Consider the following 56,054-nt stretch of genomic DNA (forward strand, 5'->3'; position numbering starts at 1 on the left):
CGAGGACACCTGGCGCCACATCGGCCACCTCGTCGAAACCATCGAGGCAGCCGAATGCAAGAACTACTTCCAAAACGCAGGCTATGCTTCCGTCAAAACGTGAAAGGCTCTAGAGCGGCGCGGTCAGTTCGTGGATGAAGGAGAAATCGATCACACGGTCGATCTTGCGCAACAGGTGATCGGCGGGAACCAGCTGATCGAGCGTTACCATCTCGAGCGCGGTCTGTTCAGGGGCGGGTCGCTTCAACATGACCCAGTGAATCAAAAACCCCCGGCAAATGCCAGGGGTTTGTCAGCAGTCTGAGGCCGGGCATCGCCCGGCCTTTTTCGTTTGAGTTCGCACTGCCCGCGATTGTCTCAGCCAAGCTGCGTTGTATACGAGGCGCGCCGCTTTCGCCTCGTGCGATTGTGACGTTTTGGCAACACTTTCTGAACAACCCCCGCGCTAGAAGTCAGGCTGAGGAAATTGCCCATTTCCCGCCATAAACCCGGCGCACCTCGATCTTGTCTCGGGACACGCGCCAAAAGGCTCGGCGATGGGGCAGGCCGCACCGCCCGCGGCAAGGAAGAGTATGGACGCCAGAATCATCTCCAAGGCCAAGCTGCCCAGTCGCCATGTGACCGTCGGTCCGGCGCGTGCGCCGCACCGTTCCTATCTCTATGCGATGGGCCTGTCGGCGGCCGAGATCGCGCAGCCGCTGGTCGGCGTCGCGTCCTGCTGGAATGAGGCGGCGCCCTGCAACATCTCACTGATGCGCCAGGCACAGGTGGTCAAGAAGGGCGTCGCGGCCGCCAGCGGCACGCCGCGCGAATTCTGCACCATCACGGTCACCGACGGCATCGCCATGGGCCATCAGGGCATGAAGTCGTCGCTGGTGTCGCGCGAGGTCATCGCCGATTCGGTCGAACTCACTATGCGCGGCCATTGCTACGATGCGCTGGTTGGCCTGGCCGGCTGCGACAAGTCGCTGCCCGGCATGATGATGGCCATGGTGCGTCTCAACGTGCCATCGATCTTCATCTATGGCGGTTCGATCCTGCCCGGCAGCTATCGCGGCCGCCAGATCACCGTGCAGGACGTGTTCGAGGCGGTCGGCCAGCACTCGGTCGGCACGATCGACGATGCCGAACTGCTTGAAATCGAGCAAGCCGCCTGTCCGTCGGCCGGCTCCTGCGGCGCCCAGTTCACCGCCAACACCATGGCCACCGTCGCCGAGGCGATCGGCCTGGCGCTGCCCTACTCCTGCGGCGCGCCGGCACCCTACGAGATGCGCGACCGTTTCAATTTCGCCTCGGGCGAAAAGATCATGGAACTGATCGCGAAGAATATCCGGCCGCGCGACATCGTCACGTTGAAGGCGCTGGAAAACGCGGCGACCGTGGTGTCGGCAACCGGCGGCTCGACCAACGCGGCACTGCATCTGCCGGCGATCGCGCATGAGGCCGGCATCAAGTTCGACCTGTTCGACGTGGCGAAGATCTTCGAGAAGACGCCCTACATCGCCGACCTCAAGCCGGGTGGCAAATATGTCGCCAAGGACATGTTCGAGGCCGGCGGCATTCCGCTGTTGATGAAGACGCTGTTCGACCACGGTTATCTGCATGGCGACTGCATGACCGTGACTGGCCGCACTTTGGCCGAAAACATGCAGCACGTTGCCTGGAATGAACACCAGGATGTGGTCCGCCCGGCCAACAGACCCATTACCCAAACCGGCGGTGTCGTGGGCTTGAAGGGAAACCTTGCCCCCGAAGGCGCGATCGTGAAAGTCGCGGGCATGGCGGAGTTGAAGTTCTCCGGCCCGGCGCGCTGCTTCGATTCGGAAGAGGAATGTTTCGAGGCGGTGACGCATCGCAACTACAGGGAAGGCGAGGTTCTCGTCATCCGCTACGAAGGGCCGCGCGGCGGTCCCGGCATGCGCGAGATGCTGTCGACGACGGCAGCGCTGTACGGCCAGGGCATGGGCGGCAAGGTGGCGCTGATTACCGACGGGCGCTTCTCGGGCGCGACGCGCGGTTTCTGCATCGGCCATGTCGGGCCCGAGGCAGCCGTGGGTGGTCCGATCGGGCTGCTCAGGGATGGCGACGTGATCTCGATCGACGCGGTGAACGGCACGATCGAGGTGGCGTTGTCCGATAGCGAACTGGCGGCGAGGGCAAAGACCTGGAAGGCGCGCACGACCGACTATCAGTCGGGCGCGATATGGAAATATGCACAGACGGTAGGGCCGGCGCGCGATGGCGCGGTGACCCATCCGGGCGGTGCGAAAGAAACACATTGCTATGCGGACATCTGAGTTGTTGAGGTCGTCTGTCTTTTCGGCACTGGTCGTGATCGCCACTTTTGGCGCGACCTTTGGCGCCGTGGGCCAGGCCATGGCCTTCGACGACAAGGTGTTCGACGACAAGACCGGCGTGAAGCCGCAATCCAGCCCCTGGGCAGTGTTCCAGTTCGGCTTCTCCGCCTATAAGAACGGCCACAAGGAACAGGCCGCCGAGGCCTATAAATACGCCGCCGAGAACGGCCAGATCGGTGCCACCTGGAAGCTTGCCCGCATGTATGCCGAGGGCGATGGCGTGGCGCGCGACGACTATGAGGCGTTCAAGTTCTTCTCGGAAATCGTCGACCAGGATGTCGAGCCCGGCTCGCCCGAGGAAAGCTATGTCTCCGACGCGCTGGTGGCACTTGGCGACTATCTGCGCAAGGGTATTCCCGGCAGCCCGGTTACCGAGAACGAGGTCGCGGCCCAGGAATATTACATGCGCGCCGCCGCCAACTATCGCAATCCCAACGCGCAGTTCGAAATGGGGCAGATGTTCCTGAAGGGCGAGGGCGGCGTGAAGGCCAGCGTCAGGCAGGCCGGGCGCTGGTTCCAGCTCGCTGCCGAAAAGGGCCATGCCGGCGCCCAGGCGACACTGGGCCACCTGTTGTTCCAGAGCGGCAAGATCGTTCGTGGCCTGGCGATGATGACGGCAGCGCTCGAACGCGCTTCGCCTGCCGATCAGCCCTGGATCCGCGGCATGCAGGAGGAGGCATTCGCCACTGCCGGCGAAGCCGACCGCCGCACCGCGATCTCGCTGGCTGATGACATCCTTACCAAGGGCAACAACGCGGACCAGTAGTTTTGCAGCCGCGCTGGCCTCACCCAACAGCACTCTATTTCGATCTTGATCAGTGCGCGCTCGGCTCCGTCGGCACCATGCTGGGAGCCGGCGTCGAGATCGGCGTGGCGTGCGGGTGCGGCGCAATCGTGTTTGCGGGGCAGCTGTCCGCGACCTTCGTCCACGAGGTGTTGTTGAGCACCAGGTCGTAGCGGGCCAGATGGCTCTGGTCGGCAACCGTCAGGCAGGCGACCTGGCCAAGCTGGTAGGATTTTCCATTGGCCAGGCATTCCTGGTCGGCAAATGCCGCCGCAGGAGCGGCCAGGACAAATGCCAGGCCGATCGGACAAATAGAAAATCGAATGGTCATGGGAACCCCAGCCGCCATGCTGGCCCGCAACCAACGGCGCAAAATGGGGCGATGTGAGGGTTTAACGCAGTCAGGCAGGCTGCAGCGCTAGATCAATCGCCACCGGCACGTGATCGGAAGGCTTTTCCCAGGCACGCACATGCTTTTCGATCGAAGCCGATGAGAAACGGTTGGCGGCTTCCGGCGACAAAAGCAGATGGTCGATGCGGATGCCGTTGTTCTTCTGCCAGGCGCCGGCCTGATAGTCCCAGAACGTATAGGTGTCGGGCCTGTCGGTGACCGCGCGCACCGCCTCGGTGAAACCAAGGTTGAGCAGCCGCCGGAAGGCTTGCCGCGTCTGTGGCTGGAACAGCGCGTCGCCCAGCCAGTTCTCCGGAAACCGCGCGTCGATCGGCTCGGGAATGACGTTGTAGTCACCGGCTAGCACCAGGGCCTCCTCCAGCTTGAGCCGCTCCTGCGCCCAGCGCTCCAGCCGTGCCATCCAGGACAGCTTGTAGGGGAACTTTTTCTCGTCATCGATCGGATTGCCGTTCGGCAGATAGAGCGAGGCGACGCGCAATGCACCCTTGTCGGTCGAGAAAACGCCTTCGATGAAACGCGCCTGCTCGTCGGAATCGTCGCCGGGCAGGCCTCGGATCACCTCGTCGAAGCGCAATTTCGAGAGGATGGCGACACCGTTGAAGCCCTTCTGGCCATGAGTTTCGACATTGTAGCCAAGCGCCTCGATCTCGGCGCGCGGGAATTGCTCGTCGACAGTCTTGATCTCCTGCAAGCAGGCGATGTCGGGCGCGCTCTCGGTCAGCCAATGGGTCAGGTTGCCAATTCGGGCGCGCACGCCGTTGATGTTCCAGGTGACGATTTTCATGACGGTCTCATTGTTCTTGCGGCGGATGGCGTTCGACCAGTCCGATCGTATTGCCCGCCGGGTCCTTTAGGAAGGCCATCCATTCGCTTTCCCCCGCTGGACCGAACTGGCCCTCGGTATCGCGATGGACAAGCGACGGCGGCGCGGTGAAAGGGACACCCGAAGCTTTCGCCTGCGCATGGAAGTCCTCAAGGTCCGATATGTCGAGATAGACGGTGCCGGCAGGTATGCCGTCGGTGAACAGCAGTCTGATATCGTCGGCCATGATGAAGGCGATGCCCGGCGGATCAAAGCGGGCATGCAGACTCATGCCGAGCACGTCGCGCCAGAAGGCCAGTGTCGCGTCGAGGTCACGTCCAGCCGACAGCGCGATCTGACGGACCGCGCCGATGGCAGGCATGGCTATACAGAGAAGCTCGTGCCGCAGCCGCAGGAGGCGACGGCATTCGGATTCCGGATCTGGAACGACTGGCCCATCAAATCGTCGACGAAATCGATCACAGAGCCGCCCATATAGACCAGCGAGAGGTCGTCGATCAGCACTGTGGCGCCGTCCTTCTCGATGGCGACGTCATCGTCATTCGCACCTTCGACCAGGTCGAACTTGTAGGAGAAGCCCGAGCAGCCACCGCCTTCGACCGAAACGCGCAGCGCCGTCTTGCCGGCCTCGCCCGAGACAATCTTGGCGATCCGCCTGGCGGCGGCCTCGGTCATATCGACTTTCATGGCAGTCTTGGCATCAGCGCCCATGGGCGTCACCTTGCTTTCGGTTTCACATGATAGGTATGAAGCGCGAGGGGCCAAGTCAACTGCGGCAGCATCAGCCATGACCAATGAGTTGGGCGACATCGGATTCGGTTATCGGCCACGCGCAGCCTATGCCTGCGATCCGGCAAAGTCGCGCGGGCGGCTGTTCGACGAGGTGGAAAGCCCGACCCGCACGCCGTTCCAGCGCGACCGCGACCGCATCATCCATTCGACGGCGTTCCGCCGGCTGAAACACAAGACGCAGGTCTTCATTGCGCATGAAGGCGACCATTACCGCACCCGGCTGACCCATTCGATCGAGGTGGCCCAGATCGCGCGCGCCCTGGCACGGGCGCTGCGTGGCGACGAGGATCTGGCCGAGGCGGTGGCACTGGTACATGATTTCGGCCACACGCCCTTCGGCCATACCGGCGAGGACGCGCTGAACGAGAAGATGGCCGCCTGGGGCGGCTTCGACCACAACGCGCAGTCGCTGCGCATCGTGACAAGGCTTGAGGCGCGCTATGCCGAATTCGACGGGCTCAATCTGACTTGGGAAACGCTGGAAGGCCTGGTCAAGCACAATGGACCGCTGACGGACGCCAACGGCAAAGGCCTGAAAGGGCCGGTGCCACAGGCGATCCGTGATTATTCCGAACTGCACGACCTTGAGATGGACCGGTTTGCCGGCATCGAGGCGCAATGCGCGGCGATCGCCGACGATATCGCCTACAACACGCATGATATCGATGACGGGTTGAGGGCAGGGCTCTTGACGCTGGGCATGCTGGATACGGTTTCGCTGCCGGGAACGATCCTGAAAGGCGTGCGCGCACGCTATCCCTCCCTCGATGACGTGCGCACCGGCCATGAACTGATGCGGCGACAGATCACCGCCATGGTCGAGGATGTCATTGTCTCCACCACAGCCAATCTGGAGCGCATCAGGCCGCAGAGCGCCGATGCGGTGAGGGCGGCGGGCGAGACGATGGTCACTTTCTCGGCCGAAATGGCCGCCTTGGAGAAAGAACTGAAGGCCTTTCTCTACAAGCATCTCTATCGGCATGCGGAGGTGATGCGGGTGCGCGCGGACGCCGAGCAGATCGTCAAGGATCTGTTCGACGCCTATTTCGCCAATCCGCGCGCCATGCCGGACGGCTGGCGCGAGGGGCTTGATCGGGCCGACGATCGCATCAAGGCGCGCAGCGTCGCCGACTTCCTGGCGGGTATGACCGACACCTACGCGCTCAAGGAACACCGGCGTTTGTTTGACCATACGCCTGAATTGAGCTAGGGCGGGCTCGATTTTGCCGGCCAACGAGCCGGATTCGCTGCAAAGCCGCCAGAGCCAGACCCCAGAGTCACACAAATGAACATCTTCGCCGATTTCACCGCGCGAATCATAAAAGCCGTCGAAGCGCTTGATTTGAAAGACAATGATGGCGTTTCGCCGGATCTGTCGCGCATTGCCGTCGAGCCGCCGCGCGACGCCAGCCATGGCGACCTGGCGACCAATGCGGCGATGGTGCTGGCCAAGCCGACCGGTCAGAATCCGCGCGCGCTGGCCGAAAGACTGGCGCTGGCGCTGCGCGACGACAAGGATGTCGCCGCGACAGAAGTGGCCGGTCCTGGTTTCGTCAATCTCAGGCTCAAGGACGGCTTCTGGCAGACGCATCTGACCGCACTGCTTGGCGAGGGCCGCAACTACGGCCGCTCGACGGTTGGCGGCGGCAGGAAGACCAATGTCGAATATGTCTCGGCCAATCCGACCGGGCCGATGCATGTCGGCCATTGCAGGGGTGCCGTCGTCGGCGACGCGCTCGCCAACCTGATGGCCTTTGCCGGTTACGACGTGACCAAGGAATATGTCATCAACGATGCCGGCTCGCAGATCGACGTGCTCGGCCGTTCCGCATTGCTGCGCTACCGCGAAGCACTGGGCGACGACATCGGCGAAATACCCGCCGGCCTCTATCCCGGCGATTACCTGGTGCCAGTCGGCCAGGCGCTGGTCGCGGAATTCGGCCGCTCGCTTCTGCAGATGCCGGATGACGAGGCGCTCGTTATCGTCAAGGACCGCACCATCGATGCGATGATGGCGATGATCCGCGAGGATCTGGCTATGCTCAACGTGCATCACGACGTGTTCTTCTCCGAGCGCACGCTGCACGCCGACAATGCCAGGAAGATCCGCTCGGCGATCAACGATTTGACGCTGAAGGGCCATATCTACAAGGGCAAGTTGCCGCCGCCCAAGGGCGAGAAGCCCGACGATTGGGAGGACCGCGAGCAGACGCTGTTCCGCTCGACCGCGGTCGGCGACGACATGGACCGGGCGCTGGTCAAGTCGGATGGCTCATTCACTTATTTCGCCGCCGACGTGGCCTATCTCAAGGATAAGGTCGATCGTGGTTTCGTCGACCTGATCTATGTGCTCGGCGCCGACCATGGCGGCTATGTCAAGCGGCTGGAAGCCTTGGCGCGGGCGATTGCCGGCGAAGAGGTGAAGCTCACCGTGCTGCTTTGCCAGTTGGTGAAACTGTTTCGCGATGGCGAACCGGTGCGCATGTCGAAGCGGTCCGGTGATTTCGTGACGCTGCGCGAAGTGGTGGAGGAGGTCGGCCGCGACGCGATCCGCTTCATGATGCTCTACCGCAAGAACGATGCACCGTTGGATTTCGACTTCGCCAAGGTGACCGAGCAGTCCAAGGACAATCCGGTGTTTTATGTGCAGTACGCCTCGGCGCGCTGCCATTCGGTGTTCCGGCAGGCGAGCGAGCAATTGGGCGAGGCCAATTTCGACCGCAACAGCCTGGCGTCCGCCGTGGCTTTGCTGACCGACGAGGGCGAGATCGGCCTGATCCGCAAGCTTGCCGAATACCCGCGTCTGATCGAGTCCGCGGCACTTGCGCTCGAGCCGCACAGGCTGGCATTCTACCTCTATGATCTGGCTTCCAGCTTCCACGGACACTGGAACCGTGGCACGGATAATCCGGACTTACGTTTTGTTAAGGTTAACGACCGACAATTGACGCATGCCAGACTAGGGCTGGTGCAGGCTGTTTCGGACGTTTTGACGTCCGGCCTGACGTTGATCGGAGCCGCCGCGCCCACCGAAATGCGTTAGGTTTGACTAAATAACCTGTCACCTTTTGCCCACATTGCGCTGGTAAGGGCCAACCCTACGCGACGTCCATGGCGTCCGAATGAGTGCGAGTTCGGGAACAATAATGGCAGACAGAACCCAGCTGAGAGTAGCCGACATCAACGACATCTCTGACGATGATCCGTTCGCGGAGCTGACCAGGATCATGGGGTTCGACCCGCGCCAGCCGGTCAAGCCGCAGTCGCCCGCCCAGCCGAAAGCCCCCGCCGCCGATCACGTGGCGGAAGAGGGCGATTTCGATATCGATCTCGAGAAGGAGATGATGGGCGAGTTCGGCGCTGACGACAGCGACGCCGCTCCGGTTGCCGAGGCTCATGAGCCGACTTTCGAGCAGGAGCCTTTGTTCGAGGCGGCCACCGTCAGCGCAGCCGACGACGATCTTGCCGTCTCGCTCGATGACGACTTCCATCTGGATCTGGCTGAAATCGACGGCGATGCAGCCGTCGCCAGCCATGTTGAACTTGGCGCGGCCGAAGCCGCGCCATCCGTCGAGCCGGCTTTCGACTCCGATTTCGACAATGCCGTCGCCAGTTCGCTTGAGGATGTCTCGCCCTTCGAGGACGATCAGCCGATGGCTGACGAGCTTGCCGCGTCGCTCGACCATGATTTTCGGATCGATGAGGAAGCCGAAGAGACCCAGCCCGCTGTGGCCGGCGCCGATGCGCCAGCTTCAGTCGAGACGGCTTCCGATCATGAAGTGGTGTTCGACGATGCGGTTGCGATCTCGCTCGAAGACGAACTGATGCTTGACGACCATTCGGCGGCGGAACAGTCCTACACGGCTGCCGATCCCGTCGAGTATCCCATGCCGGAGCAGGCGGCCGCGCGTGACGGCCAGGCAATCTCCGGTGAGTATCGTGCCGGCGACTTCGACGACGCCATGGCTGATGTCGACATGGATTTTGACGTTCGCGCTGATGCGCCGGTCGCATTCGACGAGCCGGAAGCGCATGATGTGCTTGCCGATACCACTGATGCGAAGGGCGAGATTTCCAGCCCTGAAGCTGCGTCGGATGATGCTTTCGACCTGAACTTCGACGATACGTTTGCCGAAACAGTGGAAGAGCCGGTCGCTGAAATTGCCGCCGCTTCGCTCCAGCCGGTGGTGCCAGCCGCTGATATGGCCGAGCCGGTGCAAGCCCCGATCGCGGATGAGCGAAGCCTGGAAGACGAGTTGAACGCGCTGCTGGGCGCCATGACCGCACGCACGGCGCCGGTGGCCAGCGAGCCCGTCACGGCTCAGCCAGCTGTCGCCCCTCCGCCGCCTGTCGCCGCCCAGCCGCCTGTCGTCGAAGCAGCAGAGACCGCCGAAGAACCGGCCGAACTTGTCGGTGACCTCGAGTGGGATCTTGATGAATCCGCGCCTGAGCAGAATCAGCACGTTGGTAGTGTGCAAGCGGCCGATGCGAATCTCGACGATCTTATGCTTGATGAAGTTGAGGGCCTGGATTCGGGCTCGGGTGTTGCCGGGCATGGCGATGTCGATTTCGACAATGATGCGTTCGACGCGGCTTTGGCCAAAAACCTCGACCCGCGTGACATGGCCCGGGACAATTCGGCGGATTCTCTCGATTGGCTGGCGGAACGTTCCGCGCCGCCAGAGGTAGCCCGTTCGTGGAGCCGCGTGACGCCGGTTCCGCAGCAGCCGTCATTCAGCGCTCAGCCTGCTTTTAGCGCTCAGCCGGCCGCTTCGATGGCATCCATGGCCGCAGCGCCGGCAGTCGCCGCGGTGACGTCCTACCGTTCGGCCGAGCCGGTCGAGACCGTCGCGCCCGCAGCCCCTGTATCGGCGCCTCAATCGCGCCAGTCCGCGCGTTACGAGGACATGCCCGATGTTGAGACCGTCGATGTGCCCGAGCGTGTCGTGGCGCTGGCGGACGATCTCGATATTCCGGAACTGCACTTCGAGGAAGATCAGCCGGCGACGTCTGGCTATGACGATCTCGACGCCGAGTTCTCCAGCCTTCTCTCCGAGATGAACGCGGTGGAGGTCGCTCCCGCAGGCAGCGTGGCCGGCGCGTCTTACGATGATGACTCCTACGCCGCAGGCTTCAAGCCGGGCTATGACAGTGTCAGCCCGGGCTATGACAGCGTCAAGCCGGGCTATGACGGGGTCAAGCCGGGTTATGAGCCGGAAGCGCGGACCTATGCGGCGCGGCCGATGGAAATATCTGCCCGCGCGGCGGCGCCTACGGGTTACGCCGATGCGTCCGACGGCTTCGATCTCGACAGTCTGCCCGGCAGCCAGCCGGTTTCACAGGCGGATGATTTCACCGTCGATGAATTGGACTACGATCCCGAACTTGACGAGACGATGGCTGTTCCCGGTCTCGGCGAGCGTGGAGCCGCGAGGCCATCGCGTGGACGTGGCCTGTTCATTGCCGCAATTGTCGGCGCGGTGGCGGTCGCAGGCGGCCTCGGTGCCTTTGCGCTGTCTTTCGGTGGCAAGGGCGGCAGCGATGCGCCGGTGATCGTCAAGGCCGACAACGCGCCGATCAAGGTCAAGCCGGAGAATCCGGGTGGAGCCGTGGTGCCGAACCAGGACAACAAGGTCTACGACGCGGTCAGGGGCGCGAAGCCCGCGGAGCCGGTCCAGGAAAAACTGGTCACCACCACCGAAGAGCCAGTGGACGTCCAGGCGAAGGACCCGGCCCGCGCCATCGATCTTTCACCGGACCAGAACGCAGGTGCCGCTGGAACCGATGTCGGCAACGCTGCGTCAACGGCCGGCGACGCTTCGGCCGACAACTCGGCGGCCACGCCCAAGTCCGAGGACCGCATCGCGCAGGTGCTGCAGGATGCCGACAAGGGCACCAATGCCGATGTCGTCGCCGTTGCGCCGCGCAAGGTGAGGACCATGGTGGTCAAGTCGGACGGTTCGCTGGTGCCGCGTGAAGATCCGGCGCCTGCCGCCCCGCAAGTGGCCGCAACGGAGCCGGTCGACCCGGCGCCGCAGCATGTTGCCCCGTCGGCGCAGGCCGATGCGGACCAGACCGGCACCGTGGCGCCTGCCGCCGCCCAGGTGGACGACGAGCCGGCCCTCAAGCCGGCAGCCAAGCCCAAGGCTGAGGCCAAGGCCCAGTCGGCCAACACGCCGGCCAAGGTTCCGCTCGCGCCGCAGCGCCCGTCCGACCAGCCGGTCGATGTCGTCGGCGAGGTCAAGCCCGATCAGGTTGCGTCCATCGACCCGGCATCGACCGCGACCGGCGGTGGTTCGTGGTCGATGCAGATCGCTTCGCAGCCGACGGTCGAAAGCGCCCAGTCGAGCTATCAGGACCTGCAGCGCCGCTACGGCAGCGTGCTCGCCGGGCGTACCGCCAACATCGTCAAGGCCGAGATCGCCGGCAAGGGCACGTTCTACCGCGTGCGCGTCCCGGCCCAGTCGCGCAATGACGCGATCAATTTGTGCACCAGCTACAAGGCCGCCGGCGGCAACTGTTTCGTCTCGCGCTAGAACTGGAGCCAACCGATCAAAAAGCCAGCGCGGTCACCGCGCCGGCTTTTTTCATGGGGAAAGCAGATCTGGCATTTGATCGCTTGTGATCCGGATGATTCCCTTTGATCGCTCGAAGCTTTAGACTCCTGACATGACCGAATCAAAATCCATGATCCTCGGCTGTGCCGGGAAATCGCTCACCCGCGAAGAAATCAATTTCTATCGCAATGAATGCCCGTGGGCCTTCATCCTGTTTGCGCGCAACATCGGCGAGACCGAACAGATCCGCGATCTGGTCGCCTCGATGCGCGACTGTATCGGGCGCCCGGACGCGCTGGTGTTCATCGACCAGGAAGGCGGCCGTGTGCAACGACTGCGGCCGCCGCTGGCGCCGAACTATCCGGCCGGCGGCGCGCTCGGGGCGCTGTGGCGCGACGACCATGATGCCGGCGCCCGCGCGGCGTGGCTGATGGCGCGGCTGCATGCCTTCGACCTGCTGCGTTACGGCATCACCGCGGATTGTCTGCCGGTGCTCGACGTGCCGATCGAGGGCGCCAGCGACGTCATTGGCGCACGCGCCTATGGCAAGGACCCACGACCGGTGATTGAACTCGGCCGTGCTGCCGCGGAAGGGCTAATGGCAGGTGGAGTGCTGCCTGTGATGAAGCATATTCCGGGCCATGGACGCGCCTTTGCCGACACGCATTTCGAATTGCCTGTTGTCAATGCCTCGCTCAGCGATCTGCAGCGGCATGATTTCGCCCCGTTCCGGGAGCTCAACCATCTGCCGATGGCAATGACGGCGCATGTCGTCTACAGCGCGATCGACCCCAACAACCCGGCGACCACCTCCGGCAAGGTTATCGACGAGATCATCCGGCGCGAAATCGGCTTCGACGGGTTGCTGATGAGCGACGACACGTCGATGAAGGCACTTTCTGGGGATTTCCCGACAAAGGCGGCCTCGATCCTTGCGGCGGGCTGCGATCTGGTCCTTCACTGCAACGGCGTTTTCGAGGAGATGGCCGGCATCGCATCGCGCACGACGGGGCTTGAGGGCACGTCGCTGGAGCGAGCAAAGCGGGCGCTGACCTATATAAAGAACCGTGACACGGTTGAAGAAACCGAAATACGTGCCGAATTCGCCACCTACTTCGATGCGGTGGCATAGCAAAAGGAAAGTGACAGGCCGTGGCGGAAACATTGGAAAGCAAGGCCGCGAAGGCCGCACCGATGGACCGTCTGTGGGCCGAGAATGACGATTCACGCGTCACAGGCGACCCGTCGCTGGTCGTCGACGTGGCCGGCTTCGAAGGTCCGCTCGATCTTCTGCTGCATCTTGCACGCACCCAGAAGGTCGATCTGGCGCGCATTTCGATCTTGGCGCTGGTCGAGCAATATCTGACCTTTGTCGAGACGGCGAGGGCGCTCAGGCTCGAGCTCGCTGCCGACTATCTGGTAATGGCGGCGTGGCTGGCTTTCCTGAAGTCGAAGCTTCTGATCCCCAAGCAGCCGGGCGACGAGGGCGAAAGCGGCGAGGAACTGGCGGCGGTGCTGCAGTTCCGGCTGAAGCGGCTGGAGGCCATGCGCGACGCCTCGGCGCGCCTGGTCAACCGCAACCGGCTCGGCCGAGACGTGTTCGCGCGCGGCATGCCGGAAATGGTCATCGTCGAAAAGCGCAACGCCTATTCGGCCTCGCTCTACGATCTGTTGACCGCCTACGCCCAGCAGCGGCAGAAGCAGGCGATCAACAATGTGACGATCGCGAGGCGCGGTGTCTGGTCGCTCAAGGACGCGCGCGATATCCTGACCCGCCTGGTCGGGGCCGTGAGCGACTGGACGACGCTGGAAAGTTTTCTGATCGTGTACATGACCAGCCCCGAGGAGCGGCGCACGGCGATCGCCAGTTCGTTTGCGGCCACGCTGGAGCTGGTGCGCGAAGGCAAGATGGATGTGCGGCAGGACGAAGTGTTCGCGCCGATCTATCTGCGCGGCCGCACGCAGGCAATCAAGGCAGTCGAGGTGGCATCATGAGCGAACGCGCCAACGCTTCGGTTATCCCGTTCAAGGTCGGCGATGAACCCGAAGAGGAGCTGTTTTCGCAGGAACCGGCCGAGCAGGCGCAGAACCCGGCCGAGCGGTTGCATATGGCGGAAGCCGTGCGCATGGCCGAGGCGATCGTGTTCGCCAGCGCTGAGCCTGTCAGCGAAAAGCAGCTTGCGGCACGCCTTCCGGACGGCATCAACATCGCCCTGGCCATGGCCGAGTTGCAGCAGATCTATGCGCGGCGCGGCGTCAATCTGGTGCGTATCGGCGACGCCTGGGCGTTCCGCACGGCCGGTGATCTCGCTTTCCTGATGAGCCGGGATACTGTCCAACAAAGGAAGCTCTCCCGCGCGGCCCTCGAAGTGCTGGCGATCATTGCCTATCACCAGCCGGTGACGCGCGCCGAGATCGAGGACATCCGCGGCGTCGAAACCTCGAAAGGCACGCTCGACACGCTGCTGGAGACGGAATGGGTGCGCATGCGTGGCCGGCGCAAAACGCCGGGACGCCCTGTCACCTACGGCACCACCGACACTTTCCTCGACCATTTCGCCCTGGAAGAGATCCGCGATCTTCCGGGCATGGAGGAGTTGAAGGGTGCCGGCCTGCTTTCGGGCCGCATGCCGTCGAATTTCGCCATTCCGCAGCCGCCTGCCGATCCCGACGCACTGACCGACGACGAGGATGCGCTGACCGACATCGACCTCGAGGAACTCGGCTTGCTGACGCCGCGCGTCACGGAAGATTGACTGGCATTAGTGGCCAACTTGATGAGGATGCGCGGATTCGTAGCGGGCCATCGCGTTGAAAATGCGTGACATCCGCCACCCTTTCATAAACTCTGTCGCGGTTGTGTTTGAATCCCAACGCGAAAGCGCATAGATCATCGCCAGGGAAAACATTCGAGAGAGATTTGCTATGGGTTCATTTTCGATTTGGCACTGGATGATCGTGCTGGTGATCGTGCTTTTGGTGTTCGGCCGCGGCAAGATTCCCGAGCTGATGGGCGACATGGCCAAGGGCATCAAGAGCTTCAAGAAGGGCATGGCCGACGACGACGTTGCCGAAGACAAGCGCACCGTCGAACATCGCGCCGACGAGACCGTCGCGGCCGCGAAGGAAAAAGCCAGCAAGAGCTGAGCCACAGGTTCTAGTCGGAACAGAGTGCCATGTTTGAAGTCGGCTGGACCGAAATGCTGGTCATCGCGATCGTCATGATCGTGGTCGTCGGGCCCAAGGATTTGCCCAATATGCTGCGCACCTTCGGCCGCACGACGGCGAAGCTGCGCGCCATGGCATCCGATTTCCAGAAACAGTTCAACGAGGCGCTGAAGGAAGCCGAGCTCGACGACGTCAAGAAGTCAGTCGACGAGCTCAGGGGGCTCAGCCCGATGGCCGAGATCAGGAAGCAGCTCAATCCGTTCGAACAGGCCGCGGCCGACGTTCGCTCCGGCGTCGACGCGGCGATGAAGCCGAAGCCGGCGGATGATCCGGCAACACCTGTCGCTTCGACCCCGCAGGCGGCCGAGCCGTTGAAGAATGGTGCAACGACCATGCCTGGCGGTAACGCGGCTGAAGCAGCACCAGCAGCGCCGATTTTTCCGGCGATGACAGACGAATCTGTGGTGACGTCGTCACTGCCGACGGCACCTGTTGTGACTCCGAAGGCGTCCCCGGCGAAGAATGCAGCCAAGCCTGCGCCGGCAAAAGCGATGCCGATAGCAAAAGCATCGGCCAAGGCTTCGGCAAATGGCGCAAAGGCTCCGGCGCCGGCGAAAACGGTCGCCGCGAAGCCTGCTGAGGCCAAGGTGATCGCGACCAAAACCGTGGCAAAAGCCGAACCGAAGCCTGCCGCGGCGAAGAAGCCGGCGGCCAAGAAGACGGCTGGAGCCGCCAAGTGAGCGTTTCGGACACCGAAAAAGACGAGATCGAGAAATCGTCGGCGCCGCTGATGGAGCATCTGATCGAGCTGCGACGACGGCTGATCTGGTCGCTGGGCGGCTTCTTCGTTGCCTTCCTGGTCTGTTTCTTCTTCGCCAAGAAGCTGTTCAACCTTCTGGTCGTCCCGTTCAAATGGGCGACGCAGTGGGCAGGGCTCGATCCGCACAAGGTCGAGCTGATCTACACCGCGCCGCAGGAATTCTTCTTCACCCAGGTCAAGCTCGCCATGTTCGGCGGCATGGTGATCGCCTTTCCGCTGATCGCCACGCAGATCTACAAATTCATCGCGCCCGGCCTCTACAAGAACGAGCGCAACGCCTTCCTGCCGTTCCTGATCGCGTCGCCCATCCTGTTCCTAATGGGCGCGTCGCTGGTCTATTTCTTCTTTACGCCGATGGTGATGTGGTTCTTCCTCGCCATGCAGCAGGCCGGCACCGACGATCAGGTGCAGATTTCGCTGCTGCCGAAAGTGTCGGAATATCTCAGCCTGATCATGACGCTGATCTTCTCCTTCGGCCTGGTGTTCCAGTTGCCGGTGGTGACCAGCCTGATGACACGAGTCGGCATGCTGTCGTCCAAGGGGCTGGCCGAGAAGCGCAAATGGGCGATCGTCATCGCCTTCGTCGTTGCGGCCGTGCTGACGCCGCCCGATCCGATGAGCCAGATCGGCCTGGCCATCCCGACCATCCTTCTCTACGAGGTCTCCATCTGGGCTGCCCGGCTGATCGAGCGCGATCAGGAAAAGCAGCGTGTGGCACGCGAGAAGCGGGACGCGGCGGAGACCGTGGCGGACAAGGCCCCGGACGAGCCTCCGGCGCCTGCGGCCTCGTAACACCGGGCTGCGTGGAAAACGGCAGCCGCAGCCTAGCCTCATCTTGCATCGATCAAGGATGCGGTTTACGCCCTCTGGCTGAAACGCATCGCTATCCACGCGATGCGTTTCAGCTTTGTTTGAAGCATGTCGTTGTCCCAAAACGCTGCGCACTTTTGGGCGATATGCTCCCTGAGGACGGATGAACCATGCTTGACATTAAATGGATTCGCGACAACCCGAAGGCCCTTGTCGAGGCGCTGGTGAAGCGCTCGTGGTCGGCTGACGAGGCGCAGTCCACGGTCGACGGGCTGATCGCCTCGGACGAGGCGCGGCGCGAACACGTCACCGAACTGCAGACCAAGCAGGAGCGCCGCAATGCCGCCTCGAAGGAGATCGGCAACGCCATGCGTTCGGGCGATGCGGCCCTTGCCGAGAAGCTGAAAGCCGAAGTCGGCGAGATCAAGACCTTCATCCAGAACGGCGAGGCGCGCGAACGCGAACTCGACAAGGCGCTGAACGATGCGCTGGCGGTGCTGCCCAACATACCGTTCGACGACGTGCCTGTCGGCAAGGACGAGCACGACAATGTGGTGAAGCACATTGTCGGCAAGGTGCCGACGCGGTCGAACTGGGTGAAGGAGCACTTCGAGATCGGCGAAGCGCTCGGCATGATGGATTTCGAGCGGGCGGCGAAACTGTCGGGCTCGCGTTTCACCGTGCTGAAGAGCGGTCTGGCGCGGATGGAACGCGCGCTCGGCCAGTTCATGCTCGATCTGCACACGACCGAGCATGGCTACGAAGAAGTCATCCCGCCGCTGATGGTCAAGGACGACGTTCTGTTCGGCACCAACCAGCTGCCGAAGTTCGAGGAAGACCTGTTCTTCACGCCGCATGGGGAGGGCAGGCTTGGCCTGATACCCACCGCCGAAGTGCCGCTTACCAACCTGGTGCGCGAGGAAATCACCGCGCATGAAAAGCTGCCGCTGCGCTACACCGCGCTGACGCCGTGCTTCCGTTCGGAAGCGGGCTCGGCCGGGCGCGACACGCGCGGCATGCTGCGCCAGCATCAGTTCTACAAGGTCGAGCTGGTGTCGATCACCGACCAGGAATCGTCACTTGCCGAACACGAGCGAATGACGCAATGCGCCGAGGAAGTGCTGAAGCGGCTCGGCCTGCCGTTCCGCACCATGACGCTGTGCACCGGCGACATGGGCTTCGGCGCGCGCAAGACCTATGACATCGAGGTCTGGCTGCCCGGCCAGAACGCCTATCGTGAGATCTCGTCCTGCTCGGTGTGCGGCGATTTCCAGGCGCGCCGCATGGACGCCCGCTACAAGGACAAGGACGGCAAGGGCAACCGCTTCGTCCACACGCTCAACGGTTCGGGCACGGCGGTTGGCCGCGCGCTCATCGCCGTCATCGAAAATTACCAGAACGAGGATGGCAGCGTAACCATTCCTGAAGTGCTGCGGCCTTACATGGGCGGTCTGGAAAAGATCGAAGCGAAATGATGCGCATTCTTCTGACCAATGACGACGGCATTCATGCCGAGGGCCTGGCGTCGCTCGAACGCGTCGCGCGCACGCTGTCCGACGATGTCTGGGTGGTGGCGCCGGAGCAGGACCAGTCCGGTTACGCGCACTCGCTGTCGATCTCGGAGCCGCTGCGGCTGCGCAATATCGGCGAGAAGCATTTTGCCGTGCGCGGCACGCCGACCGATTGCGTCATCATGGGCGTCAAGAAGATCCTGCCTGGCGCACCCGACCTGATCCTATCCGGCATCAATTCCGGCGCCAACATCGCCGACGACGTCACCTATTCCGGCACCGTCGCCGGCGCCATGGAAGGCGCGCTGCTCGGCATCCGCTCGATCGCGCTCAGCCAGGGCTACAGCTATGTCGGCGAAGATCGCGTCGTGCCTTACGAGACGACCGAGGCGCTGGCGCCGGCCTTGCTGAAGAAGCTGGTTGCGACCCCGCTACCGGACGGCGTTCTGCTCAACGTCAATTTTCCCAACTGCCTTCCCGAAGAGGTGGCCGGGACGGTGGTCACCACGCAAGGCAAGCTGGTGCACTCCCTGTGGGTCGATGAGCGCCGCGACGGGCGCGGCCTGCCTTACTACTGGCTGCGCTTCGGCCGCGAGCCTGTCGAAGGCAAGCAAGGCACCGACCTCTACGCTTTGCGCAACAGGCTGGTGTCGGTGACGCCCCTGCAACTCGACCTCACAGCGCATGAAATCCGTGACCAACTGAGCAAGGCGCTTGCATGAACCAGGGGCTCGATGACCGCGAAGGCTTTGCCGCCTTTCTGCTGCGCCTGCGCGGCCGGGGAACAGTGCCGAAGGCGCTGATCGCGGCCTTCGAGGCGACGCCGCGACGCGGTTTCCTGGCTGCCCAGTTCCATTCCATCGCCTGGTCGGACCGCATGCTGCCGATCGAATGCGGCGAAGCGATCGAAGGCGCCGACATGCAGGCAGCGGTGATCGCGGCGCTCGCCATCGAGCAGGGCAACCGCGTGCTCGAGGTCGGCGCCGGCTCCGGCTACACAGCGGCGGTGATGTCGCGCTTGGCGGCGCGGGTCGTCACCACCGATCGCTACAAGACGCTCGTCGAGCAGGCGAGGCAGCGTTTCGAGGCGCTCGGCATCGGCAACGTGATCGTGCGCCACGCCGATGGTTCCGGCGGCCTGCCGAATGAAGGGCCGTTCGATCGCATCGTCGCCTGGGCCGCCTTCGACAGCCTGCCGCGCTTCCTGCTCGACCAATTGTCGAGCGGCGGCATCGTCATCGCTCCGATAGGACCCGAGGAGGGCGAACAGGTGCTGGCCAAGCTGACCAAGGTCGGCAGCCGGTTCGAGCGCGAGGACATCGGCCTTGTCCGCCTGCAGCCGATCCTGCGCAGTGTCGCTGCCGTCATCTAGGGGCGTTGATATTCAGGTGAGGCCGACCTGCAAACGTTGGTTTCCTGCGCTTCCGGTGCTCGGGCACTTTAAGTACGCTCCGCTCGTCGCGAGGGCGCCCCCGAAAGCCATCTCGTTTGGTCGCTTCGCGCTCGTCTTCGACTCCGTCTCTGCGTGACCTAAATCTCACCACCCCTCAGCTCGCTCTCTAATATTTTAAGAAAATTGCGCCGGATTCCATGAGGTTAACCGTCGAGTAACATTAACGCGCTTTAATCATGCCTAGTTTGTACCGGGTATGTGCGGGTCAGTGCGATGCAACTCAGTGTTTTGAAGGCAAATGGACGCAATCTGGCGCGAGGCTGCGCCGTCCTCATGATTGCAGGCGCCGCGGCCGGGTGCAGTTCCCAGGTTTCGCGGTTCAATGGCGTCGATGACGTCTTTACATCCTCGACCAACAATCAGCGCGCCATCATCAACAAGCAGGACGCCGTGCAGCAGCCCTATCCGGGTGACGTCGCCGCCGCTCCGATCGATGGCAGCCACACACAATCGGTCAGCCGCTCCAGCCTCGAGCCGGTCTCGACGCGGCCGCTGCCGCCGCCCGTTGCCCAGGCACAGCCGGCTCCGGCACTGGCGCCAGCCTCAAAGCCGGTACGGACCGCATTGGCTCCGGCGCCGCATGTCGACAGGACCACGACCGGTACCGTCGCTCCGGCTGCATCGCCGTTCAAGGTTGCGCAGCCGGATGAACCGCGAGTGGCGTCGTCTGGTAAGCCGCATGCAACCGAGATTGTCGTTCGGGACGGCGAAACGATTGGCGGCCTGGCGCAACGCTACAAGGTGCCGTCCGACGTGATCATGAAGGTCAACGGGCTGAGCGCGACCAAGGGACTGAAGACCGGTCAGAAGCTGGTCATCCCGGCCTACGCCTATTCGAGCAAGGGCGAGCCGAAAGTCGCCGATGCCAAGCCGGCGAAAGACGGCAAGCATGACCTGCCGGCCACCGCGCCGGACAAGGTCGCCGTTCTGCCGCAGCAGCCGAAGCTCAAGGAAGGCAAATCCGCCGCTCAGGTCGACACTTCGGCCGCGGCAAGCCAGCCGAAGGAGCCCAAGCCGCAGGTGGCCGCGGCCAAGTCGACTGGCGCTGCAGGCACCTACACGGTCCAGTCGGGCGATACGATGTCCTCGATTGCCAGGAAGACCGGCGTCGGCGTCGTTGCGCTGAAGCAGGCCAACGGGATGAAGGATGGCTTGCTCAAGATCGGCCAAACCTTGAAGGTGCCGGCCGGCGGAACCGCGACCGCCGCCAGCGCCAAGCCAGCGAAGGTCGATCCGGTGACCACGGCCACCACGCAGCCAGCGGCAAAGACCACGCCGTCGGAGACGCTGGCGTCCTACACGCCGCCGAAGAAAGATTCGAAAGTCATCCAGCAGGCCGAGGACGACGACGCCGTCGCGCCCGACGCCACCGGCATCGGCAAGATGCGCTGGCCGGTGCGCGGCCGCGTGATCTCCGGTTTCGGTTCCGGCAAGGATGGCGTCGACATCGCCGTGCCGACGGGAACGCCGGTCAAGGCTGCCGAGAACGGTGTCGTCATCTATGCCGGCGACGGCCTCAAGGAATTCGGCAACACGGTGCTGGTGCGCCATGAGAATGGTCTGGTCACCGTCTACGGCCACGCCAGCTCGATCGAGGTCCAGCGCGGCCAGAAGGTCAAGCGCGGCCAGGAAATCGCGCTGTCGGGCATGAGCGGCACGACGGACTCGCCGAAGCTGCATTTCGAAGTGCGCAAGAATTCGGCTCCGGTCGACCCGTCAGGCTATCTCGAATAGAAGAAAAAAAGCAATTTGCGGGACGTCTGACCTCCAGTCCGCCCGCCGGCTCAGCCCGTTCCGCAAGGAACGGGCTTTTTCAGTTGCTTTTCTTGACCATGATCTTTTCCGAAAACCGGCCTCCACTTTTCGGAATCATGGTTCTAGTCCTTCAGCGGCTTGCCGAGCCGTCCAGCCAGGTCCTGCGTGAACTGCCAGGCGACGCGGCCCGAGCGGCTGCCGCGCGTCGTTGCCCATTCCAGCGCCTCAGCGCGCAGTTGCTCGGGGTCGATGGCGAGATCGTGATGCCTGACGTAGCCGTCGATCATGTCGAGATATTCGTCCTGCGAACATTTGTGGAAGCCGAGCCACAGGCCGAAGCGGTCGGACAGCGACACCTTTTCTTCGACCGCTTCGGACGGGTTGATCGCGGTCGAGCGCTCATTGTCGATCATGTCGCGCGGCAGCAGATGCCGGCGGTTCGAGGTGGCATAGAAGATGACATTGGCCGGGCGCCCCTCGACACCGCCCTCGAGCGCTGCCTTGAGCGATTTGTAGGAGGTGTCGTCGTGGTCGAAGGAGAGGTCGTCGCAAAACAGGATGAAGCGGAAGGGGGCCGCCTTCAGCAATCCCATCAGCCTCGGCAGCGTGTCGATGTCCTCGCGGTGGATTTCGATTAGCTTCAACGGCAGGTCGGACTTGGCCTTGGCGTTGATCTCGGCATGTACGGCCTTGACCAGCGACGATTTGCCCATGCCGCGCGCGCCCCACAACAACACGTTGTTGGCTGGATAGCCGGCCGCGAAGCGTTCGGTGTTGTCGACAAGGATGTCGCGGACGCGGTCGACACCACGGATCAAGCCGATGTCGACGCGGTTGACCTTGCGCACCGGCTCCAGATAGCCCGGATCGGCCTGCCAGACGAAGCAATCGGCCTCGCCGAGGTCGGTTTGGGGCACCGGCGGCGGGGCGAGGCGGCTCACCGCCTCGATCAGCCGGTCGAGCTTCTGGTTCAGGGCTTCAATGCTGCTGTCGGTCATGTCTGTCTTTTTGTTTTTCGCGTTTTTGACGTGTGGGAGCGTGAACGTGGCCGATTCCGTCTGATGCAAAACCGGTTGCAACCTTTCGTTCGAGCGTGATCTTTGGACAAACGGTTTCCGTTTGTCCGAGAAAACCGGCTCGCGCTTTTCGCGATCATGCTCTAACACGGCTCAACAGGCCGGAAAAGCAGCCGATTTGCCCGGCCGCGCAGTTGCATTGACAACTTTACCGACTATATTCCGGCCAAATTTCAAGGGGCCGCAAAATTGGCGGCTGTTTTCAAAATTCAGGAGTACCTCGATGTTCGTGACACCGGCATACGCCCAAGGTATCGGCGCCTCTCCCGACATGTTCATCAGCATTTTGCCGTTTGTCCTGATTTTCGTGATCATGTATTTTCTGATCATCCGGCCGCAGCGCACGCAGCTGAAGAAGCGCGGCGAGATGCTGGCCGCGGTCCGTCGCGGCGATACGGTCGTCACCGGCGGCGGCTTCGTCGGTAAGGTGACCAAGGTGATCGACGATACCGAGCTCGAGATCGACCTCGGTAATGGCTTGAAGGTGACGGCGCTGCGCTCGACGATCGCCGATGTGCGCGTCAAGGGCGAGCCGGTGGCGAACCAGAACGCCAAGAAATAATCCAATTTTAGGCGGAGCGATCCGCGGACACGCTCTGACGGACGACGCCCTATGCTGTATTTTTCGCGCTTCAAGATGATCCTGATCTGGGTGGCCGTGGCCATCACAGTGATCCTCGCCGCGCCCAACCTGTTCTCCGCCAGCACGCTGGCCCAACTGCCCAGTTGGGTGCCGAAGCGCCAGATGACGCTCGGCCTCGATCTGCAGGGCGGCTCGCACATCCTGCTGGAGATGAATCAGAACGATCTGATCAAGGACCGGCTGGAGACGACGCGCGACGAGATCCGCACCCTGCTGCGCGACGCCAAGATCGGCTATACCGGCCTTGCCGGCACGGGACGGACGTTGCAGGTCCGCATCACCGATCCCGCCCAGCTCGAAGCCGCCAAGACGGCGCTGAAGACCTTGACCGATCCGGTCGCCGCCGGCCTGTTCACCGGCGGCTCCATCCAGGAAATGACGCTCGACGATTCCGAGCCCGGCCTGCTCAAGTTCACCGTCACCGATGCCGGCATCAAATATCGCACATCGACCGCATTGACGCAGTCGATCGAGGTGGTCGAGCGCCGCGTCAACGAACTCGGCACGACCGAACCTATCGTGCAGCGGCAGGGCGACGACCGTATCCTCGTCCAGGTGCCGGGTCTTCAGGACCCGCAGAGGCTTAAGGAAATCCTCGGCCAGACCGCCAAGCTGACCTTCCAGATGGTCGACCAGTCGATGCCGGTGCAGGACGCGCTCAATGGGCGCCCACCCGCCGGTTCGTCGGTGCTGTATTCGCAGGACGATCCGCCGGTTCCCTATCTGATCGAGAACCGCGTCATCGTCTCTGGTGAAAACCTCGTCGATGCGCAGGCGACCTACAATTCGCAGAACAACGAGCCGGTGGTGTCGTTCCGCTTCGACTCGAAGGGTGCTGCGCGTTTCGGCCAGGCAACCTCGCAGAATGTCGGCAAGCTGTTCGCCATCATCCTCGACAACCAGGTGATTTCGGCGCCGCAGATTCGCGAGCCGATCCTGGGCGGCACCGGCCAGATCTCCGGCAATTTCACCGCCCAGAGCGCCAACGACCTCGCGGTGCTGCTGCGCGCTGGCGCCTTGCCCGCGACGCTGACGGTGATCGAAGAGCGTACCGTTGGTCCGGGTCTCGGCCAGGATTCCATCCATGCCGGCAAGGTCGCCGGCATCATCGGCTCGATCCTCGTCGTTGCCTTCATGTTCGTCGCCTATGGCTTCCTCGGCTTCCTCGCCAACATCGCGCTGGCTGTGCACGTGGCGATGATCGTCGGTGTGCTTTCGCTGCTTGGTGCGACGCTGACCTTGCCTGGTATCGCCGGTATCGTGCTGACCATCGGCATGGCGGTCGATTCCAACGTTCTGATCTACGAGCGCATCCGCGAGGAGCGGCGCGCCGGCCGCTCCGTGATCCAGGCGATCGATACCGGTTTCACCAAAGCGCTGGCAACCATCGTCGATTCCAACATCACCTCGCTGATCGCCACCGTGGTGCTGTTCTATCTCGGTACCGGGCCGGTGAAGGGCTTTGCCATCACTTATGCGATCGGCATCCTGACAACCGTCTTCACCGCCTTCACCTTCACCCGACTGCTGGTCTCGATCTGGCTGCGCCGGGCACGTCCAAAGGAATTGCCGCGTGCCCCGGTAACCTTCGTTCCGCCCGGCACCAAGATCCCCTTCATGGGCATCCGTCGCTGGACGTTCACGCTCTCGAGCGCACTTTCGATTCTGTCGGTGGTGCTGTTCATGACCGTCGGCATCAATTACGGCATCGATTTCAAGGGCGGTTCGCTGATCGAGGTGCAGGCCAAGAGCGGCAATGCTGATCTCGCCGACCTTCGCGCGCGGCTGACCGAACTTAATATCGGCGAAGTGCAGGTGCAGCAGTTCGGTGCGCCGAATGACGTGCTGATCCGGGTCGGTACCCAGGATGGCGGCGAAAATGCCGAACAGACGGTCATCGACAAGGTGCGCGGCGAACTGCAGGACAATTATGACTTCCGCCGCGTCGAAGTGGTGGGGCCGACGGTCTCGGGCGAACTTGCCAAGCAAGGCACAATCGCCATGCTTGTCGCGCTGCTCGGTATCCTGATCTATGTCTGGTTCCGGTTCGAATGGCAGTTCGCCGTCGGTGCCATCATTGCGACGGTGCACGATGTGGTCATGACACTTGGCTTCTTCGTCATCTCCGGGCTCGAATTCAACCAGTCATCGCTGGCGGCGATCCTGACCATTATCGGCTATTCGCTGAACGATACGATCGTTGTCTATGACCGTGTCCGAGAGGATCTGCGAAAATACAAGCGCATGCCGCTGCCGCAACTCTTGAACAATGCCATCAACGAGACGCTGTCGAGAACGACGCTGACCTCGGTGACGACGATCCTGGCGCTGCTGGCGCTGGTGCTGTTCGGCGGCGAGGTGATCCGCTCGTTCACGATGGCCATGCTGTTCGGCGTCATCTTCGGCACCTATTCGTCGATCTTCATCGCCGCACCGCTGCTGATCCTGTTCAAGCTGCGGCCGCAGGCTACGGCCGACGAGGAAAAGCCAGTCGGCGGCGGCAAGGCGGTCGCGACCTGACGCGCCGCCCCGAAGGGGTGACAAAACGGTGACCAGCAAAGGCATCGTCATCCGCGCGGCGCATTTCCCTGGCCGCGCGCCGATCGAAGCCTACGGCAATGGCGGGTTCCGCTTTGCCGACATGTCGCATCGCGGCTCGCTGCTCTGTCTGCCATCCGGCATCCATGGCTGGGAACCGGCGGATCCTCAGGTGCTGGCGGTAGCGGATTTCGACAGGCTGCTGGCCGAAGCCAACAAGATCGAAATCCTGCTGGTCGGCATGGGTAGGGATCTCAGGCCGTTGCCCGCCGCACTGCGGGCCGCGCTGAAGGCGGCAGGCATTGCGTCCGACCCGATGTCGACCGGTGCCGCGGTGCGGACCTACAATGTCCTTCTGGCGGAAGAGCGCGCCGTGGCCGCCGCGCTCATCGCCGTCGATTGACATGTCCCAGAATGCCAAAATCGTCATGGACGCGGTGCGCCCCGCCGACCATGACCGCTATCTGACCGCGCTCTACGCGCCGGCCGACAAGCGCGACGCGCTGTTTGCGCTCTACGCCTTCAATGCCGAGATCGCAGGCATTCGCGATCGGATCCACGAGGCGCTGCCTGGCGAGGTGCGGCTGCAATGGTGGCGCGATGTCATTGCCGCCGGCGGGGAGGCGGGCGCCGGCCATCCCACAGCTGAAGCCTTGAATGCCACCATAGCGACATTCAGCCTGCCGAAGCTGGCCTTCGAGAACATGCTCGATGCGCGCATCTTCGACCTCTACGACGATCCGATGCCGTCGCGCACCGATCTGGAAGGCTATTGCGGCGAGACGGCGGCCGCGCTCATCCAGCTTGCGGCAATGGTGCTCGATTCCGTCGAGGCGCCGCGCTTTGCCGAACTGGCGGGCAGGGCTGGCTGCGCGCAGGCGATGACCGGCCTGCTACTGCTGTTGCCGCTGCACCGCAAACGCGGGCAATGTTTCATCCCGGCTGATATCCTTGCTGCGGCAGGTTCTTCGCCGCAGGAGTTCGTCACCGGCGATGGTGGTCCCGGTGCCAAGCGCGCGGTGGCGGCGATGATGGCGCTGGCGCGGGAGCATCTCACCGCCTTTGAACAGGGCGCATCGGCTCTGCCGGTCTCGCTGCGCCCGGCATTCCTGCCGCTGGCCCTGTCTCGCGCCTATCTCGGCAAGATGGAGAATGGCTCGCCGCTTGATGGCGTGGCGCGGCTGTCGGCCTTGCGCCGGCATTGGTTGTTGTTGCGCCGCGCGAGCAAAGGCTGGCCGGCACTTTGACGTAAACGTCAATCATGTTAAGGAATCTCCGAGCCGAAAACTGTCGCCGTAGACGACAGACCGGCTCGGAGGAGATACCCATTCATGAGCTTGCCGTTGTTGGTCGCCATCGTCGCCCTTGGCATTGCGCTGTCGGTTGCCGCAGTGCATTTCACCGGTGGCAGCAAGACAGCGACGCTAACCGGCGCCGATCAGGCAATGAGCCGATTCGCGGAGGATTTTCCCGACGAGATCGCGGCACTGGTCCGCCTGACGGCGGACGCCAGGACGGCGTTTCTGGATATCGGGCGAGGGCGCATCGGGATCGTTCAATGCATCGGCGACTGCTTTTTGACCCGCATCGTCACGCCTCAAGATGTCGCGGTTTTGCACGCCGAAGATGTGAACACGGTCTCGTTCCGGCTTGCCGATTTCACCTGGAAGGGCGGCCGTTTCCGCTTTGCCAGCGCAGCGGATGCGCAAGGCTTGATGAGAAGCCGTCTATTCCGCTGCTTCGGCCGTTTCCGTTTGCGCCGCCAATCCCAGCCATTGCCGGCAATCGGCGCGTGCGCGCGAGGTGATGGCGTGGCGCTTGGCGACGGTCTTGTCCTTGCCGCGCATGCGTTTGCCCTCGGTCTTCGGGGCTTCGACGGGCGGGAACAGGCCGAAATTGACATTCATCGGCTGGAAAGAGCGCTTTCCCGGCTCGTCGTCTGAAACGATGTGGCCGCCGGTGATGTGGTTGAGCAGGGCGCCGAAAGCGGTGGTGAGCGGCGGCAGCGCCGGTGCATGGCCGAGCCTTTCGGCGGCGGCGAAGCGGCCGGCGAGCAGGCCGATGGCGGCACTTTCGACATAGCCTTCGCAGCCGGTGATCTGGCCGGCAAAACGCAGGCCTGGGCGCGACTTCAGCTGCAGCGAAGCGTCCAGCAAGGTCGGCGAGTTGATGTAGGTGTTGCGGTGCAGGCCGCCGAGGCGGGCAAAATCGGCGTTTTCGAGACCCGGTATGGTACGGAACACGCGCACCTGCTCGGCATGCTTCAACTTGGTCTGGAAACCGACCATGTTGTAGAGCGTGCCCAGCGCATTGTCCTGCCGCAGCTGGACGACGGCATAGGCCTTTACCGTCGGATTGTGCGCGTTGGTCAGCCCCATCGGCTTCATCGGCCCGTAGCGCAGCGTCTCGACGCCGCGCTCTGCCATGATCTCGATCGGCAGGCACCCGTCGAAATAGGGCGTGCCTTCCCATTGTTTGAATTCAGTCTTCTGGCCATCGACCAGCGCTTGCACGAAGGCAAGGTACTGGTCCTTGTCCATCGGGCAATTGATGTAGTCCTTGCCGGTGCCGCCCGGCCCGACCTTGTCGTAGCGCGATTGGAACCAGCAGGTATGCATGTCGATCGTGTCGAAATGGACGATCGGCGCGATGGCGTCGAAGAAGGCTAGCGCATCCGCGCCGGTCGCTTCAGCGATCGACTGGGCAAGTCCAGGTGCGGTTAGCGGACCGGTGGCGACGATCGCCTGGTCCCAATCCGCCGGCGGCAGATCAGGCACTTCCTCGCGCTGGATGGTGATCAGCGGGTGCGCTTCGAGTTTTTTCGTTACGGCGTCGGCGAATCCGTCGCGGTCGACGGCAAGCGCACCGCCGGCAGGCACCTGGTTGGCGTCGCCGGCGCTCATGATCAATGAGTTGGCCAGCCGCATTTCGGCGTGCAACAGGCCGACGGCGTTGTTGTCGGCGTCGTCGGAGCGGAAGGAATTGGAGCAGACCAGCTCGGCCAGGCTATCGGTCTTGTGGGCATCGGTGCCGCGAACAGGCCGCATTTCGTGCAGGATGACGGGAACGCCAGCTTGCGCTGCCTGCCAGGCGGCTTCGGAACCGGCGAGGCCGCCACCGATGATATGGATTGGATTTTTGCTCATGAGCGCCGGAATAATCGCTTGGTGCGGCGATTGCAATTGCCGTGCGTGGCGCAGGGGCAAACAGCAGCTCGGGATCAACCCCTGAAAACAACAACACCCGCCGGGGGAGGAGGTCCGGCGGGTGTCATTTTTGGGGTCGACCCTCGGGAGGAGGTGAAGGCCGACCATATTCGCCATCGCCGGGGAGGAGTTCGGCTTTGACGAAAACTCTTTCGCTTTTTTACAAGGGGCGAAACCCTTTTGGGAAACAGCGCCCGACGCGGGAGGAGGTGCGGCGGGCGCCGTTTTGGTGGCCGATCTTCGGGAGGAGGTGAAGGTCGGGCCTACTCGTCATCACCGGGGAGGAGGTCGGCTTTGACGAAAACTCTTTTTGGGAAACAACGCCCGCCGCGGGAGGAGGTGCGGCGGGCGCCGTTTTGGTGGTCAACCCTCGGGAGGAGGTGAAGGTTGACCGGATCCGTCAGGGTCGGGGAGGAGGTCGACCCTGGCGAAATTCCTGTGTTAGATCGCCCGGCGGGCGACAATCTTGATTTCGTCGCGGACGATACCGAGATCATGCAGCTGGCGGTTCGAAAGGCGACCCAGCTCGCTAACCGTCTCGCGATAAACGCGCCAGTTACGATAGTTGCGGATCAGGTTCATTGTCGTTCTCTTTTTCAAAACTGGTTCGGACCATTTGCGGTCCGAAGAGTTAGACCGCCTTGCGAGCGACGTAAGGAATGTCGCTGCGGCTGATGCCGAGGTCGGTCAGTTCACGGTTGCTCAGGCGGCTCAGCTCGGACACGGTGTCCCTGTAGCGGCGCCAGTTGCGGTAGTTGCGGATCAGGTTCATGGTATTTCTCGTTTCGTCTTTCTTCCGGATCATTCCGTCTTTGTGTACGAAGCATAGATAGGCGGGCCTATATCGATTTAAAAGCGCTATGGCTGCATGGCAGCAATGCAAATTGTGCAATGCAGCATTAACGTGCGTTCACGGACCTGACACAAAGAAGCCCGAATCGGAAAATGCCTTAGCGTCAACGGCTTGACCGGGCCGGCTGAAAAAAAGACCAAACTGGGGGAGAAGCGGCATGGCGGGTTATTCGTCGCGGGTCAGGGCGGATATCGCGCGCTGGCAGCAGGCCGGCATGATCGACGCCGCGACCGCCGATTCGCTCTCGCGCGATGTCGAGGCCAACGAGCGCAAGTCGCTCAGCTTCGGCTCGATCCTGGCGATGATGGCTGCCTTGATGTTCGGCGCTGCTATCCTGATTTTCGTTGCCGCCAACTGGGACGCAATCCCGCGGCTGGCGCGCGTTCTGACACTTTTTGCGGTTATCCTTGGCGGCTACGTCGGCGGCGCACTGTTGAAGACGCGCGACCATGCGGCGATCGGCGAGGCGCTGTGGATCGTGGCGGCGGCGGCTTTCGGCGGGTCGATCGCGCTGATCGGCCAGATGTATCATCTGTCCGGCGACGAGGCGTCGGCTTTGGTCACCTGGGGCGCCGGCACGGCACTGGCGGCGGTGGCGCTGCGATCGAACCCGCTGACCGTGGCTTCGGTCGGCATTGCCGATGCCTGGCTGTTCCTGAAAGGCTTCGACTATTACAGCCGCAGCGAATTTCCTCATGCCTTCGTCGTCATGGCGATCGTGCTGTTCGCCGTCTCGTTCTGGACCCGCAGCCAGACGGCGCGGCACCTGATCATCCTGTCGGTGCTGTTCTATCTGGTGCTGCTGGTCACCAACCACGACACGTTGCAGGTGGCGATCCCGCTGGTGGTCGTCTCGATGCTGCTGTTTGCGGCCTCGGTCTTCGCGCCGGATCCGGTCGACAGAATCGTGCAGCTTGGCGGCCGCTTGCCCTTGCACGCCCTGCTCGGCTTCCTCACCGGCCTGGCCATGATCCAGTTCGAACTGGCTGACAAGAGCACCTACAACAACGGTTTCGCCATCGCCTCGGTCGTCGCGCTGGCCGGCATCGTCGCGGCAATCGTGCTGGCCGGACGAGAAAGCCGCGGGTTGCGCTGGCTTGCCTATGCCGGCTTCGCCTTCGAACTCGCCATCATCTATGTGGTGACATTGCAATCGATGCTCGATACGGCCGGCTTCTTCCTTGCCGCCGCGGTGCTGCTCGGCATCCTCGCGCTGGTCATCATCCGCGTGGAAAAACGCATGAAGGGCTCAGTTGCCAAGGGAGTCACGGCATGATGACCGGGAAAAGACTTGTCATCTCGGCGCTGGTGCTGGCGCTCGTCCAGATAGGCTTCCTGAGCTGGATCATCGCAGGCCGCGCGGCGATCCTGCGCAACGGCAAGGACGTGCTGCTGAAGATCGAGCCCGTCGATCCGCGCGACCTCCTGCGCGGCGACTATATTATTCTGGGATACGAGATTTCGCGCATACCTGTGAAAATGATCGCCAATATTCCCGCCGACAAATTTTCCAGCGACGATACGGCGATTATGGTTCGCCTCAAGAAGGGCGCCGACGGCTATTGGCAGCCGATGACCGCCTGGTTTGGCAAGGCGCCGACGCCGGCCGCTGCCGATGAGGCCGATATATCAGGCCACGTCGCCGAGGGCTGGGACCTTCGCAGCGAAGAGGCGACCATCGCGCCGGACTACGGTATCGAGCGCTTCTATCTGCCGGAAGGCGAGGGGATGGCGATCCAGAACGACATGCGGGTGCGGCCGTTCGGCATCCGCCTCGCGCTTGCCGGCGACGGCACCGCGCAGATCAAGGCACTGGTGGACGGCGACAAGACGCTGTTCGAGGAACCGCTTTATTAATGTCCTTGTTTGCCGTGGTGTGAAGCATGCCAGTCACCTTGTCGACGCGGGAGGACATCAACCTCGACACTGTTTTCCGCGTCGCCTGGAAGAAGGAAACGGTGGCGATCAGCGAGAAGGCCCTGCAGCGGATCGCCGAATGCCGTGCTTCCTTCCTCAAGCTGATTGAATCCGACCCGCCACCGGTCATTTATGGCGTCACCACCGCCATGGGGGAGCTGGCGAGCCGCAAGCTCGAACTCGACGAGCGGGGCCGCCATGCGCGCATCAAGGCGTTCGCCGCCGCCACCTCGTTCGGCGATCCGCTGCCTGATCGCGTGGTCCGGGGGATCGTGCTTGCCCGCCTGACAAACTTCATCGAGGGCAACGCCGCCACCACGCCGCGCATCGCGCTGGCCGTCGCAGAAATGCTCGACGGTCGGCCGATGCCAACGGTGCCGGCCTCAGGCCAGGGCGGCGCCGGCGAGATCCTGGCGCTCTATCCCTTATTTGCCGAGCTTTCGACGCGCTTCGACCTGGAGGTCAAGGAACGAGGCTCTCTGATCAACGGTTCGCCCTGCGCTGCCGCTCTGGTGGCTGATGCCGCGCTCGCGGCGCGCCGCCGCCTCCGCATGGCGCAAGAAGTGTTCGCGCTGTCGATAGAAGCCTTTCGTGCGCCGCTCGAGCACTACGACGCGGCCCTCGATGCGCTTTGGGGCGATGAGCATGAAGCGGCTGCCCTGCAGGGGTTGCGGGAATTTCTGGCCGGCGCCGGAGACGGTCGGCGCAACTATCAGGCGCCGGTCAGCTACCGCATCGTGCCGCGCGTCCTCGGCCAGGCGCATCGAGCGCTGTCAACGGCGGAGCGGGCGGCCACCGTGTCGCTGGCCTCGATATCGGACAATCCAGTCTACATCACGCCTCACGATGCACATCCGCTCGGCCGCTGCATCAGCACGGGCGGCTATCACAATGCCATGGCGACGCCGGCGCTGGACGATCTGGCGGCGATATGGGCCGATATCTGCCTGCTCTGCGACCGCCACGCCTCAAAACTCCTCAACGGCAAGGTGTCGCTGCTGCCGGATCTCCTGATGACCGGACGACACTCAGCCGACAGCGACGGCCACGGCAATGTCGGCTATGTGCCGATGGCGATCACCGGCTATCTCGAGCAGGCCAAGCTGGCCGCACAGCGCACCTTCATTCCGGGAACGGAATCAGCGGGCGCCGGGCAGGACGACGTCGCCACGACGGCGTTCTTCGCCTGGACCAAGGAGGCAACCGCCGGACGCTGCGTTGATGCCGCCATGGCGATGCTGGCGATGATCGCCTCCCAGGCGCTGCACGTCACCGAACGCACGCCGCCGCCGGCGCTGCAATCATTCGTCACTGAGGTCAGAAACATAGTGCCGCCTGTCGACGACGATCGTGTGCTGGGGCCGGAGCTTGCAAAGCTGGCCGAGTGGTTCACCGGGCGAGTGTTCGAGGCATGATCCCATGGAGCGGCCACTAGCCGGGGACATTGGTGTGCCCGAGCAGATGGAGTTCGAACCTGCGTCGGTCCTCCTTCGCCAAGGCTTCGGAGGACACTCCTTCGTCTAGCGAACTTCAGGTGGCCTGCCACCCGAAGCTCGAAGAGCGAAGGGTGGTGCGGATGAAGGGACTCGAACCCCCACGCCTTTCGGCACTGGAACCTAAATCCAGGGCGTCTACCAGTTCCGCCACATCCGCATGGGTCGGCAATCCCATGTAGCCATCATTCTGTCAATGTCAGACAAGATGTTGGATCAGGGCCAAAATGATGGTTGTTCGCCGAAATGCGAAGACTGTTGAAAATTAGCCTCGCCTGTGACAAAAGGCGTGTCAAATGTGACGGGACGCGACGATCCGCTTCTACAGAATGTGATAAGAAGTAGGAAAAACAAGAACTTATTCACATTTTGGAACGCAGTTTGGGAGAGTTTGAGCCGTATTTTCGGTCAAATCGCCAGGTTCCGTACCAAAAGCCATTCCCGGCAAGAATATACCGGCAGGCTGTAAACGGCAGAGGCCGTGGCAGTCTCATTGGTGAAAACAAAGGTTTTACGATGCAGGTCACCGAAACGCTCAACTCCGGTCTCAAGCGCGAGATCAAGATCACCGTGCCGGCCGGTGACATGGAAGCCAAGCTGATGGCGCGGCTCTCGGATGCCAGGAACAAGGTCCGCATCAACGGCTTCCGTCCCGGCAAGGTACCGGTGCAGCACCTGCGCAAGGTCTACGGCAAGTCGTTCATGGCCGAAGTGGTCAACGAAATCCTCAATGATTCGACCCGTTCGATCATCACCGGGCGTGGCGAAAAGGCTGCCATGCAGCCCGAAGTCATCATGACCGAGGACGAGAAGGAAGCCGAGAAGATCCTGGCCGGCGGCGTCGACTTCGAGTTCCGCCTCAACTACGAGATCATTCCGGCGATCGAGATCAAGGACTTTTCCGACATCAAGGTGACGCGCCAGGTGTTCGACGTGCCGGATGCCGAGATCGACGAGCAGGTCCAGCGCGTGGCCGAATCGGCGCGCAGCTACGAGCCGAAGACCGGCAAGGCCGCCAATGGCGACCGCGTCACCATCGACTATGTCGGCAAGATCGACGGCGAGGCCTTCAATGGCGGCGCCGGCACCGATCAGCCGCTGGTGCTGGGCTCGAAGGAGTTCATCCCCGGCTTCGAGGATCAGCTTGTCGGCGCCAAGGCCGGTGACGAAAAGCAGGTCACCGTGACCTTCCCGGAAAACTACCAGGCGGCGCATCTGGCCGGCAAGGAAGCGACCTTCGACGTCACCGTCAAGGAGGTGTCCCAGCCCGGCGCGCTGGAAATCAACGACGAGACCGCCAAGAACCTTGGCCTGGAGTCGCTGGAGCGCCTGCGCGACGTCGTGCGCGGCCAGATCGAGAACCAGTTCGGCGCCATGACGCGACAGAAGGTCAAGCGCCAGTTGCTTGACCAGCTCGACGCGGCCTACTCGTTCGAGGCGCCATCGAAGCTCGTCGACGCCGAGTTCAACAACATCTGGGCGCAGGTCAATCGCGACCTGGAAGCAGCCGGACGCACCTTCGCCGACGAAGAGACGACGGAAGACGAGGCGCGCGCCGAGTATCTGCGGCTTGCCGAGCGCCGCGTGCGCCTCGGCCTGGTGCTGGCTGAAATCGGCGAGAAGGCCGGTGTCACCGTATCGGACGAGGAGTTGCAGCGCGGCCTGTTCGAGCAGGTGCGCCGCTATCCGGGCAACCAGCAGCAGGAAGTCTTCGAGTTCTACCGCAACAACCCGGAAGCGTTGAACACGTTGCGGGCGCCGATGTTCGAGGAGAAGGTGGTCGACCATCTGCTCGGCCAGATTTCGGTCACCGACGTCAAGGTTAGCAAGGAAGAGCTGATGGCCGACGACGAGGAGGACGAAACCGCCGTCAAGGCGAAGCCGGCGAAGAAAGCCGCCGCCAAGAAGGCCGACGACAAGACGAGCGATGCCAAATCTGGCGACGACGCGGAAGAGCCCAAGAAGAAGGCCGCGCCGAAGAAGAAAGCTGCCAAGGACGCCTGACAACACCTGCGCTCCGCTGAGACAGGAAAGGCCGCCCTCGAGGCGGCCTTTTTCGTTGCCAAACTGCAACAGCCGGCTCGCTTCGCGAGCGACGGCCTGTGGCGACCAAGCTTTGATCATTATCTGCGCTCTTATTGAAAGCCGCTTGGCTGTTGGAGGGCGTGTTGAGACTTTTCGTCGAATTGGGACACGCAGCGGCAATCGCGCTGATCCTTGTCTCGGCCTGCGGCATCGCCCGAGCCGATACGGTGCTTGACAATTGGCGGTTCGACACGGGCGACGACGGCCTCGTCACGGCGTCGCTCTATGCCACCAACAAGCTGATCACCGGCGGCGGCGCCTTGAGCTACAGCCCGATCCTGACGATTGCCTGCCGGGCAAACGGCGAGCCGCATTGGACCGAATGGCTGCAATTGAACGACGCCGTCTCGGCCAGCCGCAAGATCACCATGTCGGTCACGCTCGACCAGGGCAGCAAGTTCGATGAAAGCTGGTCGGTCGGGCCACGCGGCAGGATGCTGGTGCGCGACGGCGCCGATGGCATCAGGCGCCTTGTCGCCGCGAACCGGCTCCAGCTTTCGTGGCGGTTCGGGCTGTTGTCGGGGCGCGGCGAAGCCGATTTCGACCTCGCCGGGTTCGGCGAAGCGGTCAATCAGGTTGCCGGTAGCTGCAACACGGATGTACCGTGATCAGATTTCCTGGCGCGGAATCCCGCCCAAAGCCACTTGGGTATGCATGCCACTCGCCAAAAGCGGCCCATGAAACCGTTTGCCCGAGAAAACTTCGAGCGCTTGCGGCTCTTCACCACCGACGATCCAGTCCGTGAGGTATTGGTGAAGCCAAGGGCGATGGCGAAGCCATGGCCAGTCCAGGCAAACCCATAGATGGTGTTGTGCAAGGCAGCGGGCGTGTCGACAATCGGGATGCCGTCAACCGCGCAACTCCCGACGCGGGAAGCATCGACCTTCAGGAAGGTGGACTCGCCGATGAAAGGCAAGGTCGCGATGGCATCGGTCAGGCCGAGAGCTGTCGAACTGAGCGACCCCTTCCAACGGCCCTCCGGCGTATAGGCAACGCTCTGGCCGCCTGAAAAGCATCAACGTCCCATCACGCCGGGGTTGCCGTCGGCTATTGTTTCGAAACACCGTTCGCCGATACGGCGTGCGCCCTGGTCGCACAGGGCTTGGGAGTGTCGATCGTCGACCCGTTCTCGGCGGCTCGATGGGCAGGTAGATTGACGATACGGCCCTTCAGTCCCCATCTCCTCGGCCACATCAACATCATAAGAAACAGAGCCCAGGTCTCACCCATGCTTCAACAGGGGTTCGAGCGAGAATTCCGAACCGCGCTCGAGGAAAATATGAACGGGGTACTCGCTTATTTTAGCCGGATTCGTCCCATCCACTTCAGCGGCTGATCAGAACGGTGAAGGTCGCGTCGATATCGGCTCGTTGGACACAATGGAAGGGCCTTGAGGCGGGCTCGACAGGCTCGATCCGGATTTCTCCGTCGCTGACATCGCTTCCTGCCTGCTAGCGGCACCATTTTTCGACGGCAATTGCAATTGCCTTGGTGCAATCGACGAGATCGCGCACCGAAACGCGTTCGTTCGGCTGATGCGCCTGCGCCGGATCGCCGGGACCGAAATTGACGGTCGGGGTGTTGCCAAGGCCGGTCGGCAGGCCGATGTCGCTGTGCGCGCCAAAACCACTCAGGACCGGCGAGAGGTTGGCTTCTTTGACGGCCTCCTGGAAGACGCCGACAAAGGGATTGTCCGACGGGATTTCGGCGCAGTCGGCGTCGAGGATCCACTCGACGCGGGCAGGGTGCTTTCGCAGATAGGGATCTCGGCAGAAGATTATGCAAACGAATTTCCTGCGCTTAATTCGATCGCCCGGGCTTGATCGGGCGCTCGTGGCAGTCCCCAACTATGCCCTCTGGCCCTAGATCAGCAGCAGGCCCTTCATGCTGGAATGACCTTTGCGCCCGATGATGATGTGGTCGTGGACGGCGATGCCCAGGCGCTTGGCCGCGTCGATGATCTCCTTGGTCATCTCGATGTCGGCGCGCGACGGCGTCGGGTCGCCTGACGGGTGATTGTGCACCAGGATAATGGCGGTCGCCGAGAGTTCGAGCGCGCGCTTGATCACTTCGCGCGGATAGACAGGCGTGTGGTCGACAGTGCCCGTCTGCTGCACCTCGTCGGCAATCAGCGCGTTCTTCTTGTCGAGGAACAGGATCCGGAACTGCTCGCGCGCCTCGAAGGCCATGGCTGAGCGGCAATAGTCGAGAAGCTGCTGCCAGGATGAGAGGATCTCGCGGCCGTGGACCTCGCCGCGTGCCATGCGCTGCGCCGTCGCGGCGACGATTTTCAGGTCGAGTGCCACCGCCGGGCCGATGCCCTTGACCTCCTGCAGCAGGCCGAGAGGCGCGCCAAGCACTTCGGCCAGCGTGCCGAAGCGCGCCAGCAGCGCCTTGGCCACCGGCTTGGTGTCGGCGCGGGGGATCAGGCGAAACAGCAGAAGCTCCAGCAGTTCGTAATCGGGCAGGGCGTCCGGACCCGCCGAGGCAAAGCGCTCGCGCAAGCGGTCGCGATGGCCGAGATAATGCGGCCTCTCGTCTGTCGCCTTGGCTTTCGCCGCTGGCCGCATCGGCACTTCGGCGAAGAAATTCCGCTCGTCGTCGTCGCTTGTGTTCCCCATATGCCGCCCCTCCGATGCGAACATTAAAACCGTTCTGGGCTGGATTGAAAACCGTTCTGTTCTGCAAGCGCGAGACGACCGGCGCGGGCGTCATGGTCATGCCAGCCTGTGTTATCAACTTCGGGATTCTCTAGCTAATACAGGCGCCAAGATCAGACCAAGATTGCGCAACAAAACTTAACATCACTTCACGCATGCAGCCATTTTCACCTGAAATAGCCAGAGCATGAGGGCCCCACGGCCTTGCTCTTCCGGAGCACGCCGTTGGCCAAAATCGATTCTGGAATGTTCGCTGGCCGGGCCTCTCTTGCGGCGATGGCAATTCTGTTTTCAACGCATTCGGGGATCGTGCTTGCGGCCGACGCCATTGCAGTCGATACCGACGATTTCCGATGACGGCCCGCGCTCGTTTTTCGAACCGTTCTTCAAGGAGGATGCGTCGCGCGGCGTTGCGTCGAAGCATGGGTTCGGCCTGGGCCTCTCGATCGTTGCCGACATCGTCGAGTGGCACGGCGGCAGGATCGAATTGCTGGACAACCAACCCAATGGACTGGTCGTTACCGTCGACCTGCCGAATGGTCCAAGTGCCCAACCGTCATAGACGGTCGCGTGCCGGGTAAGATGCGCTAAGCCGGCAGGCCGGGGCGGTCGAGCTTTCTTGGCGACAGGGTGAAAATCTCGCAGCCGGTGTCGGTCACGCCGATCGTGTGCTCGTACTGCGCCGACAGCGAGCGGTCGCGCGTCACCGCGGTCCAGCCGTCCGACAGAACCTTCACGTGCGGCCGGCCAAGATTGATCATCGGCTCGATGGTGAAGATCATGCCGGGCCTCATCTCGACGCCCTCATTGGCACTGCCATAGTGCAGGATGTTCGGTGCGTCATGGAACAGCTGGCCGACGCCATGGCCGCAGAAATCGCGCACCACCGAGCAGCGCTCGCCCTCGGCATATGTCTGGATGGCGGCGCCGATGGCGCCGGTGCGGGCGCCGGGCCTGACCGCCGCTATGCCGCGCATCAGGCATTCATGCGTGACTTCGAGCAGGCGCTCGGCGGCACGCTTGATCGTGCCGACCGGGTACATGCGCGAGGAATCGCCGTGCCAGCCGTCGAGGATGTAGGTGACGTCGATGTTGACGATGTCGCCATCCTTGAGCGGCTTGTTGTCGGGAATGCCATGGCAGACGACATGATTGATCGAGGTGCAGGACGATTTCGTGTAGCCGCGATAGTTGAGTGTCGCCGGTAGCGCGCCATGGTCCATGCCGAATTCGAAGACGAAGCGGTCTATTGCTTCGGTGGTGACGCCGGGCTCGACCATCGGCACCAGTTCGTCGAGACAGCGCGCGGTGAGATCGCATGCCTTGCGCATGCCGGCAAAGCCGTCCTCGCCATAGAGGCGAATCTGGCCGGTGTTTCTGAGCGGGGCCGTGGCGGCGTCGAGATAGGTGACCATTTTGTCCGTGTAGCCGGTAGGACCCTGCAAGAGGGCCGACGTGAAAATCTCCCCAGATTTGGCACTTGAGGGCGAAAGGTTCAAGGAAGAACTGCCTGATGCAGCCGTGCATTCGGGATATTCGCCTTGCATGGGCTAATGTCTTGCCGGGTTTTGCCCGGTTTGCTTTCCATTCTGGTCATCGTGCGGTAGGGCGGGTGATGTTTTCGAGATCTCGCCCCTTCACGGCGGCCAGGCAAGCCAGATGGCTTGAAGCGCCGCTGACGGCAGCCTGCTCATGCCTGATGGGCATGGTGCTGCTGGCGATGCTGTGCCTCGGCCAGCCGGTGGTGCCAGCCTTCCCGGATAGTGCGCCGAGCGTTACCAGCGTCGGTGTCGAGCGGTCCGATGAGGTGGCGGCGCTGCTGCGTGTCACCGGCAAGGCGCAAGCGCTGGAAGTTCGCGCCGTCCGTCCGGCTCTGGTCAAGTTCGCCGGCGGCCACCCCGCTCTGCCGGTCCCCGACGCTGTCTTCCTTTGGGTCGAACGGACGCCGGCGGGAGCGGTTGTTTCGGGATACGGAGCGGCCTCGGTTCCCAGGGCGAGCACCAACCAGCCGCGCGCACCGCCATCCATCGCGGCCTGAGCGGTCCAGAACCGCACCCTTCACCCATAGCTATCCCTGTTCGCGCCGTGATCGTGCGGCGGCTGTCGGCCGCGCCGCGGTCGCGCGGCGCGCCATTTCCGGACTATTTTCAATGCAACACCGCATCAAGACTTTCAAAACCCTGTCGCGTGCTGCCGCGGCTGCCGCGTTCCTCTCTGTCCAGGCGCTCATCTGCATCGGAACCGTCTATTGGGCGGTTGCCGAGACGCTCGGCCTGTCGGCGATGGCGGCCCTTGCTCTCGGCGGCATCTTCGCCGTGCCGACGATATCTGTGCTGATTACCGCCATTCGCATGGCTTTCGACGCGGAGACGGATCCGGCGAACCAGTGAACGCAGTCGCCCAAAGCATATCCTCGATTGTTTGGGCGACGTGGCGGTTCAGCGACCCAAGTGACGACACATTTCTGGGCCAAAAGCTGGTCAAAGCAACTTTTGACGACGAATGGCGTTGCCTCGGTGACGCCAGTTCGGGAGACAGGAAATGGACAGACTGCAATTCGAGGTGCCGGTGCGCATCGCATCCGCGCCCGGCCTGCCAGTCGAGGAGATATACGGCGTCGAACAGGCGCTCGATTTTCTTCAGGACTGGCCTGCGCGCCGTCAGGGCCCGATCTATCAGAAAGCGTTCAACGCCTGCTTTGGCGCCACGGTGGACGTGGTCAAGACCGAGGATGCGTGCCGGGCATTCATGGCGTTTTGCCGGGCGAGCGGACTGATGGCCAGGGACATGATGACGCCGCGCAAGCGCGGCGGTCAGACGAGGGCGCTCCAGGCCTGAGGGCCGTCGCAACGTCAATGTTTGAACGCACACGGCGATGTCGTGAGCGTACGGCTGCACATCAGGTGCACCAGCGACAGCGCCGTTAAGCTTCCGTTTCCACCTTCCCGGCTACGCCATTGCTTGTTGGCAATGGTTGATTCGTTGCGTCAGTCTCATGGTTCGGAAGATGTCCTCAGAAAAAATTCGTGCATTCCCGATCGACCGTCAGGTATTCTTGGTCAGGGAGGTTGCTGCCAAGCTCGGTAGTCTGCATGGCGAGACCGCCACCTCCTTCTGGAGGGCCAAGGCGTCGGAGTTGCTCGATCTCGTGGTCGGTTCCGGCAGGGACAGAACAGCAGCCAGCGATGAAGTGCGCAGGTTTTTCCTGGCCGTACAGCGAGAGATGTTGGCTGGAACGCCTGCGGAGTCGATGCCAATACTTTCCGCTTAAAGAAAATATCGCGGAACCGGGCTCTATTAAGTGCTCCAATAGCGGCCGTCTTGATGACGCTGGCCCATTCGCCCGCCAAGACACGCTGCTATGAAATGAGCTCGCACCGGCGAACTGGCGCGGGCAAGGAGCGTCATGTCCAAAACCCGTCGGTCAGCCAACAAACCCTTCCTTTTGGAAACAAATAGGTCACTGATCAAAATTGAACGGGACTTTTTAGCCATTCGTTCATATGTGCGTGCTTTCTAATTTATGTCATGGCCTCCAGTAGCTTCACCCGTATTTGGCTTACAATAGACGGCATGCGCCGGAGCACGGGCGCAAATGTTGCCACCATCTTCGCCCTGACCTTGCCGATCGTTGTCGGCGCCGCGGGCTTCGGTGTCGAGACCTCCTACTGGTACTACAACAGCCTGAGATTGCAGGCGACGGCCGATGCCGCCGCCTATGCCGGCGCGCTTGAACGGGTCTCGGGTTCCGACAAGCCGACAATCGTCGCGGCCGCGACCCAGTCGGCAGCGACGAACGGATTGGGCTCGGGCACGATCGTCGTCAATACGCCACCAGCGTCTGGACCAAATACGGCGAAGAAGGCGGTCGAGGTCATCGTGGGTCAGAAGCTCGACCGGATGTTCACCGCAATCTTTACGCAGGCCCAGGTTCCCGAACAGGCGAGGGCGGTGGCCCTCATCACCGATGCCTCGAAGGCCTGCATGACCGCGCTCGATCCGGCCGCCTCGCAGGCGGCACTGTTTTCCGGCAATACCACCGTGAAGGTCACCGGCTGCGTGGTGATGTCCAATTCGATCGCCCCGGACGCCATCAAGCTCCAGGGCTCGGCGAGCCTCCAGGTCGATTGCCTGATATCGGCGGGCGGCGTCTCTCTCAGCAATCCCGTCACAACCGTCTGCGCGGCCCCAATCACCCAGGCACTGCCGGTCGCCGATCCCTTTGCCGACCTGCCGGCCCCGACGGCCTCGAACCCCTGCCAGAACGACAACAAGCCGACGCTCAGTCCAGGCACCTATTGCAGCGGCATGAACCTAAAGGGCAATGTCACGCTTTCGCCGGGCGTCTATGTCGTTCGGGGCGATCTCAAGATCAACGCCAACGCGGCCATCGTCGGCAGCGGTGTGACCATCTTCATGTCGGGCAGTTCGACCGTCAGCATGAATGGCAATGCCTCCGTGAAGCTCAGCGCGCCGACCTCGGGCACCTATTCAGGCGTTCTGTTTTACGGCGACAGGACCGGTATCGCCGCATCCAGCACATTCAACGGCACAGCGGACTCGCTGCTGACCGGGGCCATCTACTTCCCGAAACAGCAAGTAAACTATCTTGGCAACTTCTCGGGCAACGGCGGCTGCACCCAGGTCGTCGCCAATACGATTCAATGGTCCGGCAGCACAACCGTCAACCAGGATTGCACGAGCCTCGGAATGCGCGACATTCCGGCGGGGCAGTCCGTGGCGCTGGTCGAGTAGCTTCGTGAAACGCCAATCGATCCGGACCCTTGGCGATGATGCGGGCGCTGCGGCGGTGGAGTTCGCGATGGTGCTGCCCATCCTGTGCCTGGTGCTGCTCGGCATTCTGGACGGCTGGTCCTACGTAACGAGCTCGCTGTCGATGCGCGCCGGCGTGAAGACTGCCGCGAACCTGGTCATGGGCGGATCGACCAATGATGCGGCGACCAAGGCTGTTGCCATTGCGAGCTGGGAGAATCGGCCGGAGGACGGCCAAGTCACGCTAACCCGGATTTACATGTGCGGGACGACCGTGGTCAACGCTTCCACCTTGTGCAGTGGCCCGAAGGCGCCATCGGTCTATGTCCAGATCCAGGCCTCGGCCACTTGGGTGCCGCCCGTTGCCTTCGGTGCTTTTTCCGCTTCCAGCATCATCGGCCACCAGGAGATGATCCGTGTCCGCTAGAGCAAGCGCGTTCGGGCGGGATCGATCGGCCGGGGCCGGGTTGGAGTTCGCGCTGATCGCGCCTTTCCTCGTCATGCTGCTGTTCGGCATCTTCGCCTTCGGCTGGTCGATGCACTCGGTCTCCAGTGTTCGTTATACGCTGGAGACGTCATCGCGCTCGCTGCAGCTTAAGAACACCCTGACCCAGGCCGACATCCAATCGATCCTCACGCAAAAATTGCAGGCCCTGGGTTTGAAGGATGTGAACGTCACGATCGCCATCGACCCGGTGAGCGGCGGCTTCCGTATGGCGCATCTGACCGCCACCTACGCCTTCGTCATCGACTTCCCTTACTTCAGCGCCTTCCCGATCAACTACGCGACAACCGTCACCGTGCCGCTGGTCGGCGGCTAGGCTCTGGCAGGACAGCGATCGCCGAGAACGCGCGCTGGGGTTCTGCTTACCTGTACGCCTTGAGCGCGATCAGACCACAGAGAATGATTATCGCCGTCAGGATCAGTGCCCACGACACGACGTTATGCGATAGACGCCTTCGGCGACCGCGCAGGGCCCGGTCTCGCCAGCGTTTAGCCTGATCAGCCCCTATGTTCAGTTTATCCACGCCCTTCTCCCATAGCAGAATGCGGCTCATGCCCGGCCGGTGCCCCCATCGGCACCGCTTTTGGCGGTCACGTGACGCACTCCGGCCAGCTTTTTGATGGCACAGGGCTATCTTATATATTTGTTAATGCTAATATTAAATTGACGTAGCGTCATGCCCGGGCATCCCTCGGGGTATTTGCATTGTGGGGGGCCAATGAGAGTGGCTATATTTTGCACGGCTGTCGTGTTCGCCGCGACTGGTGTGGCTGTTGCCAAGGAGAAGAAGGTGGCAATCAGTGATGCCGCCGCCTTGTGTTCTACCAACCCGTCAGCCAAGAAGCCCGTTCCAAATCTGGACTGCAGTTTTACCGGAACTGCCAAACCGGAAGATAGCGGCGCGAAGGCAGAGCCGCGCCTCGGATACGACTCGAATCCGTGGATCATAACCGGCTTTTGATTTTGCTTTGGCGGACGCCAAGTTGAAGCGCTGAAAGAGGGCCGCCTTAACGGACGGGCTCTCGTTTCAGCATTGGCTCTCACACGCAATGCCGTCCCCGCAGGCCTCGGTATGTCCAATTGCAAGTGCGGTTGAAGTCTCTGGTACGCCCAAGGGGAATCGAACCCCTGTTACCGCCGTGAAAGGGCGGTGTCCTAACCGCTAGACGATGGGCGCGCTCAGACGAAGCGGCTTATACTGGCGTTGTGCGCAACCGGCAACCCGTCAGGTGCCACCTTGGACAACTTTTTTCCGGGCCTTTGAAATCAAGGATTTCGCTACGTCCGGCAAGGTGCGGAATTCTGCTCCGCTGTTCTCGTCGGCTAAAATCCCGGCATGAATCCCAGGGTCTTTGCGACGGAGCTTCGCTCCTGCTTCGCCCTAGGATGACGAAGACGGGACGCATCGCGCCAAATCGCAGAATAATGCCGTTAGCCGTCGCCACCGCCGCTGCGCCGGCGGCAGCGCCAGTTCCAGTCGCGCTCGGGGCCGACGTCGACGTGAACCGAGTCTGTGTGGCAGTAGGTGCCGACGCCGCCACGGCCGGGCATGCTCCTGATGTAGCTTGCCAGCTCCCATTTCGAAACGCCGGGCACCTGAATGTCGGCGGCAGCGCAATACATATGCAGCGAATTCTTGGCGCCGTTGGCGCGCCGGTTGCGGGCCGGGTCGCGATAGCCTGACGTCACCGTCATCTTGCGGCCGTAGTGGCCTTCGATCGTCTTCAGCACGCGCACCAGCGACGGCTTTAGGCAGGCCACATCGACGCTCTCGTTCTGCTTGAGCAGCCCGTTGGGCGCCAGTCGGGCCATGCCGGCGGCGGACGCGACCTGATAGGAGCCGCCGACTGGCCCCTCATCCTCGTTGAGGTCGACGTCGCTTTCGTCATCAAGGCCGGACTTGCGCTTGATTTCGAACAGGGCCGTCTGGCGCACGCCGGGCAGGGCATCGCTACCGGTGATGTGGCCGGTATCGCCGCCGAGCGAAGCCAGTTGCACCGGCTTTGCCGTAGAATCGGCCGAGGCCAGCGTGATGATCGGCTTTGCCGTTGCTGGCGCCGCTTTTGCCTGCACCACGGGCTGCTCGCCCGACCGGGTGTTGATAAGGGGCGTCGCCGAGGCTGGCGTGGCACCAAACATCGAGGCCAGGAAGCCTTTTTTCTTTGGTGCTTCGGCCTGCGGCATCTCGCCAGCCGTCACGTAAACCGGGTTGTTCATGGCCGGAGCGGCTGTCGGCTTCTGCGCGTTTACGCCGGCGTCGGCGGCGGCGATCTGCTGAGCAACCGTGTCGTTCTGCTGCGCGGTCTGCGCCTGCTGTGTCAGCGACTGCGGCGTGTTGCCGACGATTGTTTCAGCACCGGCCGGCGTGGTCAACGGAAAGGCGGTTTCGGGATTGGCCACCGGGACATAGGCGACCTTCTCGGGCAGCGCCGTATCGCTCGCCGTCATCACGGTCGTCTGCTCGGTCGTGACCTCGGACGAATCGGAGGCGACGGTCGCCTTGCCGCTCGAGGCAGCACTTATGTCCGATGCGGTGGCATTGTAGCCGGGCATTCCGACCGACATTGTCGGGTCGCCAGCCGAGGTGCAGGAGGCCAGAAGCAAGGAGCAGAGCGCTGCCACGATGGCGCGGCGTTCTCCCTTTGCGAGGCTCCATCCTGCTGATTTCAAAGTCAAATTCCCCCTCGATGCCCGGTCGGTATGTCCTTGGTGCGGCACCGATACGCCGCGTCAAGGTGACCTTTGTCTCCGATCCGGAAACGAGACCTGTGTCAAATCCGCAAGCCTGGAAGTATTTTTGCAGTGATTGCCGAATTACGGCCGCTTGATGGTTGACGACACCATTTCGCCCGCTTTTACCGGCCCGTCAACTCACCAGACATTACAGTCCGTTACACACGCACCTTCACATAGGTACCGGGAGCATCCCCCAAGGTTTTCATATGGTTGCCGGGTTTGCGGGCTGGCACGCGGGTGTTGTCCCTGGCCTCTATCCAGTTCTGCCAGTGCGGCCACCAGGACCCTGGGTGCTCGGTGGCCTTGGCTACCCACTGTCCGAAGTCGCCTGTCGGCATACCCCCGGTCCAGTACTGGTATTTGTTGGAGGCCGGCGGGTTGACGACGCCTGCTATGTGACCCGATCCCGCCATGACGTATTCGACCTTGCCACCGAAATATTTCGAGCCGAGGAACACCGAAAGCGCCGGCGCGATGTGATCTTCCTTGGAGGCGAGGTTGTAGACCGGGATGGTGATGTCGCCCAGTGAGATGGTGTGGCCGGCGAGTTCCATCTTGCCCTGTGAAAGCGTGTTATCGAGGTAGCAGTTGCGCAGGTAGAAGGAATGATTGGCCGCCGCCATTCGGGTCGAATCGGCGTTCCAGTAGAGCAGGTCGAAGGGCAGGGGATCCTTGCCGCGCATGTAGTTGTTGACGACATAGGGCCAGATCAGGTCGCCCGAGCGCAGCATGTTGAAGGCGGTCGCCATCTTGGTGCCGTCGAGATAGCCCTTTTCGCTCATCGACTTTTCCACCGCGGCGACCTGCTCTTCGTCGACGAACACTTTCAGGTCGCCGGCATTGGTGAAGTCGACCTGGGTGGTGAAGAAGGTGGCCGACTTGATGCGGTCGTCGCCCTCGCGTGCCATCAGCGCCAGTGCCGCCGCCAAAAGGGTGCCGCCGACGCAATAGCCGATGGCGTTGACGTCGCGCTCGCCGGTGGCCTTCTCGACCGTGTCGAGGCCATATTGCAGGCCCTCGCGGATATAGGCCTCCCATCCCTTGGCGCCGTGGCGCTCGTCCGGGTTGATCCAGGAGATGACGAACACGGTGTGGCCCTGTTCGACCGCCCAGCGAATGAAGGATTTCTGCGGGTTCAGATCAAGGATGTAGAACTTGTTGATCCATGGCGGGCAGATCAGCAGCGGCCGCTTGAGCACCGTCTCGGTCGCCGGATCGTATTGGATGATCTCGGCGACATCGCTACGGCCAACCACCTTGCCAGGGGTGGTGGCGATGTTCCGGCCGATCTCGAAGGGCGAATAGTCGGCCTGGCGCAGTTTCAGGTCGCCCTTGCCGGCGGCAATGTCCTCGGCCAGCATCTTCATGCCGCGCACCAGGTTCTCGCCGTTGGAAGCGACGGTCTCGCGAAACAGCTCCGGGTTGGTCAGGATGAAATTCGACGGCGAGATGGCGTTGGACACCTGCTTGACGTAGAAGCTCGCCTTGTGGCGGGTGTGCTCGTCCAGACCTTCGGCGTGTTCGACCAGATCGGCCGCCCAGCGCGAGGTGACGAGATAGGCCTGCTTGAGAAAATCGAAGAAGGCGTTGCGGCCCCATTCGGGGTCGAGGAAGCGCTTGTCGCCGCGCTCCGGCTTGACGGCGTCTTCGGTTTCTTGCGCGGCGTTGCTGGTACGCTGAATGGCGTTGGCCCAGACCGTCATGTAGCCGGCGAACAGCCGTGTCTGCGCTTCCAGCGCGCGCTGCGGATCGGAAAGCCAGTATTCGCTGAGCTTGGAAAAGGTCTTCACCATGTCGACAACCGGCTCGGCGACGTGATCGCGCACCTCGCCTTTTTCGCGCGGCTCGGCCCAGGCGGAAGCCGCCTTGCCGGCCTGCTCGATCATGCGCGCCATATTCAGAGCGAAGCGTTCCGGGTCCTTCACCAGATATTGCTCGACGGTCGAAGGCTCGTCATCTTCCGCTTTGCCCGAATCGGGTGTTTTGGACATGGTAGGCGGGGTTCCTCCCGAGGCCTTTTCTTGACATATTAACATGGGACATCCGACCGGGTCCAATCTCGCTCTACCTCGGCTGCCAAGGAAACAATATGACGATTAATATTGGCGAGACTGTTTTTTTCGATGCCGGACGTTTTTGCCGCATCGGCGCGGCGATCGTCCTCATGGCGATCGTCCTCATGGGGATTGCCGGGTGCTCCAGCACCGACGGCCCGACGTCCGTCGCGGCCGGTACGGGTCCGAAGGATACCGGCACCTTTCCGAACCTGAACATCAAGCCGCAAGTGGCGGCGCCGCAGTTCACCGAAGCCGAGAAGAACGCCAGGCTTGCGCAATTGAAGGCGGACAAGAATGCGCAGGCGGCCAAAGGCGGCGGTCCGAAGGTCGCCAACCAGGCGACGCTGACGGATCTCGCCAAGAAGCATGGCGACGAAACGCTGAAGCAGATCGAAGCCAAATGCGACCCCGCCCTCGACCCTACCTGCAAATAAGTATATAGCGCGCGCCCAATACCCCCTTTGCTGTCTGGAACTGCCATGGAAGAATTTCACAAGGTTCGCCGGCTTCCGCCTTACGTCTTCGAGCAGGTCAACCGGCTCAAGGCCAGCGCCCGTTCGCGCGGCGCCGACATCATCGACCTCGGCATGGGCAATCCGGATCTGCCGACGCCCAAGGCCATCGTCGACAAGCTGTGCGAGGTCGTGCGCGATCCGCGTACGCACCGCTATTCCTCGTCGCGCGGCATTCCGGGCCTGCGCCGCGCCCAGGCCGCCTACTATAGCAGGCGCTTCGGCGTGAAGCTCAACCCCGACACGCAAGTGGTGGCCACGCTTGGTTCGAAGGAAGGCTTCGCCAACATGGCGCAGGCAATCACGGCGCCGGGCGACGTGATCCTGTGCCCGAATCCGACCTATCCGATCCACGCCTTCGGCTTCATCATGTCGGGCGGCGTCATCCGCTCGCTGCAGGTGGAGCCCGATGACGGCTTCATCCCGGCGCTCGAGCGCGGTGTCAAGCATTCGATCCCGAAGCCGCTGGCGCTGATCCTCAACTATCCGTCGAACCCGACGGCGCTGGTCGCTTCGCTTGATTTCTACAAGGATGTGGTGGCCTTCGCCAAGAAGAACGACATCATCATCCTGTCCGACCTTGCCTATTCAGAAATCTATTTCGACGGCAATCCGCCGCCTTCGGTGCTGCAGGTTCAGGGCGCGATCGATGTCTGCGTCGAATTCACCTCGATGTCGAAGACCTTCTCGATGCCGGGCTGGCGCATGGGCTTTGCCGTTGGCAACGAGCGGCTGATCTCGGCGCTGACCAGGGTGAAATCCTATCTCGATTACGGCGCCTTCACGCCGATCCAGGTGGCGGCGGCACACGCGCTCAACGGCGACGGCGCCGACATTGCCGAGGTCCGCGACATCTATCACAAGCGCCGCGACGTGATGGTCGATGCCTTCGGCCGCGCCGGCTGGACCATTCCGGCACCGGCGGCGTCGATGTTTGCCTGGGCGCCGATCCCTGAGCCGTTCCGCCATCTCGGCTCGCTCGAATTCTCCAAGCTGCTCATCGAACATGCCGACGTGGCGGTGGCGCCCGGTGTCGGCTTCGGCGAACATGGCGATGATCACGTCCGCATCGCGCTGGTCGAGAACGAGCACCGGATCCGCCAGGCGGCGCGCAACATCAAGCGCTTCCTGTTGACCAGCGCCAAGCAGCCCAACAATGTGGTTCCGCTTTCCGCTCACCGGTAAGCTTGCCGCACACCATTTCGATTTCGATCTGACTTGAGGGACGTTGCCTTCTATGGCTGAAGCATTGCGTGTTGGAATTGCCGGCCTCGGTACGGTTGGCGCGTCGGTGGCGCGTGTGCTGCGCGACAAGGCAGTGGAACTGACCCGCCAGTGCGGTCGTGACGTGATCGTCACCGCCGTCTCGGCGCGCGACCAGAAGCGTGACCGCGGCGTCGATCTGAGCTCGGCAAAGTGGTTCGACGATCCGGTCAAGATGGCGCAGGCCGCCGAAATCGACGTGTTCGTCGAACTGATCGGCGGCGACGAGGGGCCGGCGCGCTCATCGGTGAAGGCGGCACTCGAAGCCGGCCGTCACGTCGTCACCGCCAACAAGGCGCTGCTCGCCAAGCATGGCGTGGCGCTGGCCGAGATCGCCGAGAAGAAGGGCGTGCTGCTCAACTACGAGGCGGCGGTGGCTGGCGGCATCCCCGTCATCAAGACGATGCGCGAGGCGATGGCCGGCAATTCGGTCACCCGCGTGTTCGGCATCCTCAACGGCACCTGCAACTATATCCTGACCCGCATGGAGGCCGAGGGCATTTCGTTCGACGCCTGCCTGAAGGACGCGCAGCGGCTGGGCTATGCCGAAGCCGATCCGACGTTCGACATCGAGGGCCACGACACCGCGCACAAGCTGTCGATCCTGACCAGCCTTGCCTTCGGCACCAGGATCGCCGCCAACGACATCTATATGGAAGGCATTTCCAACATCACCCAGGCCGACATCCGTGCGGCCGGCGATCTTGGCTACCGGATCAAGCTGCTTGGTGTCGCCCAGCGCACCGAGAGCGGCATCGAGCAGCGCGTGCATCCGACCATGGTGCCGACCTCCTCGGTCATCGCGCAGGTGCATGGCGTCACCAATGCGGTGGCGATCGAGACCGACATTCTTGGCGAGTTGCTGCTGTCCGGCCCCGGTGCGGGCGGCAACGCCACCGCCTCGGCCGTCATCGGCGACATCGCCGACATCGCCAAGAGCCGGCCCGGCTTCCAGCACGGTCCGGTCTTCGGCCGGCCGGCGAAGGAACTGAAACCGTACAAGAAGGCGCAGATGCGCAGCCATGCCGGCGGCTACTTCATCCGGCTGACCGTGCATGATCGCATTGGCGTGTTTGCGGCAATAGCCAAGCGCATGGCCGACAACGACATTTCGCTGGAATCGATCGTCCAGCACGCGGTCAATGGCGAGGCGGCAGCACAGAAGACGGTGATCCTCGTCACCCACGAGACGACCGAGGCGGCCGTGCGCAAGGCCGTCGATGGCATCACCAAGGACGGCCATCTGACCGACAAGCCGCAGGTCATCCGCATCGAGCGGGCAGGATAGTTTCTCGCCCGGTAGCCGCGTGGGACAAGAATCCCGCACGCATTGAGGCCATTCGGACGGCAAACAGCCGCGCCCGGCCGGAACGAATTCGCGCCGCCGCCGTTCTCTTGGACAGTAACCAGAGGGAGCCGCTTCATGGCCGATACCAACAAATCCGACACCCCACACATCGACGACATCCAAAAGACGCTGGAAAAGCAGATTGACGAACTGCGCAAGGAGATCACCAAGATCAACAAGAGCATTTCGGCGCGGAGTGCGGAGATGCTCGATGACGCCAGCGAACAGGCTTCCGATTTCTATGACACGGCGGCGGCCCGCGCATCGCGAACCGCCCAACAGCTGCGCAGCCAGGCCCATGCTGTTTCGGAAGTCGCACGCGAAAATCCCGGTACGACGACAGCCGTGGTCGGCGTGATCGGCCTGCTCGGCTTTCTGGCCGGCTTCGCCATTGGCCAGTCGATGAACGACACGTCGCGCCGCTGGTATTAGTCGCGTCGCGACAGGGCCGGTTTCTCCGGCTCATTTCCCTGTTTTCAGTACGTCATCGTTAAGGAGGGCACCATGGCTTCATCCGCGTTGATCAGCATCCTGATCACATTCCTCGTCATCATCCTCGTTCTCTATCTGGTTCAGCGCCTGCCGCTCGATGCCCGCATGAGGCAGATCGCTCAGGTCATCGTGATCATCATCGGCATCATTTCGCTGCTCAAATACCTTGCGGTTTTCTAGGCCGCGAAAGGTGCCGATTTTGACTTTTTCAACCCGGCCCGGTTCATTGCGACCGGGCCGGCACCGTTTTGGAAGTCGGTTTAATCGATTGATATTACTGGCTATTCGATAAAACTCATGGCAGGTCTTGCCGTTGTCATGCTCGTTTGACAAAACAGGCCGCCTCCGGCGGGAGGCCGCATTGCGAACGAGGATATCACCAGATGAATGTTGCCCAGAACATCGTCGCCAGTCTTGACCGGATACTCACCATGGAACTGGTGCGCGTCACCGAACGGGCCGCCGTCGCCGCTGCCAGGCTGCGTGGGCGCGGCGACGAAAAGGCGGCCGACCAGGTCGCCGTGGATGCCATGCGCCAGGAGCTCAACCGGCTTGCCATCAGGGGCACGGTGGTGATCGGCGAGGGCGAGAGGGACGAGGCGCCAATGCTCTATATCGGCGAGGAAGTCGGCTCGGGCAAAGGTCCGGCCGTCGATATCGCACTCGATCCGCTCGAAGGCACGACGATCTGCGCCAAGAACCTGCCCAATGCGCTCGCCGTCATCGCGATCGCCGAGAAGGGCAGCCTGCTGTTCGCACCCGATGTCTACATGGACAAGATCGCCATCGGCCCGGGCTATGCGGACGGCGTCATCGACATCGATGCCTCGCCGGCCGAAAACATCGCGAGCCTCGCCCGGGCCAAGGGCGTCGCTATATCGGACATCACCACCTGCATTCTCGACCGGCCACGTCATGCCAAGCTGATCGATGCCGTGCGCGCCACGGGCGCCGCGATCCGGCTGATCGGCGACGGCGATGTCGCCGGCGTCATCCACACCACGGATCCGGAAGAAACCGGCATCGACATCTATCTCGGCACTGGCGGCGCACCCGAGGGCGTGCTGGCGGCGGCCGCGCTGCGTTGCACCGGCGGCCAGATGCAGGGCCGGCTGATCCTCGACACGCCGGAAAAGGTCACTCGCGCGGCAAAGATGGGTATTTCCAATCCGAAACGCGTCTATCGGACGGAGGACATGGCGCGCGGCGATGTGCTGTTCGCGGCCACCGGTGTCACCGACGGCAATATGCTGGCTGGCGTCAAGTTCGGCCAGAATTACATCACCACCCACACGATCGTGCTGCGCTCATCGTCGCGGACGGTGCGCGAGATCAAGGCCAGGCACCAGGATCTGGATAAGTTCTGACGCTCGCTTGCGAAGCCACCTTGCAGTTGTTAGCCATTTGGGCGCATTCGATGCTGGCTGCGGGGATTTGACGATGAAACCGTTCGACTGGCACGCGGATCCGATCTCGCGCGCCACCGCCATAACGAAGTCCTATCGCAACACCCAGAACGTGCGCCGCTTTCTCATCCGCGAATGCGGCGATGCGTTCAGGTTCGACCGGCCGTTCATGGCCTGGCTCAAGGACGGTGCAGACAAGACGATGGGCGATGCGGCCGACGAGTGGCTTCGGCGCCAGGCTGAAAAGCGGAAAGCGTAGTTTTCTTGACATCATCCGCGACGGCGCACATCCGTGAACCGCTTGGCTTTGCCTGCCTTTGGCCTAAAGCGCGTCGCGTTCACGCGACGCGCTTTTATGCATGTCGTTGTCCCAAAACCGCTGCACACTTTCGGGCGACATGCACTATCCTGCGGCCAATCATGAGTTGGCAAAGCGAATGACCGGCGAGAAACGCCTCTTCCTCGATGTCAGGCAGTCGGCTACCGGGGTCTCCTGGGAGCATCGGCTGACCGAGCGGCAAGACATGATCGCGCTCGCCATCGCGCAGGGCCATGGCGTGCCCGACATCGTCGCGCGGGTGCTTGCCGGTCGCGGCGTCACCGCCGAGCAGACCGAGCGGTTTCTCGACCCGACGATCCGCGATCTTCTGCCGGATCCGGCATCGCTGACCGACATGGACCGGGCGGCGGCTCGCATCGCCGCCGCGGTGATGGCCAGAGAAAAGGTGGCGATCTTCGGCGACTATGATGTCGACGGCGCCGCCTCGTCGGCCTTGCTGAAACGGTTCCTTGCGCATTTCTCGGTGCCGTCGGAAATCTACATCCCAGATCGCATTTTCGAGGGCTATGGTCCCAACCCCGACGCCATGCGCGAACTGGTTTCGCGTGGCGCGACACTGATCGTCACTGTCGATTGCGGCACCAACAGTGCCGTTTCCATCGATGCCGCCAACGAGGCCGGGGCCGATGTCGTGGTGCTCGACCACCATCAGGTCGGCGGTGCCTTGCCGGCGGCAATCGCCGTCGTCAATCCCAACCGCGACGACGATCTTTCCGGACAGGGCCATCTCTGTGCCGCCGGCGTGGTCTTCCTCGCCCTAGTGCAGACGGCCAAGATCCTGCGCGGCCGCATGGCCGATGCTACGCCGCCGGACCTGCTTTCGCTGCTTGATATCGTGGCACTGGCCACCGTCTGCGACGTGGTGCCGCTGACCGGCGTCAACCGTGCCTTCGTGGTCAAGGGGCTACAGATGGCGCGCCAGCAGAAGAATGAAGGGCTGGCGGCACTGGCACGGGTGTCGCGGATCGGCGAGCCGATCAGCACTTTCCATCTGGCCTATCTGATTGGCCCGCGCATCAATGCCGGCGGGCGCATCGGCGATGCCGCACTTGGCAGCCGGCTGCTTGCGACCGACGACCCGGTCGAGGCGCGCACCATTGCCGAGACGCTCGATCGGCTCAACCAGGAGCGGCAGCTGATGGAGCAGGAGATGCTCGCCGCAGCACGCGCGGAGGCCGATGCAGAGCTTGCCGGCGGCAATGGCCCGGCGATCGTCGTCACCGCCAGCAACAACTGGCATCCGGGCATTGTCGGTCTGCTCGCCTCACGGCTGAAGGATCATGCGCGGCGGCCGGCCTTCGCCATCGCCTTCAACGCCAACGGCACCGGCACCGGCTCGGGCCGCTCGGTGTCGGGTTTCGACCTCGGTCGGCTGGTGCGCGAGGCGGCCGGTGCCGGGCTGATCGTCAAGGGCGGCGGCCACGGAATGGCGGCGGGCATCACCGTGGAGCGGGCGAAGCTTGGCGAGCTCAGGGCGTTTTTCGAAGAACGGGCGGCGGCCGATGTGTTCCGGCTGCAAGCCGAGGAAAGTCTGGCGATCGACGGCGCGCTTGCCGCCGAAGGCGCGACGCTCAGTCTGCTCGACGCGCTGGAAAAGGCCGGACCGTTCGGCGCCGGGCATGCAGCACCCGTTTTCGCGCTGCCGCGTCACCGGTTGGCAGATGCGCGGCCGGTCGGCACCAACCACATCCGCGTCGAGCTGCAATCGGAAAGCGGCGGTCGCATCCAGGCGATCGCCTTTCGCGCCGTCGACACCGCCCTTGGCGAATTCCTGTTCAAGAACCGGGGCAAGACAATCCACGTCGCCGGTTCGCTGTCGGGCAATTACTGGAGTGGCAACCGCACGGTGCAATTTCGCATTGTCGATGCGGCGCGCGCGTGAGATCGCGCAGATTGGGCAGCCGATGCGCAACGCAGCAGCGCACCGATCATTTGTTGCACGGCAGGTATACCTAGGCGAGAACGGACTGCAGCCGGGTCAGTTCGCCGATCTGGGCCATCGTCGCCTGATAACCGAGGTTGATCGCCTCGTCGGCGCGGTGGAACTCGGTCAGGCCGATATGGCTGAGCTTCGGCTGCAGCGACATGTCGGGCGGGTCGCCGGCAAGCCTGGCGCGCGAAATGCGGTCCTGGATGATGTTGAAGGCCTCGACCATGACGCCGGTGATGCCGAGTCGCGTCTGATGCGACTGGTGCTCGGCATCGACCTGGCCCGGTCTTGGTGCGTCCTTTTCGATGACCAGTTCGCCGGCGCTGTGCTTGATGACGGCGGCACGGCCGAACAAATCATAGTGAAGATTGACCGCCACCACGAGTGGCTGCTCATAGGCGCGGCAGACCGAAACCGGCACCGGGTTGACCAGAGCACCGTCAACCAGCACGCGGCCGTTGCAATTCACCGGCTCGAACACGCCGGGCAGCGCGTAGGAAGCGCGCATGGCGGTGATCAGCGAGCCGCTCGACAGCCAGATTTCGTGGCCGGTGCGGATTTCCGACGTGACTGCGACGAACGGCTTGGCCAGATCCTCGAAACGAATGCCAGCCATGTGCTCGCGCAGTCGGGCGTCGAGCTTCATGCCGCCGAACAGGCCGCTGCCGCGCAGGTTGAGATCGAGCAGGCCGAAGATGCGGCGCTTGGTCAGGCTGCGGGCGAATTCTTCGAGTTCGTCCAGCTTGCCAGCGAGATAGCAGCCGCCGACCAGCGCGCCGATCGAGGTGCCGGCGATCATCGACACTTCGATGCCGGCTTCGTCGAGCGCGCGCAACACGCCGATATGCGCCCAGCCGCGGGCGCAACCGCCGCCCAACGCGAGCGAAATGCCTGTTTTCTTCGGATGTTTCGTTTCGGACGCGCCGGACGAGGAGAGGCCGTTGGCTTCCCGAACGTCTGTCCTGCTACGCAATGACG

Annotated in this window: 55 protein-coding genes, 2 tRNA genes and 3 pseudogenes (1 of these 60 running past the window's edge); 42 read left to right on the top strand and 18 right to left on the bottom strand. The window is 62.7% G+C overall.

Annotated elements, in window-relative coordinates; translation table 11 throughout:
- Nucleotides 1–103, top strand: a pseudogene (locus ASD99_RS34405) (IS630 family transposase); the annotation flags it as partial.
- A 9-nt stretch (nt 104–112) separates the two neighbouring features.
- Here ASD99_RS34405 and ASD99_RS33720 read toward each other — a convergent pair.
- A pseudogene (locus ASD99_RS33720) lies at nt 113–250 on the bottom strand (IS5/IS1182 family transposase); the annotation flags it as partial.
- Nucleotides 251–572: 322 nt separating this feature from the next.
- Here ASD99_RS33720 and ilvD point away from each other — a divergent pair.
- A complete protein-coding gene (ilvD, locus tag ASD99_RS27925) occupies nt 573–2,297 on the top strand; it encodes a dihydroxy-acid dehydratase (protein WP_057145566.1) in 1,725 nt (574 codons plus the stop codon).
- Nucleotides 2,284–3,123 carry a tetratricopeptide repeat protein gene (locus ASD99_RS27930; RefSeq protein ID WP_056581973.1) on the top strand — a complete coding sequence of 280 codons (840 nt, stop codon included), beginning with the start codon at nt 2,284–2,286 and terminating at the stop codon, nt 3,121–3,123. Before ilvD ends, ASD99_RS27930 begins: the two co-directional genes overlap by 14 nt.
- 49 nt (nt 3,124–3,172) lie before the next feature.
- On the opposite strand, the gene ASD99_RS27935 is transcribed toward ASD99_RS27930, so the two are convergent.
- From ASD99_RS27935 to erpA, 4 genes are read right to left on the bottom strand one after another with little or no spacing between them, the layout of a single operon-like run.
- A complete protein-coding gene (locus ASD99_RS27935) occupies nt 3,173–3,490 on the bottom strand; it encodes a hypothetical protein (protein ID WP_057145567.1) in 318 nt (105 codons plus the stop codon).
- Between the two features lie 52 nt (nt 3,491–3,542).
- On the bottom strand, nt 3,543–4,337 hold the full coding sequence (gene xth / locus ASD99_RS27940; protein WP_056581979.1) for an exodeoxyribonuclease III: 795 nt from the start codon (nt 4,335–4,337) through the stop codon (nt 3,543–3,545).
- 7 nt (nt 4,338–4,344) lie between these two features.
- Nucleotides 4,345–4,737 (bottom strand): VOC family protein, encoded by a 393-nt coding sequence (locus tag ASD99_RS27945; RefSeq protein ID WP_056581982.1) that lies wholly within the window; start codon nt 4,735–4,737, stop codon nt 4,345–4,347.
- A gap of 2 nt (nt 4,738–4,739) precedes the next feature.
- Complete coding sequence (gene erpA, locus ASD99_RS27950; RefSeq protein WP_056581985.1) at nt 4,740–5,087, bottom strand: iron-sulfur cluster insertion protein ErpA; 348 nt, start codon at nt 5,085–5,087, stop codon at nt 4,740–4,742.
- 76 nt (nt 5,088–5,163) lie between these two features.
- On the opposite strand from erpA, the gene ASD99_RS27955 reads away from it, so the two are divergent.
- The 13 genes from ASD99_RS27955 (at nt 5,164) to ASD99_RS28015 (ending at nt 21,221) form a co-directional block, all read left to right on the top strand.
- Nucleotides 5,164–6,378, top strand: a complete 1,215-nt coding sequence (locus ASD99_RS27955) for a deoxyguanosinetriphosphate triphosphohydrolase (protein WP_057145570.1) — start codon at nt 5,164–5,166, stop codon at nt 6,376–6,378.
- A 75-nt stretch (nt 6,379–6,453) separates the two neighbouring features.
- Nucleotides 6,454–8,211, top strand: a complete 1,758-nt coding sequence (gene argS / locus ASD99_RS27960; protein ID WP_057145572.1) for an arginine--tRNA ligase — start codon at nt 6,454–6,456, stop codon at nt 8,209–8,211.
- A 103-nt stretch (nt 8,212–8,314) separates the two neighbouring features.
- Entirely contained in the window at nt 8,315–11,704 is a 3,390-nt protein-coding gene (locus ASD99_RS27965; protein WP_057145574.1) for an SPOR domain-containing protein, read from the top strand.
- A gap of 133 nt (nt 11,705–11,837) precedes the next feature.
- Nucleotides 11,838–12,857, top strand: a complete 1,020-nt coding sequence (gene nagZ, locus ASD99_RS27970) for a beta-N-acetylhexosaminidase (RefSeq protein ID WP_056581993.1) — start codon at nt 11,838–11,840, stop codon at nt 12,855–12,857.
- 62 nt (nt 12,858–12,919) lie between these two features.
- Nucleotides 12,920–13,720, top strand: a complete 801-nt coding sequence (locus ASD99_RS27975) for a segregation and condensation protein A (RefSeq protein WP_056582374.1) — start codon at nt 12,920–12,922, stop codon at nt 13,718–13,720.
- Nucleotides 13,717–14,481, top strand: coding sequence for an SMC-Scp complex subunit ScpB (gene scpB, locus ASD99_RS27980; RefSeq protein WP_057145576.1), 765 nt, complete (start codon nt 13,717–13,719; stop codon nt 14,479–14,481). Before ASD99_RS27975 ends, scpB begins: the two co-directional genes overlap by 4 nt.
- Nucleotides 14,482–14,650: 169 nt before the next feature.
- Nucleotides 14,651–14,872 carry a twin-arginine translocase TatA/TatE family subunit gene (locus ASD99_RS27985; protein WP_013531295.1) on the top strand — a complete coding sequence of 74 codons (222 nt, stop codon included), beginning with the start codon at nt 14,651–14,653 and terminating at the stop codon, nt 14,870–14,872.
- 29 nt (nt 14,873–14,901) lie between these two features.
- Nucleotides 14,902–15,633: a Sec-independent protein translocase protein TatB gene (gene tatB, locus ASD99_RS27990; RefSeq protein ID WP_057145578.1), complete on the top strand. Its 732-nt coding sequence runs from the start codon at nt 14,902–14,904 to the stop codon at nt 15,631–15,633.
- Nucleotides 15,630–16,505, top strand: coding sequence for a twin-arginine translocase subunit TatC (gene tatC / locus ASD99_RS27995; RefSeq protein WP_057145580.1), 876 nt, complete (start codon nt 15,630–15,632; stop codon nt 16,503–16,505). Before tatB ends, tatC begins: the two co-directional genes overlap by 4 nt.
- Nucleotides 16,506–16,693: 188 nt before the next feature.
- Nucleotides 16,694–17,998: a serine--tRNA ligase gene (gene serS, locus ASD99_RS28000; protein WP_057145581.1), complete on the top strand. Its 1,305-nt coding sequence runs from the start codon at nt 16,694–16,696 to the stop codon at nt 17,996–17,998.
- On the top strand, nt 17,998–18,756 hold the full coding sequence (gene surE / locus ASD99_RS28005; protein ID WP_056582376.1) for a 5'/3'-nucleotidase SurE: 759 nt from the start codon (nt 17,998–18,000) through the stop codon (nt 18,754–18,756). The genes serS and surE overlap by 1 nt, the downstream gene beginning before the upstream one ends.
- Entirely contained in the window at nt 18,753–19,406 is a 654-nt protein-coding gene (locus ASD99_RS28010; protein ID WP_056582004.1) for a protein-L-isoaspartate(D-aspartate) O-methyltransferase, read from the top strand. The genes surE and ASD99_RS28010 overlap by 4 nt, the downstream gene beginning before the upstream one ends.
- Nucleotides 19,407–19,700: 294 nt before the next feature.
- Nucleotides 19,701–21,221, top strand: a complete 1,521-nt coding sequence (locus ASD99_RS28015) for a peptidoglycan DD-metalloendopeptidase family protein (RefSeq protein WP_056582006.1) — start codon at nt 19,701–19,703, stop codon at nt 21,219–21,221.
- Between the two features lie 143 nt (nt 21,222–21,364).
- Here ASD99_RS28015 and ASD99_RS28020 read toward each other — a convergent pair whose 3' ends face one another.
- Nucleotides 21,365–22,240 (bottom strand): ATP-binding protein, encoded by an 876-nt coding sequence (locus ASD99_RS28020; protein WP_056582378.1) that lies wholly within the window; start codon nt 22,238–22,240, stop codon nt 21,365–21,367.
- 301 nt (nt 22,241–22,541) lie between these two features.
- Here ASD99_RS28020 and yajC point away from each other — a divergent pair, with 301 nt between their 5' ends.
- From yajC to ASD99_RS28040, 4 genes are read left to right on the top strand one after another with little or no spacing between them, the layout of a single operon-like run.
- Complete coding sequence (gene yajC / locus ASD99_RS28025; RefSeq protein ID WP_056582009.1) at nt 22,542–22,880, top strand: preprotein translocase subunit YajC; 339 nt, start codon at nt 22,542–22,544, stop codon at nt 22,878–22,880.
- Between the two features lie 51 nt (nt 22,881–22,931).
- Nucleotides 22,932–25,481: a protein translocase subunit SecDF gene (secDF, locus tag ASD99_RS28030; RefSeq protein WP_056582011.1), complete on the top strand. Its 2,550-nt coding sequence runs from the start codon at nt 22,932–22,934 to the stop codon at nt 25,479–25,481.
- 28 nt (nt 25,482–25,509) lie between these two features.
- Entirely contained in the window at nt 25,510–25,902 is a 393-nt protein-coding gene (locus ASD99_RS28035) for an Mth938-like domain-containing protein (protein WP_056582013.1), read from the top strand.
- A gap of 1 nt (nt 25,903) precedes the next feature.
- Nucleotides 25,904–26,746, top strand: a complete 843-nt coding sequence (locus ASD99_RS28040) for a phytoene/squalene synthase family protein (protein ID WP_057145583.1) — start codon at nt 25,904–25,906, stop codon at nt 26,744–26,746.
- A 177-nt stretch (nt 26,747–26,923) separates the two neighbouring features.
- Here ASD99_RS28040 and ASD99_RS35365 read toward each other — a convergent pair whose 3' ends face one another.
- The 4 genes from ASD99_RS35365 to ASD99_RS32860 form a co-directional block, all read right to left on the bottom strand.
- A complete protein-coding gene (locus tag ASD99_RS35365) occupies nt 26,924–27,208 on the bottom strand; it encodes a hypothetical protein (protein WP_057145585.1) in 285 nt (94 codons plus the stop codon).
- Nucleotides 27,209–27,226: 18 nt separating this feature from the next.
- Nucleotides 27,227–28,645: a methylenetetrahydrofolate--tRNA-(uracil(54)-C(5))-methyltransferase (FADH(2)-oxidizing) TrmFO gene (trmFO, locus tag ASD99_RS28050; protein WP_056582382.1), complete on the bottom strand. Its 1,419-nt coding sequence runs from the start codon at nt 28,643–28,645 to the stop codon at nt 27,227–27,229.
- A 501-nt stretch (nt 28,646–29,146) separates the two neighbouring features.
- Complete coding sequence (locus ASD99_RS32855; RefSeq protein WP_082525239.1) at nt 29,147–29,287, bottom strand: DUF1127 domain-containing protein; 141 nt, start codon at nt 29,285–29,287, stop codon at nt 29,147–29,149.
- A 49-nt stretch (nt 29,288–29,336) separates the two neighbouring features.
- A complete protein-coding gene (locus tag ASD99_RS32860) occupies nt 29,337–29,477 on the bottom strand; it encodes a DUF1127 domain-containing protein (RefSeq protein ID WP_013531315.1) in 141 nt (46 codons plus the stop codon).
- A 238-nt stretch (nt 29,478–29,715) separates the two neighbouring features.
- Between ASD99_RS32860 and ASD99_RS28055 the strand changes: the two genes are divergently transcribed.
- From ASD99_RS28055 to ASD99_RS28065, 3 genes are read left to right on the top strand one after another with little or no spacing between them, the layout of a single operon-like run.
- Entirely contained in the window at nt 29,716–30,834 is a 1,119-nt protein-coding gene (locus tag ASD99_RS28055; RefSeq protein ID WP_057145587.1) for a DUF2157 domain-containing protein, read from the top strand.
- The gene (locus ASD99_RS28060; protein WP_057145588.1) at nt 30,831–31,415 is read left to right on the top strand and encodes a GDYXXLXY domain-containing protein; all 585 of its coding nucleotides are present in this window, start codon (nt 30,831–30,833) and stop codon (nt 31,413–31,415) included. Before ASD99_RS28055 ends, ASD99_RS28060 begins: the two co-directional genes overlap by 4 nt.
- Nucleotides 31,416–31,441: 26 nt before the next feature.
- Nucleotides 31,442–32,890 (top strand): aromatic amino acid lyase, encoded by a 1,449-nt coding sequence (locus ASD99_RS28065; RefSeq protein ID WP_057145590.1) that lies wholly within the window; start codon nt 31,442–31,444, stop codon nt 32,888–32,890.
- Between the two features lie 153 nt (nt 32,891–33,043).
- Here ASD99_RS28065 and ASD99_RS28070 read toward each other — a convergent pair.
- Nucleotides 33,044–33,128 (bottom strand) — tRNA-Leu (locus ASD99_RS28070).
- Between the two features lie 356 nt (nt 33,129–33,484).
- Here ASD99_RS28070 and tig point away from each other — a divergent pair.
- Both tig and ASD99_RS28080 read left to right on the top strand, forming a co-directional pair.
- A complete protein-coding gene (tig, locus tag ASD99_RS28075; protein WP_057145592.1) occupies nt 33,485–34,972 on the top strand; it encodes a trigger factor in 1,488 nt (495 codons plus the stop codon).
- Nucleotides 34,973–35,136: 164 nt separating this feature from the next.
- Complete coding sequence (locus ASD99_RS28080) at nt 35,137–35,661, top strand: hypothetical protein (RefSeq protein WP_056582384.1); 525 nt, start codon at nt 35,137–35,139, stop codon at nt 35,659–35,661.
- 843 nt (nt 35,662–36,504) lie between these two features.
- Here ASD99_RS28080 and ASD99_RS28095 read toward each other — a convergent pair.
- Together ASD99_RS28095 and radC are read right to left on the bottom strand one after the other, a co-directional pair.
- Nucleotides 36,505–36,900: a M20/M25/M40 family metallo-hydrolase gene (locus ASD99_RS28095; RefSeq protein ID WP_057145598.1), complete on the bottom strand. Its 396-nt coding sequence runs from the start codon at nt 36,898–36,900 to the stop codon at nt 36,505–36,507.
- 15 nt (nt 36,901–36,915) lie between these two features.
- Complete coding sequence (gene radC, locus ASD99_RS28100) at nt 36,916–37,674, bottom strand: RadC family protein (protein ID WP_057145600.1); 759 nt, start codon at nt 37,672–37,674, stop codon at nt 36,916–36,918.
- Between the two features lie 385 nt (nt 37,675–38,059).
- On the opposite strand from radC, the pseudogene ASD99_RS28105 reads away from it, so the two are divergent.
- Nucleotides 38,060–38,275: pseudogene (locus ASD99_RS28105) on the top strand (ATP-binding protein); the annotation flags it as partial.
- Nucleotides 38,276–38,300: 25 nt separating this feature from the next.
- Here the strand turns inward: ASD99_RS28105 and map are convergent.
- The gene (gene map, locus ASD99_RS28110; protein WP_057145743.1) at nt 38,301–39,128 is read right to left on the bottom strand and encodes a type I methionyl aminopeptidase; all 828 of its coding nucleotides are present in this window, start codon (nt 39,126–39,128) and stop codon (nt 38,301–38,303) included.
- A 200-nt stretch (nt 39,129–39,328) separates the two neighbouring features.
- On the opposite strand from map, the gene ASD99_RS28115 reads away from it, so the two are divergent.
- The 8 genes from ASD99_RS28115 to ASD99_RS28155 all read left to right on the top strand — a co-directional run bounded on the left by ASD99_RS28115 (nt 39,329) and on the right by ASD99_RS28155 (nt 43,953).
- Complete coding sequence (locus ASD99_RS28115) at nt 39,329–39,751, top strand: hypothetical protein (RefSeq protein ID WP_156389095.1); 423 nt, start codon at nt 39,329–39,331, stop codon at nt 39,749–39,751.
- A 112-nt stretch (nt 39,752–39,863) separates the two neighbouring features.
- A complete protein-coding gene (locus ASD99_RS28120; RefSeq protein WP_056582037.1) occupies nt 39,864–40,103 on the top strand; it encodes a hypothetical protein in 240 nt (79 codons plus the stop codon).
- Between the two features lie 151 nt (nt 40,104–40,254).
- Complete coding sequence (locus ASD99_RS28125) at nt 40,255–40,551, top strand: DUF982 domain-containing protein (RefSeq protein ID WP_057145604.1); 297 nt, start codon at nt 40,255–40,257, stop codon at nt 40,549–40,551.
- A 169-nt stretch (nt 40,552–40,720) separates the two neighbouring features.
- Nucleotides 40,721–40,984: a DUF6074 family protein gene (locus tag ASD99_RS28130; RefSeq protein WP_056582385.1), complete on the top strand. Its 264-nt coding sequence runs from the start codon at nt 40,721–40,723 to the stop codon at nt 40,982–40,984.
- Nucleotides 40,985–41,241: 257 nt separating this feature from the next.
- Nucleotides 41,242–42,468, top strand: coding sequence for a pilus assembly protein TadG-related protein (locus tag ASD99_RS28135; RefSeq protein WP_057145606.1), 1,227 nt, complete (start codon nt 41,242–41,244; stop codon nt 42,466–42,468).
- 55 nt (nt 42,469–42,523) lie between these two features.
- The gene (locus ASD99_RS28140; RefSeq protein ID WP_274533728.1) at nt 42,524–42,913 is read left to right on the top strand and encodes a TadE/TadG family type IV pilus assembly protein; all 390 of its coding nucleotides are present in this window, start codon (nt 42,524–42,526) and stop codon (nt 42,911–42,913) included.
- Between the two features lie 40 nt (nt 42,914–42,953).
- Nucleotides 42,954–43,307, top strand: coding sequence for a TadE family protein (locus ASD99_RS28145; protein WP_244497928.1), 354 nt, complete (start codon nt 42,954–42,956; stop codon nt 43,305–43,307).
- 475 nt (nt 43,308–43,782) lie between these two features.
- Nucleotides 43,783–43,953, top strand: a complete 171-nt coding sequence (locus ASD99_RS28155) for a hypothetical protein (RefSeq protein WP_162252211.1) — start codon at nt 43,783–43,785, stop codon at nt 43,951–43,953.
- A gap of 141 nt (nt 43,954–44,094) precedes the next feature.
- Here ASD99_RS28155 and ASD99_RS28160 read toward each other — a convergent pair.
- The 3 genes from ASD99_RS28160 to ASD99_RS28170 form a co-directional block, all read right to left on the bottom strand.
- Nucleotides 44,095–44,169, bottom strand: a tRNA-Glu gene (locus tag ASD99_RS28160).
- Between the two features lie 254 nt (nt 44,170–44,423).
- Complete coding sequence (locus ASD99_RS28165) at nt 44,424–45,668, bottom strand: YcbK family protein (protein WP_056582048.1); 1,245 nt, start codon at nt 45,666–45,668, stop codon at nt 44,424–44,426.
- Between the two features lie 215 nt (nt 45,669–45,883).
- Nucleotides 45,884–47,719: a PHA/PHB synthase family protein gene (locus ASD99_RS28170; RefSeq protein ID WP_057145610.1), complete on the bottom strand. Its 1,836-nt coding sequence runs from the start codon at nt 47,717–47,719 to the stop codon at nt 45,884–45,886.
- A gap of 98 nt (nt 47,720–47,817) precedes the next feature.
- On the opposite strand from ASD99_RS28170, the gene ASD99_RS28175 reads away from it, so the two are divergent.
- The 8 genes from ASD99_RS28175 to recJ all read left to right on the top strand — a co-directional run bounded on the left by ASD99_RS28175 (nt 47,818) and on the right by recJ (nt 55,028).
- Nucleotides 47,818–48,219, top strand: coding sequence for a hypothetical protein (locus ASD99_RS28175; RefSeq protein WP_057145612.1), 402 nt, complete (start codon nt 47,818–47,820; stop codon nt 48,217–48,219).
- Nucleotides 48,220–48,264: 45 nt separating this feature from the next.
- Nucleotides 48,265–49,482 carry an LL-diaminopimelate aminotransferase gene (locus tag ASD99_RS28180; protein ID WP_056582054.1) on the top strand — a complete coding sequence of 406 codons (1,218 nt, stop codon included), beginning with the start codon at nt 48,265–48,267 and terminating at the stop codon, nt 49,480–49,482.
- Nucleotides 49,483–49,534: 52 nt separating this feature from the next.
- Entirely contained in the window at nt 49,535–50,848 is a 1,314-nt protein-coding gene (locus ASD99_RS28185; protein ID WP_056582056.1) for a homoserine dehydrogenase, read from the top strand.
- A gap of 135 nt (nt 50,849–50,983) precedes the next feature.
- The gene (locus tag ASD99_RS28190) at nt 50,984–51,340 is read left to right on the top strand and encodes a hypothetical protein (RefSeq protein ID WP_056582057.1); all 357 of its coding nucleotides are present in this window, start codon (nt 50,984–50,986) and stop codon (nt 51,338–51,340) included.
- 72 nt (nt 51,341–51,412) lie between these two features.
- Nucleotides 51,413–51,580 (top strand): Thivi_2564 family membrane protein, encoded by a 168-nt coding sequence (locus tag ASD99_RS34195; RefSeq protein ID WP_082525241.1) that lies wholly within the window; start codon nt 51,413–51,415, stop codon nt 51,578–51,580.
- 203 nt (nt 51,581–51,783) lie between these two features.
- Complete coding sequence (glpX, locus tag ASD99_RS28195) at nt 51,784–52,767, top strand: class II fructose-bisphosphatase (protein ID WP_057145614.1); 984 nt, start codon at nt 51,784–51,786, stop codon at nt 52,765–52,767.
- Between the two features lie 73 nt (nt 52,768–52,840).
- Nucleotides 52,841–53,065: a DUF6434 domain-containing protein gene (locus tag ASD99_RS28200; protein ID WP_057145616.1), complete on the top strand. Its 225-nt coding sequence runs from the start codon at nt 52,841–52,843 to the stop codon at nt 53,063–53,065.
- A 178-nt stretch (nt 53,066–53,243) separates the two neighbouring features.
- Entirely contained in the window at nt 53,244–55,028 is a 1,785-nt protein-coding gene (recJ, locus tag ASD99_RS28205; protein ID WP_057145744.1) for a single-stranded-DNA-specific exonuclease RecJ, read from the top strand.
- A 70-nt stretch (nt 55,029–55,098) separates the two neighbouring features.
- Here recJ and ASD99_RS28210 read toward each other — a convergent pair whose 3' ends face one another.
- Nucleotides 55,099–56,054, bottom strand: the 3' portion of a protein-coding gene (locus tag ASD99_RS28210) for a patatin family protein (protein WP_413813961.1). The gene runs 16 nt beyond the window's last position; 956 of the gene's 972 nt are visible here — the last part of the coding sequence; its start codon lies beyond the right edge, outside the window; its stop codon occupies nt 55,099–55,101.

It is taken from the genome of Mesorhizobium sp. Root695 (assembly GCF_001428185.1).
In the GTDB taxonomy this organism is placed as follows: domain Bacteria; phylum Pseudomonadota; class Alphaproteobacteria; order Rhizobiales; family Rhizobiaceae; genus Mesorhizobium.

Coding starts and splice junctions, on each gene's coding strand:
- ilvD (WP_057145566.1), top strand. CDS start 573: ATGGACGCCAGAATCATCTCCAAGGCCAAGCTGCCCAGTCGCCATGTG.
- ASD99_RS27930 (WP_056581973.1), top strand. CDS start 2,284: ATGCGGACATCTGAGTTGTTGAGGTCGTCTGTCTTTTCGGCACTGGTC.
- ASD99_RS27935 (WP_057145567.1), bottom strand. CDS start 3,490: ATGGCGGCTGGGGTTCCCATGACCATTCGATTTTCTATTTGTCCGATC.
- xth (WP_056581979.1), bottom strand. CDS start 4,337: ATGAAAATCGTCACCTGGAACATCAACGGCGTGCGCGCCCGAATTGGC.
- ASD99_RS27945 (WP_056581982.1), bottom strand. CDS start 4,737: ATGCCTGCCATCGGCGCGGTCCGTCAGATCGCGCTGTCGGCTGGACGT.
- erpA (WP_056581985.1), bottom strand. CDS start 5,087: ATGGGCGCTGATGCCAAGACTGCCATGAAAGTCGATATGACCGAGGCC.
- ASD99_RS27955 (WP_057145570.1), top strand. CDS start 5,164: ATGACCAATGAGTTGGGCGACATCGGATTCGGTTATCGGCCACGCGCA.
- argS (WP_057145572.1), top strand. CDS start 6,454: ATGAACATCTTCGCCGATTTCACCGCGCGAATCATAAAAGCCGTCGAA.
- ASD99_RS27965 (WP_057145574.1), top strand. CDS start 8,315: ATGGCAGACAGAACCCAGCTGAGAGTAGCCGACATCAACGACATCTCT.
- nagZ (WP_056581993.1), top strand. CDS start 11,838: ATGACCGAATCAAAATCCATGATCCTCGGCTGTGCCGGGAAATCGCTC.
- ASD99_RS27975 (WP_056582374.1), top strand. CDS start 12,920: ATGGACCGTCTGTGGGCCGAGAATGACGATTCACGCGTCACAGGCGAC.
- scpB (WP_057145576.1), top strand. CDS start 13,717: ATGAGCGAACGCGCCAACGCTTCGGTTATCCCGTTCAAGGTCGGCGAT.
- ASD99_RS27985 (WP_013531295.1), top strand. CDS start 14,651: ATGGGTTCATTTTCGATTTGGCACTGGATGATCGTGCTGGTGATCGTG.
- tatB (WP_057145578.1), top strand. CDS start 14,902: ATGTTTGAAGTCGGCTGGACCGAAATGCTGGTCATCGCGATCGTCATG.
- serS (WP_057145581.1), top strand. CDS start 16,694: ATGCTTGACATTAAATGGATTCGCGACAACCCGAAGGCCCTTGTCGAG.
- surE (WP_056582376.1), top strand. CDS start 17,998: ATGCGCATTCTTCTGACCAATGACGACGGCATTCATGCCGAGGGCCTG.
- ASD99_RS28010 (WP_056582004.1), top strand. CDS start 18,753: ATGAACCAGGGGCTCGATGACCGCGAAGGCTTTGCCGCCTTTCTGCTG.
- ASD99_RS28015 (WP_056582006.1), top strand. CDS start 19,701: ATGCAACTCAGTGTTTTGAAGGCAAATGGACGCAATCTGGCGCGAGGC.
- ASD99_RS28020 (WP_056582378.1), bottom strand. CDS start 22,240: ATGACCGACAGCAGCATTGAAGCCCTGAACCAGAAGCTCGACCGGCTG.
- yajC (WP_056582009.1), top strand. CDS start 22,542: ATGTTCGTGACACCGGCATACGCCCAAGGTATCGGCGCCTCTCCCGAC.
- secDF (WP_056582011.1), top strand. CDS start 22,932: ATGCTGTATTTTTCGCGCTTCAAGATGATCCTGATCTGGGTGGCCGTG.
- ASD99_RS28040 (WP_057145583.1), top strand. CDS start 25,904: ATGTCCCAGAATGCCAAAATCGTCATGGACGCGGTGCGCCCCGCCGAC.
- trmFO (WP_056582382.1), bottom strand. CDS start 28,645: ATGAGCAAAAATCCAATCCATATCATCGGTGGCGGCCTCGCCGGTTCC.
- ASD99_RS32855 (WP_082525239.1), bottom strand. CDS start 29,287: ATGAACCTGATCCGCAACTATCGTAACTGGCGCGTTTATCGCGAGACG.
- ASD99_RS32860 (WP_013531315.1), bottom strand. CDS start 29,477: ATGAACCTGATCCGCAACTACCGCAACTGGCGCCGCTACAGGGACACC.
- ASD99_RS28055 (WP_057145587.1), top strand. CDS start 29,716: ATGGCGGGTTATTCGTCGCGGGTCAGGGCGGATATCGCGCGCTGGCAG.
- ASD99_RS28060 (WP_057145588.1), top strand. CDS start 30,831: ATGATGACCGGGAAAAGACTTGTCATCTCGGCGCTGGTGCTGGCGCTC.
- ASD99_RS28065 (WP_057145590.1), top strand. CDS start 31,442: ATGCCAGTCACCTTGTCGACGCGGGAGGACATCAACCTCGACACTGTT.
- tig (WP_057145592.1), top strand. CDS start 33,485: ATGCAGGTCACCGAAACGCTCAACTCCGGTCTCAAGCGCGAGATCAAG.
- radC (WP_057145600.1), bottom strand. CDS start 37,674: ATGGGGAACACAAGCGACGACGACGAGCGGAATTTCTTCGCCGAAGTG.
- map (WP_057145743.1), bottom strand. CDS start 39,128: ATGGTCACCTATCTCGACGCCGCCACGGCCCCGCTCAGAAACACCGGC.
- ASD99_RS28115 (WP_156389095.1), top strand. CDS start 39,329: ATGTTTTCGAGATCTCGCCCCTTCACGGCGGCCAGGCAAGCCAGATGG.
- ASD99_RS28120 (WP_056582037.1), top strand. CDS start 39,864: ATGCAACACCGCATCAAGACTTTCAAAACCCTGTCGCGTGCTGCCGCG.
- ASD99_RS28125 (WP_057145604.1), top strand. CDS start 40,255: ATGGACAGACTGCAATTCGAGGTGCCGGTGCGCATCGCATCCGCGCCC.
- ASD99_RS28130 (WP_056582385.1), top strand. CDS start 40,721: ATGTCCTCAGAAAAAATTCGTGCATTCCCGATCGACCGTCAGGTATTC.
- ASD99_RS28135 (WP_057145606.1), top strand. CDS start 41,242: ATGGCCTCCAGTAGCTTCACCCGTATTTGGCTTACAATAGACGGCATG.
- ASD99_RS28170 (WP_057145610.1), bottom strand. CDS start 47,719: ATGTCCAAAACACCCGATTCGGGCAAAGCGGAAGATGACGAGCCTTCG.
- ASD99_RS28175 (WP_057145612.1), top strand. CDS start 47,818: ATGACGATTAATATTGGCGAGACTGTTTTTTTCGATGCCGGACGTTTT.
- ASD99_RS28180 (WP_056582054.1), top strand. CDS start 48,265: ATGGAAGAATTTCACAAGGTTCGCCGGCTTCCGCCTTACGTCTTCGAG.
- ASD99_RS28185 (WP_056582056.1), top strand. CDS start 49,535: ATGGCTGAAGCATTGCGTGTTGGAATTGCCGGCCTCGGTACGGTTGGC.
- ASD99_RS28190 (WP_056582057.1), top strand. CDS start 50,984: ATGGCCGATACCAACAAATCCGACACCCCACACATCGACGACATCCAA.
- ASD99_RS34195 (WP_082525241.1), top strand. CDS start 51,413: ATGGCTTCATCCGCGTTGATCAGCATCCTGATCACATTCCTCGTCATC.
- glpX (WP_057145614.1), top strand. CDS start 51,784: ATGAATGTTGCCCAGAACATCGTCGCCAGTCTTGACCGGATACTCACC.
- ASD99_RS28200 (WP_057145616.1), top strand. CDS start 52,841: ATGAAACCGTTCGACTGGCACGCGGATCCGATCTCGCGCGCCACCGCC.
- recJ (WP_057145744.1), top strand. CDS start 53,244: ATGACCGGCGAGAAACGCCTCTTCCTCGATGTCAGGCAGTCGGCTACC.